The following is a 57,275-nucleotide window of genomic DNA, read 5'->3' on the forward strand; positions in this document are numbered from 1 at the left end:
TTTCGTGATCCCGTTCGGCCTCGCCATCTCCATCATGGGCGCGCGCGAGCTCTGGATGAACGTGGTGGAGCCCTGGCAGGAGCGGCGGCGGCTGGCCGAGGCCTGCGCGCAAGGCAACCTGCCCAAGCAGGTAGCAGCGATGGAACGCGAGCGGTCGTTGCGACAGGCCAGCAAGCGGTAAGGCGGGCGGGCGACCGTCAGACAGAGGTTGCGGGCGGCGCAGCAATGCTCTCTTATTTCCGCCTCAACTTTGCCGTTGAACACGCGGGCCATGATCCCTTTTTCCTTTCGTACCCTTCCCGCAGGCCTCCTGCTGCTTGCCGGGATTCTGACGTCTTTGCCGCTCGAGCGCGCCGCCGCGCAGGACGCCGGTGCGATGCAAATATCCTGGGAGGTGCGCAACCGCTTCCGCCTGTTCCGCGAGGAGCGCGACTTCCAGCTCCATGTCGAGAACGCGCGTAACCGCAGCATCCTCGCCGCCGAGCAGTCGCTGGAGCTCCAGAGCGAGGGCCGCGGCTGGGCCCGCAACATGGTCAACCGGCTCTGCATCGACCTCCAGGGCCGGGTCAACCAGCCCTGCACCCGCGACAACGTCAAAGAGAATTACCTCACCCCGACCGACCATCCGGTGACCGTGCGCCTGACCGGCGCAGTGCCGGTCGGCGCCACCTGCGCCTGGTCGTTCGACGACGGCGACGGGCCGCAGACCTCGACTTTCGATTGCGCCGAGCCGATCAACCTGCGGGTCCGCTACGGCAAGCAGACGGTCGCGAGCGTCGACGTCTCCTCCGGCTCCGATCCGACCCAGCGCGTCCAGGCCGAGATTCAGGTCCGCGACATCTTCGTCGCCGGGCTCGGCGACAGCATCGGCTCCGGCGAAGGCAACCCGGACCGGCCGCTGGCGCTGTCGGACGAGGGCTTCTGCTTCCGCTCCTATCTCGGTACCGCCGGTGCGCAGTACTACCGGCCGAGCCGCGCCGGCTATAAAGGTGGCCGCGCCTGCGAGGCACCCGACACCCTCGCCAACTGGCAACATTACGGCGCGCTCTGGTTCAACTCGCCCTGCCACCGCTCGCTCTACAGCTACCAGGCCCGCACGGCTCTCGCGCTCGCGGTGCGCTACACCCACATCGCGGTGACCTTTCTGCCGCTCGCCTGCACCGGCGCCAGCATCGGCGACGGGCTGCTGGGCTCGCAGCGCGCCCGCGAATGCCCGCCCGGCAAGACCGGCGTCTGCAACACCAGCGTGAACGCCCAGGTCGCCGAGCTGCGCGAGGCGCTCACCGCGGCGAAAAAGCGCCAGCCCGACCGCACGCTTGACCTCGTGCTGCTCTCGGTCGGCGCGAACGATGTCTACTTCTCCGGCCTCGTCGCCGACGTCATCGTCGACACCGCGACCGAGCGCGCGCTGTTCCGCCGCTCCGGCGTGATGGCGAGCGTCGACGATTCCCGCGATGCGCTGGCGCGCGAGCTGCCGCAGAATTTCGCCAAGCTGCGCGAGGCGCTGAAGCCGCTCGTCAGCGGCGACCTCTCGCACGTGGTCTATGTCTCCTACGCCAATCCCGCGCTCGCCGATGGCGGCGTGCCCTGCCGCGGCGGCCGCGCCGGGTTCGACATCCATCCGTCCTTCAACGCCGATCCGCAGCGCCTGGCCCGCGTCTCGACCTTCGTCGACACCGAATTCCTGCCGCAGCTGAAGAGCCTCGCCACCTGCACGCGCGGGGCGCTGTGCCGCGATCCCGAAGCCGATCGCATGACCTTCGTGGACTCGCACCAGGCGGTGTTCGCCGATCACGGCTTCTGCGCCCATGCGGGCAACGATCCCGAATTCGACCGCACGTGTTTCGCCGAGAACGGCCAGAGCTTCAATCCCGATATCGTGAGCGCGGCGAGCCAGCCGATGCTGTGCGGCCGCGGCGCCTCGGAGTATCGCGCCTACCTGCCGCGCGCGCGCTGGATCCGCGATGCCAACGACAGCTATTTTGCCGCGATGACCTATCCGCAAGGCCTGCCGGCGGCGAGCCAGCCGAGCGACATCCACGACGCCACCTGGGGCGTGCTCTCCGCCGTCTACGGCGGCGCCGTGCATCCAAGCGCGGAAGGCCACGCCGCGATGGCGGACGCCGCACTGCCGGCCGCGAGCAGCGTGCTCGGCCTCGATGCCGTGCCGCCCGGCGTGACACGCGGACTGTTGGCGCCGCTGCTGGGCACGCAGCAATAGCACGACACTGCTCCCACATACTCGGTGTCATCGCCCGCGAAGGCTGGCGATCCAGTACTCCGTGACAGCGGTGATTGAATCGAGAGGCTGCGGCGTACTGGATTCCCCGCTTTCGCGGAGAATGACAGTGGTGTGCGGAGCACGACCTCGCGCATCACGATCGCACATTCTCGTCACCTCGTGATCGTTCCCCGCACCTGCCGTTCCATCGATCCAAAAACGGCATCGATCGATACTCCCTTGAACTTGGACACTTTGCCGCGCGCGCCTCTAGGAGTCGCAGAGAGGAAACATTTCGAGTTCTAAGGAGGCGCGTGATGAGCGCAGTGGTGTCGTCCGCAGCGGACGTGAGGAGGTCTCGCGTCAGGCTGTTCATCGTGACCATGTTGTTCCTGGTCACGACCGTGAACTATGCCGACCGCGCCACCCTGTCGATCGCGGGCCCCGCACTCTCGAAAGAGCTGCATCTCGATCCCGTCGCCATGGGCTGGATCTTCTCGGCCTTCGGCTGGTCCTATGTCGCGGCGCAGGTGCCGGGCGGCTGGCTGCTCGACCGCTACGGCTCGCGCCTCGTCTATGCCTTCAGCATCATCGTCTGGTCGCTGTTCACGATGATGCAGGGCTGGGTCGGCTTCCTCAGCGCCGGCGCCGCCATCATCGTGCTGTTCGCACTTCGCCTCCTTGTCGGCGTCGCGGAAGCGCCCTCGTTCCCCGCCAACGCCCGCATCGTCGCCGCCTGGTTTCCCGGCAATGAGCGCGGCACCGCATCGGCCTTCTTCAATTCGGGACAGTATTTCGCCACCGTGATCTTCGCGCCGCTAATGGGCTGGATCGCGCATGATTACGGCTGGCGCTTCGTATTCTTCGTGATGGGTGGGCTCGGCGTCATCATGGGCCTGGTCTGGATCAAGACCGTCTACGGCCCGAAGGAGCATCCCGGCATCAACGAGGCCGAGTTCGATTACATCAAGGAAGGCGGCGCGCTGGTCGATCTCGACGCGCCCAAAAACGATCTGGTGCAGGAGCGTGCGCCCGAGTCCGGCTCCGGGTGGGATCACATCCRCCAGTTGCTCTCCAACCGCATGATGCTCGGCGTCTATCTCGGCCAGTACTGCATCAACACGCTGACCTATTTCTTCCTGACATGGTTCCCGGTCTACCTCGTCAAGGAGCGCGGCCTGTCGATCCTGCAAGCCGGCTTCGTCGCGACGCTGCCCGCGCTGTGCGGCTTCATCGGCGGCGTGCTCGGCGGCGTCATCTCCGACGCCATTCTCCGCAAGACCGGCTCGCTCACCATGGCGCGCAAGATCCCGATCGTCGGCGGCATGCTGCTGTCGATGTCGATCATCGCCTGCAACTATGTCGACGGACAGGCGCTGGTGGTCGGCTTCATGGCGCTCGCCTTCTTCGGCAAGGGCATCGGCGCACTCGGCTGGGCGGTCGTCTCCGACACCTCGCCCAAGGAAGCCGGCGGCGTCTCCGGCGGCCTGTTCAACACCTTCGGCAACCTCTCCTCGATCAGCACCCCGATCGTGATCGGCTACATCCTGGCCGCGACCGGCTCATTCAACGGCGCACTGCTGTTCGTCGGCGCCAATGCGCTGGTGGCCGCGTTCGCCTATCTCGTGGTGGTCGGCAAGATCGAGCGGGTGGTGCTCAAACGTTCCTCCTGAGGGCTCCCGCGGGAGCTTGACCAGGCAACTCAACGGCGGCTCCTCAGCCGCCGTCTTTGTTTTGGGGATGATCGATGCTAGAAGTGCCGGGGAAACGCCTTATCCATCTAAGGCATGTATCGATGTTCGACCTCAACCAGCTCCGCTGTTTCGTCACGGTGGCCGAAGAACTGCATTTCGGCCGCGCCGCCGCGCGACTGAACATGACCCAGCCACCGCTGTCGCGGCAGATCCAGGTGCTCGAGCACATCATCGACGCGCCGCTGCTGGAGCGCACCAGCCGCTCGGTGCGCCTGACGCCGGCGGGGCGCAGCTTCCTGCCCGAGGCAAGGCGCATCCTGAAGCTTGCGGAAAGCGCCTCGCAAGTCGCCCGCCGCATCGCGCTCGGCAAAACCGGCTCGCTGAAAATCGGCTTCACGGCGGCTGCCGCCTACGGCTTCCTCCCGGAGCTCGTCGCCGCCTGCCGCGCCAAGCTGCCCGAGGTCGATTTCTCGCTGAAGGAGATGGTGTCCGGTGATCAGTTCGAGGCGCTCAGCTCCGGCCAGATCGACGCCGGGCTGTTGCGGCCGCCGATCGCGCGCCCCGAAGTGGCCAGCCGCCGTGTCGTCGCCGAGCCCCTGCTCGCCGCGATCCCGAAGAAGCATCCGCTGGCGAATGCCGAGACCATCACCATCAAGGATTTCGACGACCAGCCCTTCGTGATGTACTCGCCCTATGAGAGCCGATATTTCCACGATCTGCTGGTGGCGCTGTTCACCCGCGCCGACGTGCTGCCGCGCTATGTGCAGCATCTGAGCCAGATCCATTCGATCCTCGCCATGGTCCGCGCCGGCCTCGGCCTTGCCATCGTGCCGGCCGCGGCTGCGAGCCTGAAGATCTCCGACGTGCGACTGCGGCCGTTGAAGCTGCGCACCCGCGTCCCCGTCGAGCTGTTCATGGTCTGGCGCCGCGACGACGAGAACCCGCTGCTCTCCGCTCTGGTCAAAATCGCAGGCGAATTGTCCTCCGCGGAGGTAGCGGACGATTGATGCTCAATCCGCATCGGTCGATATAGGCTTTGGCTTGGACGCGCATCGAACGGTCTCCTAAACAACGGCGCATGGACGCGCAGGCTTCGGCCCGCGTCCTCCACAACACGCAAATTAAGGGAGCAGCGCCCATGAGCAAGATGACCCCGCAGGAAATGGCCCAGAAGATCGGATCGGGCCTCCTGTCCTTCCCCGTCACGCCCTTCAAGGCGGACTATTCGTTCGATGAGGCGACCTACCGCGCCAACATGGACTGGCTGTGCGGCTATGACGTTGCCGGCCTGTTCGCCGCCGGCGGCACCGGCGAGTTCTTCTCGCTGACGCCGACCGAGGTTCCGCAGGTGGTCAAGATCGCCGTCGACGAGACCAAGGGCCGCGTGCCCGTGCTCGCCGGCACCGGCTACGGCACCGCCACCGCGCGCGAGATCGCGATCGGCGCGGAAAAGGCCGGCGCCGACGGCCTGTTGCTGCTGCCGCCCTATCTGACCCATTCCGAGCAGGACGGCCTTGCCGCCCACGTGGAAGCCGTGTGCGCCGCCGTGAAGATCGGCGTCATCGTCTACAACCGCGACAACGCCATCCTGCAGCCCGATACGCTGGCGCGCCTCGCCGAGCGCTGCCCGAACCTCGTCGGCTACAAGGACGGCATCGGCGACATCGAGCTGATGACCCGCGTCTACACCAAGCTCGGCGACCGCCTCACCTATATCGGCGGCCTGCCGACCGCGGAAACCTTCGCGCTGCCCTATCTCGACATGGGCGTGACGACCTATTCCTCGGCCGTGTTCAACTTCGTTCCAGAATTCGCCACCAACTTCTACGCCGCGGTGCGCAAGCGCGACCATGAGACGATCCATGCCGGCCTGAAGAACTTCATCCTGCCGCTGATCGCAATCCGCAACCGCAAGAAGGGCTATGCGGTCTCGATCATCAAGGCCGGCATGAAGGTGATCGGCCGCGATTCCGGCCCGGTCCGCCCGCCGCTGACCGATCTCACCGAGCAGGAGGTTGCGGAGCTGACCGCGCTGGTGAAGAATCTCCCCGCCATCCGATCGTCACAACAAGCTGCAGAATAACAGACAACAACAGGGAGGAGCGTGCGATGGCCCAGACTGAGGTCTCCGGCGCACCGGTCGTCACATCGATGCAGGTGATCCCGGTCGCGGGCCGCGACAGCATGCTCCTCAATCTGAGCGGCGCGCACGCGCCGTTCTTCACCCGCAACATCGTCATCCTCACCGACAATTCCGGACACACCGGCGTCGGCGAGGTACCGGGCGGGCAAAAGATCTGGCAGACGCTCCAGGATGCCCGCGATCTCGTGATCGGCAAGACCGTCGGCGCGATGAACAACATCCTTGCCGACGTCCGCACGGCGTTCGCCGACCGAGATGCCGGCGGCCGCGGCAAGCAGACGTTCGACCTGCGCGTGATGATCCATGCGGTCACGGCGATCGAGTCCGCACTGCTCGACCTGCTCGGCCAGCACCTCAACCTGCCCGTCGCCGCACTGCTCGGCGAAGGCCAGCAGCGCAAGAGCGTCGAGACGCTCGGCTATCTCTTCTTCGTCGGCGACCGGCGCAAGAGCAAGCTTGACTACGTCAGCGGCGAGACCGGCAAGCCCGAATGGTTCAACCTGCGCCACCAGGAGGCGATGACGCCGGAGACCGTGGTGCGGCTCGCGGAAGCCACCCACGACCATTATGGCTTCGCGGACTTCAAGCTCAAGGGCGGCGTGCTCCGCGGCGAGCAGGAGATCGAGGCCGTCACCGCCATCGCAAAGCGCTTCCCCAGCGCACGCGTCACGCTCGATCCCAACGGCGCATGGTCGCTCGACGAGGCGATCAGCCTCTGCAAGGGCATGCACGGCATCCTGGCCTATGCCGAGGATCCCTGCGGCGCCGAAGCCGGCTTCTCGGGTCGCGAGATCATGGCCGAGTTCCGCCGTGCCACGGGCCTGCCGACCGCGACCAACATGATCGCGACCGACTGGCGCCAGCTCTCCCATGCACTACGCTTGGGGGCGGTGGACATTCCGCTGGCCGACCCCCACTTCTGGACCATGCAGGGCTCGGTGCGCGTCGCCCAGACCTGCCGCGACAACGGCCTGACCTGGGGCTCGCACTCCAACAATCACTTTGACATTTCGCTCGCGATGTTCACCCATGTCGGCGCCGCCGCGCCCGGCAAGGTCACCGCGATCGATACCCACTGGATCTGGCAGGACGGCCAGGCGCTGACCAAGGAGCCGCTCCAGATCAAGGGCGGCAAGATCGCCGTGCCCGAGCGGCCGGGCCTCGGCATCGAAATCGACCGCCCGGCCATCGAAACCGCGCATGAGCTTTACAAGAAGCATGGACTCGGCGCCCGCGATGACGCTACTGCCATGCAGGACCTGATCCCCGGCTGGACCTTTGACGACAAGCGTCCCTGCCTCGTGCGTTAAGAAAATCTCGGAGGACTACATGACTGCGATCCTGAAGAACTTCATCGGCGGCGAATGGGTCGACGGCTCCGGCGTCACCAAGAACATCAACCCCTCCAACACCAACGACCTCGTCGGCGAGTACGCCAAGGCCGACAAGGCGCAGACCGAGAAGGCGATCGCGGCAGCCAAGGCCGCCTTCCCGGCCTGGGCGCAGTCGACGCCGCAGGTGCGCTATGACGCGCTGAACAAGATTTCTCTCGAAATCCTCGCCCGCAAGGAAGAGCTCGGCCGCCTGCTCGCCCGCGAGGAAGGCAAGACGCTCCCCGAGGGCATCGGCGAGGTCGCGCGCGCCGGCCAGATCTTTGCGTTCTTCGCCGGCGAAGCGCTGCGCCTGATCGGCGAGAAGGGCGCCTCCGTCCGTCCCGGCCTCGACGTCGAGCTCACCCGTGAGCCCGTCGGCGTCGTCGGCATGATCACGCCCTGGAATTTCCCGATCGCGATCCCCGCCTGGAAGATCGCGCCCGCGCTCTGCTACGGCAACACGGTGGTGTTCAAGCCGGCCGAGCTGGTGCCGGGCTCGGGACATGCGCTGTCCGAGATCATCACCCGCTCCGGCATTCCGGCCGGCGTGTTCAACCTCGTGGTCGGCTCCGGCTCCGTCGTCGGCCAGACCCTGCTCGACCATCCGGATGTGGCCGCGATCTCCTTCACCGGTTCGGTGCAGACCGGCCGCAAGATCGCGCAGGCCTGCGTGCTGTCGAACCCGATGAAGAAGTTCCAGCTCGAGATGGGCGGCAAGAATCCGCTGGTCGTGCTCGACGATGCCGACCTGAAGACCGCCGTCGAGGTCGCCGTCAACGGCGCCTATTTCTCGACCGGCCAGCGCTGCACCGCCTCCTCCCGCCTGATCGTCACCGAAGGCATCCACGATCGCTTCGTCGCGGCGGTGGCCGAGCGCCTGAAGGGCCTGTCGGTGGACGACGCGCTCAAGGCCGGCGTGCATATCGGCCCCGTGGTCGACCAGAGCCAGCTCGACCAGGATCTGCGCTACATCAAGATCGGCCAGGACGAAGGCGCAAAGCTCGCCTTCGGCGGCGAGCTGCTCAAGCGCGAGACGCCCGGCCATTACCTCCAGCCGGCGCTGTTCACCGAGGCCAACAACAATATGCGCATCGCGCGTGAGGAGATTTTTGGCCCCGTCGCCGCCGTCATCCGCGCCAAGAACTACGAGGAAGCGCTGGCGATCTCCAACGACACCGAGTTCGGCCTCGCCTCGGGCATCTGCACGAGCAGCCTGAAATACGCCTCGCACTACAAGCGCAACAGCGAGTCCGGCATGGTGATGGTCAATCTGCCGACCGCCGGCGTCGACTATCACGTACCGTTCGGCGGCCGGAAGGGTTCGAGCTACGGCGCCCGCGAGCAGGGCTCCTATGCGCGCGAGTTCTACACCACGGTGAAGACCGCTTATACCTATCCGGGTTGATAGGCCACGATCGTAGGGTGGGCAAAGCGAAGCGTGCCCACCACTTACCTTCGGTGTGAAGCATGGTGGGCACGGCGCGTTGCGCCTTTGCCCACCCTACGACTTCATCTTCTGAGGCAAAGCAGATGGACCAGGACGTCGCAGCGAAAGAGCAGCCCCGCTACATCAAGCTCAACGAGCGCGACAATGTCGCGATCGTGGTCAATGATTTCGGGCTTCCCGCCGGCTCCCGCTTCGCCAGCGGGCTGACGCTGCGCGCCTTCGTGCCGCAGGGGCACAAGACGGCACTGGTCGATATCGCGCAAGATCAACCGATCATCCGCTACGGCGAGGTGATCGGCCACGCGTTGTCGCCGATCCTGGCCGGCGAATGGGTCGATGAAGCGCGCATCCGCATGCCCGAGGCCCCTGCCCTCGACAAGCTGGAAATCTCGACCGCCGTCCCGGCACCGCTCCCGCCGCTCGAAGGCTTTACCTTCGAAGGCTTTCGCAACTCCGATGGCTCGGTCGGCACCAAGAACATCCTCGGCATCTCCTCCTCCGTGCAATGCGTCAAGGGCACGATGGAATACGCCGTGAAGCGCATCCGCGCCGAACTGCTGCCGAAATACCCAAACGTCGACGACGTCGTGCCGCTGACGCACGCCTATGGCTGCGGCGTCGCCATCAATGCGCCCGATGCGGTCGTTCCGATCCGCACGCTGCAAAACATCGCGCAGAACCCGAATTTCGGCGGCGAGATCCTGGTCATCGGCCTCGGCTGCGAAAAGCTCGCGCCAGAGCGGCTGGTGCCGGAAGGCGTCAGCGATGCCATCGTGCGCATGCAGGATGAGGCCTTCGACGGCTTTGGTGCGATCGTCGACGCAATCATGACCCAGGCCGAAGCCCGCCTGAAGATCCTCAACACCCGCACCCGTGAGACCTGCCCGGCCGCCGACCTCGTCATCGGCCTGCAATGCGGCGGCAGCGACGCCTTCTCCGGCGTCACCGCGAACCCCGCCGTCGGCTTCGCCGCGGACCTGCTGGTGCGTGCCGGCGCGACCGTGATGTTCTCGGAAGTGACCGAAGTGCGCGACGCGATCCAGCTCCTCACGCGACGCGCCATCAACGAGGACGTCGGCCGCGCGCTGGTGCGCGAGATGGCCTGGTACGATTCTTATCTCGCCCGCGGCGGCGCCGATCGCAGCGCCAACACCACGCCCGGCAACAAGAAGGGCGGCCTCGCCAACATCGTCGAAAAGTCACTCGGCTCGATCGTCAAGTCCGGCTCGTCCGCCATCACCGGCGTGCTCTCGCCCGGCGAGAAGGCGACCCAGAAGGGCATGCTGTTCGCGGCAACGCCCGCGTCCGACTTCATCTGCGGCACACTCCAGCTCGCCTCCGGCATGACGCTGCAGGTGTTCACCACCGGCCGCGGCACGCCCTACGGTCTTGCGGCTGCGCCCGTGATCAAGGTTGCGACCCGCACCGAGCTCGCGCGCCGCTGGAAGGATTTGATCGACTTCGACGCCGGCGGCATCGCCACCGGCGAGAAGACCATCGAGGAAACCGGCTGGGACCTGTTCCGCCTGATCCTCGATGTCGCCAGCGGCCGCACGAAGCCGTGGTCGGACCGTTGGGGCATCCACAACGACCTCACGCTGTTCAATCCGGCGCCGGTGACCTGAGGCCGGGCCAACCGGCCTCACTGACCGTCGATCAGGTGCATGTCGCCGAGCGTGACCGGCAGACTGCGCGTAATGAGATCCGCGACCGCCGCGCGTAGCCGTTCGTTCGCAGCCGGCCCCTCGAACGTCGCGTCGATCGGCCCGCTGGGTCCGGCGAGCCGCATGGTGCCGGTGTTGTCGAGCGGCGCGGCTGCCCGCTTCTCGATCACGTTGAACGACTTGCCGTCGATCACGCGCACCTCGTAGAGCGCGTGGATCAGGCCGTAATCCGCAAGCAGCGTGCGATATTGGGCAAGCCCGATGCCCTCGACGTTGCGGCCGTTGCCGAGCTTCGATCTGGCCCGATGTAGGCATCCAACCCCTGCGGCGCGACATCGCTGCGAACCAGCTCCTTGAACGGATCGCTGCGCAGGAGATTGACTGGCGCAACCGCCGAATCCCTGATCGCGGCAAACGCGGCACGTCGGTAGCTCACCGCCTGCACGCGAAAGCGTCCACCGAGCAGCTTCGTCGCCTGCTGGACGATCAGCTCGTCCAGCCCCCATGCGCTGATCGAGAGGCTTTGCCCGGCGTTGCCGAGCGCGATCAGGCCGGCTTGCGTCAGGCTCATCTCCTCGCCGATGGCCGAGACGATGCCGACGGTCTTGATCGCCTGGAGCCGGGTCGCGCGCGTCTCGAACGCGGCGGCCGCGCCGAGGGCGATGCAAGCGACCGCCAGGCCAACCCATAGAAAAGCAATGCGGCGCATGGTGACCTATCGAATCCTGAAATCGAACGAATAGGACGCACCGAGGCCGATCGTCGTCTGGTTCGACGATCCCCGCAGCTTCACGAGCGGGCTGTCTGCGGCGTCGCCCAGCAGCTTCTCGTACTCGACATAGGCATGGACTTCCCACTGCGGATTGATGCGATAGGAGATCTGGCCGCCGAAGCCGACCGAATGCGCACCGCCTTTGGCATCGTACATCGGCAGCCCGGACGCCACGGACTGCACGGCGTCGACGCCGAAATAGGGCGCAGTCGCCTTGGTGCTTTTCCAGGTGAAGCGCGGGCCGGCCGAGATCGTGAGCCTTTGGATCAGCGGCACGATGACGTCGGCGGAGACATCGGCGACCGTGCCGGTATTTCCGCCCATGCCCTGGCGCAATTCACTGCGCAGGCGCAGCCAGTCGACCGGGAAATATTCGACGAACCCGCCGAGCTCGTATGCGGCCTTGACGTCGCCAAGGCCGGTCAGCTCGGCATATTTATCGCTCCTGCGCGACGCGACGTATTTGAACGCGGGGCCGGCGCGAAAATTTCCGACGTCGAACAGCGCGATACTGGCGCTGTCGCGGGGCCCGCGAAACTGGTCGACCGATCCGGCACGGCGAATGGAGAAGATCGGGATCGGCATGAGCTTCCCGTTCTTCGATCCGACGAAATCCGGCGTGTACTCTCCGCCGATGCCGACCATGACGGTCCAGTTGCCGGAAGGTGACGGCAGCATCGGCACGTCGAACGGCGGGGCTGGCAACGTGAACGCCGTCTGCGCCGATGCCGACTGCGGGATTGCCAGGATTGCGCCGAACGCGGCGAGGAATGCGGTCAGCAAGGTGCTGCGCTCTCGCCGCAGGATCGAGAGCAGCTTCGTCAAAATGCTTCATTTACAGGGCCCCGGACCGGCCTTGCTGGCCTGGTCGACTCGTGTGGTTAGGAGCCACAGCATGTGGTCCGGCAAAATTGCCCCAAGATTGCAAGGGGCAGACAGCGCCCCGATCCATTCGCGGCGCATGCCGGGCGCGCCGCCGGATCAATGTTGCCCGAACATTGCCGGGCCGCGCTCACGCTCGCAAACTTTGAGCGCTAGGGCCGGTCGGCGCCCTCGCTCCTGCCTTTTATTCGCCAAGCTCGCTGCCTTAATGGGAACCCTGCGCACGAGCCGGAACGCCAGACTTCGGCCAGGGAGCGTCACGCTCAGGTTTTGTTGCCCCAGCAGAGTCAAGGACGTCCCGTGCGCTCCCTCGTAATCGAAGACGAACCGCAGATCGGCGCCTATGTCAGCCGCCTGCTCGGACAATTGCACGGCATTGTCGACGTCGTCGGCTCGATTGCCGATGCCCGCCAGGCGCTGGACAATTTCAAATATGATCTCGCGATCATCGACCGGATGCTGCCCGATGGAGATGCGCTCCAGTTGGTGACGGCGCTGAGCCGATCGGCGGACCGTCCCGCGATCATCATGCTGACCTCCAAGGACGCCAAGGAGGATGTCGTCGACGGTCTCAATGGCGGCGCCGACGACTATCTCGGCAAGCCGTTCGAGCCGCAGGAGCTCATTGCGCGGGTGCGCGCTGTGTTGCGGCGCCCCCGGCAGCTCGCGCCCTCGGTGCTGTCGCTCGGCAATGTCGAGCTGCATCTCGGCAGCAACGAGGCGGTGGTCGCCGACACGAAATTCCTGCTGCGCCGGCGCGAGGCGCTGATCCTCGGAGCGCTCCTGATGCGCCGCGACCGCGTCATCACCCGCGCCGCCCTGATCGAGGAGATCTACGGCTTCGACGACGAGATCGAATCCAACACGCTCGAAGCGCAGGTCTCGCGCTTGCGGAAGAAACTGACCGAGCTCGGCGGCGATGTCGAGATCCGCAGCATGCGGGGCATCGGCTACATCCTGCGGCTGGCAACACCGCGATGACGTCGATTGCCCGAACGTTTGCGCTGTCGCTTGGCATCGCCGCGACGACGATCTTCCTGATCATGCTCGGTGTCTTCATCTGGCGTTACCCGATGGAGGAACGCGAGTTCAGGGCTTGCCGCATTGTGATCGCCGTTCTCGATCGCGCCACGGTGATCGAGGGGCAAAACCTGACGGTACGCCCGACTCCCGCCCTCGGGGAGCTTAAAGCGGACAGCCCGAACCTCTGGTACGTCTTGTCCGCGGGCGATCTGGTCAGCGAATACGGGAGCGAACGCCGGCCCACCCTCCCCTTCGCGTTTCCCTATCACGGGCCGATCGGCTCGTCCGTCTTCAGCACACTCGACCAGAAGAACACCTTTTGTCTCGCCGTCGTGCAACGGGGCCCGTTGCAGCTTACGATGATGGTCGGCGAACCCAAGGTTCGCTTCGGCCGGATTGCAAGGAACTTCCTTGTCCGCAGCATTTTCGCGATCATCACGCTGGCGCTGGCCTTTGCGGCGACGGTCGCCATCGGCTCAATGCTGGCCGCACGTTTCGTCTCGCGCGGCATCGAACGGGTGGCGCGTCGCGCGCTCGCGATCGACCCATCGGCCCCGCAGGGCCTGATATCCCTGTCCGAAGTCCCCACCGAGCTGAAGCCGCTGGTCGCGGCGCTGAACCGCGCCTTCGGCGAGATCGACGCCTACATCAGGATGCAACGCCGCTTTCTCGGCAATGCCGCCCATCAGCTCCGCACGCCGCTCACGCTGCTGCGCGCGAAAATCGAGGACGTGCCCGAGCCGGCGCTGAGGGTGGAGTTGGTGCGCGACGTCCGCCGCCTGACGTCGCTGGTCTCCGCCATGCTCGACCTGGCGCGATTGCAAAATCATGCGATCGAGAAGCGACCGATCGATCTTGCCGAGATCACGCTGGACGTGCTCGCCGATTTCAGCCCCTCGGCGCTGGACGCCGGCATAGAGCTTGCGCTGGAGCACGCCGAAGAAGGTCCGTTCCTGGTGCAAGGCGTCGACGCCGCGGTACGCAGTGCGCTTGCGAATCTCGTCGGCAACGCGCTCATCCACGCCCATGGTGCGCGGCGCATCGTCGCCACGCTCAGCCGCGGCGACATCTCGATCGACGATGACCGCGCGGGCCTGCCCGACGGCGCGGAGCACAGGCTGCTCGAGCCATTTCAGACCGGCAACAGCGCGGGCGACGGCGCCGGCCTCGGCCTGTCGATCGTCCGCGAGATCATGGCCGCGCACGGCGGAGAGCTGGTCATTTCCTCCGCGCCGGGCCGCGGCACGACGATGAGCTTGCGCTTTCCCGAGGCCACCGCGACGACCAGATCGCCGCACCTCGATCTGCAAACGGGCTGACGAGCCGCTTCTAGCCCTTCGGCGAAACCGTCCGGAAACATTGGCGTGGAAAACTTCTTCCGCGTTTCACGTCTGTCGCATCACGCAATCAAATAGATCCGCCGGCGGCGGTCGAATGTTCGCACACAAGCGAACCTGGCGTGGCATCGCCGCGACCAAACCTCCGATTGCCATCTTCCACGGAGATTTTCCAATGCGCGTTCTTTCAATATTTGCCGTTGCCGGCGCCATGATTGCGAGCTCGGCCGGTGCATTTGCCGGCGAGCTTCCCTCTTACGACGTGAAGTCGTTTCCGATTTCGACGACGCAAGTGCAGGTGCTCGGCGGCGCCGGGGTCGAGGAGCAGTCGTCTGCGCCCGCGATGATCGTCGCCGGCATGCCGGCCTCGCCCGCGCAAATGTCGGTGCTGTCGCCGCGCGTCAAGCGGCTGGCGAGCGCCAACGCCACGAGCGAAGAGCGCTGAGACAGTTTTCGACCCCGGCTGCCCTTGCCGGGGTCGTCGCTCCCGCCGTCAGCGTGAGATATAGCCTGCCGCGATCGGCTTGAACCGATAGATCAGATACGGCGTCTTGTTTTCGGCCTTGCCGCCATGGAACATGGCGGCTGCGGAGACCTGAGACGCGGACACGTACATGTACCCGTCGGGAGAGGCAGTAATCCCGTCCGGCCACACCATGTCCGGATCGCTCAAATAAGTGCGAAACTTCCGGTCGGCTCCTATGACTCCAATCGATTTGGTCTCGACCGCAGTCAGGTAGATGTTGCCCGCATAGTCGATCGACAGGCCGCCATTGTTCGGTTTGTCCGAGTAGCGTTCCACCCGCGCGCTCAGCTCTTCGGCGGGCAGCTTCTCGTTGCCGAGGTCGGTGGCCTTGATGCGGTACAGCGACCGGCCGCTGAGTGGCGCGAAATAGACCCATTCGGACCTGGCATCCATCGTGATGCCGTCGCAGCCGACCTTAATGAGCGAAGGCTTGCCGTCCTTGCCAGGCACGGTCAGATCATTGCCATCCACGGTGATCGGCACATTTTCAGGGACGGTGGATCGATCGCCGTCCAGCACGCGCCGGGCGGCACCCGTATCCATGTCGATGACGATGATCGCAGCGTGAGAGCCATCGCCGCCGGGCCCGATGTTTTCGTCGGCGATGTAGAATTTCCGGTTCTTCTGGTCGATCACGATGTCCTGCGGCTGCGAGCCTTTCACGGTCACGGGCTCGGGCATGTAGTGGATGCGCTCCAGCCTGTTCGTGCGCGTGTTCCAGCCGACCAGCTTCGGCGTGATCTGCGTCCGGAATCCCATGTCGATGATCCACACGACACCGCTTTCGTCGGAACGAAGACCCAGGACGTTATCGAGGTACTGATCGGTGCCTTTTCGTGGCGTATTCCATTCCGCATTTGGAAACGGCTCGAACGTCGTCGGCGATGTCAGCCGCGCCACACGAACGTCGGGACTGAAGAATGGATGGTGACTGAAGATCAGCTGATTGTCCGGCGTAAACGCAATGTTGCCGACCGACTGAGGGAGCTTCGCAAAGACTTCCGCGTTGCCGCCTCCGTTCTCGGCACAGGCCGCGCCCGTGACGATTGCCGCCGACAGAAAAATGACAAGTCGAATTCCTCTCCTCACGCTTCGCACCGCTCCCTCCCTTTGTTTTCCACGGTTATTCCGGCGCGCGTGCGCCCGGTCCGCGCCGGCAACCGCCGCAGGATTTGAATGCAGAGACCCAAATGCGAGCCGAAGCGGCCGCTCGTTCACCGCCTCGCCGATATCGATCTTTGCGAGAGCCACGATGCGCGCTAATTTGCGGACTGACAATTACGCACAGGCCAGTCCTCTAGTATCACGGAGTGAACCATGCAGAAGCTCGGCAGCAAGACGTATGATTGTGCCGTGGGATGCCCCGTGGAGGCCACCCTCGATCTGATCGACGGCAAGTGGAAGGGCGTGATTCTCTACCACCTGCTCGACGATACGATTCGCTTCAACGAGCTCAAGCGGCGCCTGTCCCGGATCACGCAGCGCATGCTGACGCGCCAGCTCCGCGAGCTCGAGGCGGACGGCCTCATTCATCGCGAGATCTATGCGGAGGTCCCGCCGCGGGTCGAGTATTCCCTGACGGCGCTTGGGCGCTCGCTCGAACCGGTCGTTCGCATGCTCTGGACATGGGGCAATCAGTATCTCGCGACGGAAGCGGCTCGTGCCGGTGCGGTCAACGGCGCCGTTTCGCTCTCGCCGCGGGTCAGACGGAGCCTGCCGGCAGGTCGCGCGTAGGCGGGCCCCTGCGTATCCACGATGCCTTGCGGCGACTGCAAGTAAATCGCACACGTCGATCAAGACGGCGTGGGCCTACGCCGCGACGAGACACGATTCTCCATCCTCACATGAGGCCATCCGCGCGCCGCCATCAAGCGGCGCGCGCTCTACTTATATAAATACTAATTCCAAATCTGATGATTGAGGGACCATTGCGCCCCTCCCGCACTTCAAGCCATCGACTGCGCTTGTTAGTCGTCCGCCCCGCAAATGATGGGGTCGCGAATGACTACATATCTCAGAACGACGGCAGGATTGATCGGCGGCGCGCTGCCGCTGTTGGCAGGCCTGATGGATGCGGCGCCGGCCGAGGCGCAATCATCGTCGCAGGAATTGCCCGCCGTCGTGGTCGAGCAATCGTCGCGGCCGGCAGCGCGCACACGTCCGTCTCCCTCCCGTCAGGCCGCACAGGCGGCAAGCCGCCGTCGCCAGGCCGAGCGCGCACCATCGAACGCCGATACACAGGCGGCCGGCGCGAGCACGGGCGCGGAGACCGCGACAGGCCCCGTCCGCGGCTACGTCGCGACCCGCAGCGGCACCGGCACGAAGACCGATACGCCGCTGCGTGAGACACCGCAGTCGATCACCGTGGTCACCGCCGACCGCATCATCGACCAGGGCGCGACCACCGTTCAGGAGGCGCTGCGCTATGTCCCCGGCGTGTTCGCCGACGCCTACGGCGCGGACTCGCGCGGCGACTATCCGCGCATCCGCGGCCAGGACCCAAATATCTATCTCGACGGCACCCGCATGGTGAACACCAACAACTTCAACGAATGGCGGCCGGAGCCGTACACCCTGGAGCGCATCGAGGTCTTGCGCGGCCCCTCTTCCGTGCTCTACGGCGACACCTCGACCGCCGGCCTGTTGAACCTGATCTCGAAGCGCCCGCAGGCCGAATCCGCCAACGAGATCGGCGTGCAATATGGCAGCTTCAACCGTAAGCAGGTGCAGCTCGACTCCACGGGAAAGCTGACCAAGGACGGCGAGTGGCTCTATCGCTTCATCGGCGTATACCGCGACAGCAACACGCAGACCGATTACGTCAAGGACGGCCGCATCGTGCTCGCGCCATCACTGACCTGGCGGCCGACCAACAACACCAGCTGGACGGTGCTCGGCACCTATCAGAAGGACACCACGGGGTCCTCCACGGCCTTCCTGCCGCATGAGGGCACATTGTTTGCCGGCCCCAACGGCTACATTCCGGTGCGGCGCTTCGCCGGCGAGCCCGGCTTCGACCAGTACCAGACCGAGACCGGCGCGATCAGCAGCCTGTTCGAGCACAGCTTCAGCGACAGTCTGAAGATCCGGCAAAACCTGCGTTACGCCCATGTCGAGGGCATTTACCGGTCGACGTGGCCGGACCTGAACTTCGTCGATCCAAGCGATCCGAACTATCCATTTCTCGACGCCAGCCGACGCTCCGTGGCGCGCAGCGTATGGAGCCGCGAGACGGTCAAGGACAACCTGACCTCGGACAGCAATGCCGAGCTGAAATTGCACACCGGACCGGTCGCACACAAAGTGTTGTTCGGCACCGACTACCGCGAGTTCAGGGAGCACGCGCAATCAGGCTTCACCACAGACCCGACGCCGTTCGATCTCTACGCGCCGGTCTACCGCGGCGTACCCGCGCCGACGATGTCTCCCGAACCGGATCTGCGCCAGACCCAGCTCGGTATTTACGCTCAGGACCAGTTGCGCCTCGGACCGTGGCTCGCCGTGCTTGGGCTGCGCCACGACTACGTCACCAGTAACACGCAGGCCTCGCCGGTCGAAAACTACCAGGCGACCACCGGCCGCGCCGCGCTGATGTACGAGCTGCCATTCGGCGTCACGCCTTACGTGACCTATGCGCAGTCGTTCAACCCGGTGTTCGGCAGCGGCGTCTGCGCCACGGTGTGCGCGCCGCAGCGCGGCGAGATGGTGGAGCTCGGCTTCAAGTACAATCCGACACCGGGCAATGCGATCAACGGCGCGATCTTCGACACCACCGAACGGCATCGGCTGGCCAGCGACCCCGATGATGACCGCTTCTCGATCCAGACCGGGAAGGTGCGCATCCGCGGCGCCGAGCTCGAGGTGCTGGCGCGCGTCACGCCGGAGCTCGACCTGATCGGCGCCTATACCTATCTCGATGCCCGCGTGGAAAGCGGCGACAATTCCGGCAAGCATGTCGAGACCGTGCCGGATCACCAGGCCTCGCTCTGGGCGAAGTACCGTCTGTCCCTGCTCGGCCTGCCCGGCGTCACGCTCGGCGGCGGCGTGCGCTACATCGGCACCTCCTGGGACGGCACCGACACCCTCCGCACACCCGACTATACGCTGTTCGACGCCATGGTTCGTTACGAGACCGGTTCCTGGCGGCTTCAGGTCAATGCCAGCAATCTCTTCGACAAGCGTCACCTCACCACGTGCCTGGCGCGCGGCGACTGCTTTCTCGGTATCGGCCGCACGGTGCTCGGCAGCGTGACGTACAAATTCTAGCCACGACCGCTACGTCATGCTGCCGGGCATGAAGCAGCGCACGCGCGGATGGCCGTCGACATAGTGCTTCCACACCATGGTTCGACCGATCTTGTTCGGCTCGGTGATCACGGCACCGTCGGGCACGACGACCCACTCGTCGTCGATGCGCACGCGGTAGTGGCCGCGATCGGATTCCCAGTCGACGTCGGCTATGACGTAGCCGTCGGCATCCGAGCAGCATTGTCCGTATTGGCTGTGCAGGCTCTCGAACCAGGGTTTTAGCGGCGAGTTGGCATAGCGGCCGTCGTCGCGCGCCAGCGCCGAGGTCGCAAGCAGCGCCATCGGCCCCAGCAGCGCCGCCGCACATAGTCTGGCAAGTCGCATATCGTCTCCGCGGATCGCAATCAGCGCCGCGAGGGACAGACACCGCCGTCCGCCTTCCGCACGGTCGCGGCAGGCGTGGAGACGGCGACTCGCTCCCCAGCGGCTTTGCGACAGCTATGCAAATCCGGCGCCAGCGCGCATTCCGGGGAACTACGGCCGCACGGCGTTGCCCCGGCCGGCGCGCACGTCCTGCATGTCCAACGCGTCGGCAATTTGCCGCAGCTGTTTTGGAGGCTTTCCTTGTTCCGCGAGGACGTGTACGAAACGGCCGCGGACGCGGGCCGCATCTTTTAATCAACTGTTTCAATTAGAGAAATCAGGTGTTGGCGTGACTGGCATTGGACCGTCAGCGCTATGAGTTCGAGAGAGTTGCTTCCTGGCCCGCAGGATTCGACCGACTTGCCCGCAAGCGAAGTGCAGTTTGCGCTCGTGATTTCGCGCATGCTCGAGACGGTGAAGGACGACGCGGAAGCCAGGCGGCAGATGGTCTACGACCTCGCCCGCTACAAGCTCCAGGAGCAGTTCACCTACGCCGACGCCAGGAACATCGACCAGATGAAGCGGGCGCTCGAGGTCGCGATCGAGGAGGTCGAAAAATTCTCGCGCGACGAGGCGCCGCTGGAGCGCTTGCCGTCACAACAGCTCACGTCGTCAAAGGCGACTGAGACAGGCGGTCTCCTGGTGTCCGGCGACGCGACCGTTTTGCGATCGAGGATCGAGATATCCCGCAGCAAGCTGCCTGCGCTCTCGGGCCCGCTTCTACCGGTGATCAAGCGTACGGCGGCCATCCTGCTTGCCGTTGGCGCAGTCATCCTGATCGTCTCGCAGCGAGATAACATCGCCGCGCTGCGCCGGCAGATTTCGTCCCAGGCCCAGGAGATCGCGCAGGTATCGCCCAAGCCGGAGACGACGATCACGGTCGCCAAGCCGGAAATGATCACCCCTGGCCCGCCTCCCCCGACGCGCGTATTGCCAACCGACTACGGCATCTACGCATTGATCGACGACAAATCGCTGGCGGAGTTGAATGCGACCGGCGTGATGGCGCCGGACATGCGCATCGCGATTTCACCGGAGTTCAAGAAGCCCGATCGCCCGCATCTGCCGAACGGCCGCGTCAAATTCATCGTGTTTCGGCGGGACGCCGCGAACGTGATCCCCGAGCGCGTCGAGGTTCGGGTCGTCGCGAAGATCGCCAGGGAGTTTTCGACCGACGCTGCAGGCAAAAATCTAGGCGGCGGAGAAGATGTCGGGGTGATCCGAAACTTCTCCTATCCGTTCCGGGTGTCGCCGATCCCGGGGAAGCCCGAGATGTACGAGCTTCACACCGGCGATTCAGGGCTCGAGCTTGCGCCGGGACATTACGTCCTGAGCCTGGGACCGCATGCCTATTATTTCCAGGTCGACGGCGAGATCACCGATCCCCGGCAATGCCTCGAGCGGGTCGTCGCCGGCAACGGCACGTTCTACGCGCCTTGCAAGAAGGCACGGACGTATTGACGGTCGTCAAGACCGTCGCTGCTGAGGCAGGCCCGAGCCACACACTCAACTGTCATCGCCCGACTTGATCGGGCGATCCAGTATTCCAGAGACAGTGCGAGGATACGGAGGGGCCCTACTGCTTCGGCGCCGGCGCCATCATCGCGCCGCCCTTCTTCGCCGCGGGCGCGGGCGCCGGCTTCGTCGTCGCGGCGGTCGCCTGTGCCGGAAGATATTTGGCGACGATGGCAGGATCGACCTGGGCGATGTAGGCGTCGGGAAGACGCGTCCAGGTCTCGTCCTTGCCGAACAGGGAAATGCCGAGGAAGCCGCGCATGGTCAGCGTCTGCCCGTCCGGGCTGACCGACATCTTGGCCTTCCAGATGTTGCCGTCGCGCGGATTGACCACGTTGCCGCCGTCATACTTCAAGCCGTCGCGCTTCATGTCGCGGATGAAGGAGAGCCCGAGCACCGGGGCGTTTTTGCGATCATCCGTGCATTTCGCACAGACCTCATTCGGGTCGTCGCCGGGGCGCGGAAAGGTTTTTGCGATCACGCCTTCGAAGATGCCGTTGTGGTCGACGAAGAGAAACCATCCCACCGTCTTGCCGTCCTCGGTCTTCTGCCAAAGACCCGCGGCGGTTGGCTGCTGCGCCTGTGCGGCTACCGGCCCAACCGCGCCAAGCGTCAGCGCAACAGCGAGCGCGAGGGGCGAGAGCAGTCGAAAGCTGGAAAAGAGAGTCCGCATTATGATCACCTTGCTAAGCCGCCACTGCAATGGCCGCAGACTACGGCGATTTCGCGAACGGTTCCAGCACCAGAAACATGGGGCATTGCCTGCCGAACCCGGTGCCGTCAGTTGACACCGAGCTTCTTTTGCAGACTGGAGGACGAGGTCGTGTACTGGAACACGAGCCGCTTCTCCGGATAGACGTAGCGATGGGCTTTTTGCGCCATCAGTGCGCCCTCGTGGAAGCCGCACAGGATCAGCTTGAGCTTGCCCGGATAGGTGTTGATGTCGCCGATGGCGAAGATGCCGGATACGTTGGTCTCGAACGCGGACGTCTCGACCGGCACCAGATTGTTCTCCAGCGCGATGCCCCAGTTCGCGACCGGACCGAGCTTCATGGTCAGCCCGAAGAACGGCAGCATGGTGTCGCAGGAAATTTCGCTCACGCTGTTGTCGTTGCCCTTGACGGTGGCGCCGGTCAGCTTGCCCTCGGTGCCGGACAGCGCGGTGACCTGCCCGAGCCGCAGATCCATCTTTCCGTCGGCCACCAGCGCGCGCATCTGCTCGACGCTGTGGGGCGCGGCGCGAAAATCGTCGCGCCGGTGCAGCAGCGTGACGCGCTTGGCGAGCGGATGCAGATTGAGCGTCCAGTCGAGCGCGGAATCGCCGCCGCCGACGATCAGAACGCTCTTGTCGCGGAACGTCTCCATCTTGCGCACGGCGTAGTGCACCGAGGTGCCCTCATAGGCCTCGATGCCCGGCACCGGCGGGCGCTTGGGCTGGAACGAGCCGCCGCCGGCCGCGATCACCACCACCTTGCATTCGAACACCTTGCCCGCGTCGGTGGTGCAGCGAAACAAGGGATCGCCGATCTTCTCCACCGTCTCCACCATCTCGCCGAGATGGAAGGTCGGATGGAACGGCTTGATCTGCTCCATCAGCGCGTCGGTGAGGCCCTGCCCCGAAACGTGCGGAATGCCGGGAATGTCGTAGATCGGCTTTTCCGGATAGAGCTCGGCGCACTGGCCGCCGACCTTGTCGAGGATGTCGATGAAATGCGCCTTCATGTCGAGAAGGCCAAGCTCGAAGGCGGCGAACAGACCACAGGGGCCGGCGCCAATAATCAGCACATCGGTTTTTATCACGTCGCTCATGTCGTCTCTTTATCGATCGTTATCGGTTGGACGCCGCCCCGGGGGGCAGAAGTGACCCTGCCTGTCTAGCCAACGGGGATGGATCAGGGAAGGCATAAAAGCGGGAGCACCCCGCAGCCGCGCCCACTTGCCGGGTCAGGATAACTGGGCTGTAACGGGAAGCGATATGACGGAGATCAATCGGTGAACGCACCAAGCCGCCTCGATACGACGCCGCGCCTGGAGGACTATCCCTATCGTCTCGGCGACAATGTCCGCTTCGGCGATCTCGATCCGAACCAGCACGTCAACAACGCGGTCTACGCCACTTATTTCGAGACCGGCCGGGTCACGCTGATGAAGAGCCCGGAATACGGGCTGACGCCGCCGGGCCTCGCCTGGATCATGGTGCGCCTCGACATCCATTTCCGCGCCGAGCTGCACTGGCCGAACACGATCGAGCTCGGCCTCGGCGTGGTCAAACTGGGACGGACGTCGGTGACCTTCGAACAGGTCGTGTTTTCGGAAGGAAAGTGCATCGCATCGGCGATGTCGGTCGGCGTCATGCTCGACGAGGCGACGCGGCGGCCCGCACCGCTCACCGCTGAGATCATCGAGAAGCTCAGGCCCTGGCACAAGCGCGGTATCGAGGTCGCGCCGCCGAGCATCTAGTATAGTGAGGGACGATCAGGCCTGCCGTTCCGGCGTCGCCACGACGAGCCCGTCGAGTTCGTCGGAGACCTTGATCTGGCAGGACAGCCGCGAGTTCGGGCGCACGTCGAAACCGAAATCGAGCATATCTTCTTCCATGGGCGTCGGGCTGCCGACCTTCTCGCGCCAGGCTTCGTCGACATAGACATGGCAGGTTGCGCAGGCACAGGCGCCGCCGCATTCGGCCTCGATGCCGGGAATGCTGTTGCGGATGGCGGCTTCCATCACGGTCGCGCCGTTCTCGACTTCCACCGTACGGGTTTCGCCCTTGTGGTCGACAAAGTTAATCTTGGCCATGTGTGCTCGTGCTGCCGCGATGTTGCGAATGAAGGAGGGTCCGGGCTGTCCTATAACGGGTCGATCCGCCCGGCGCCATAGGGTTTTGAAGCGACGTGAATCCCGCTTCGCGGGAAGAAAACGCGTCAAAACAAAAGACTAGAGCGCGGTTTCTCGCCCTGTCGCCCTAGGGCTTCAGGATCGCCTCGATGGCGGCGCGAGCCTCGGTCACCGCCTCTTTCAACGCGGCGAAGGCGTGGGGCTGGCCATGGCCGGTCCGGACCGCGGTCTCCAGGCTGGCTGCGGCATCCGCCACCGCAAAGGCGCCGATTCCGCGCGCGGAGCCCTCGAGCTTGTGGGCGAGTGTGCCGGCCTCGGCCGGCAGTGCTGCCATCGCCGCAACCAGGCGAACCGCCTGCTCGGCGAACATCGCGAGCACTTCCTGTTCCAGCTCAGTGTCCCCGAGCGTCATGCGCGAGAGGTGATCGAGGTCGAGCGGGCTGTCGATGGGTGCAAGCGGGGGCGAAGGCATCCAGTCCATCCGTTGCAGTTCAGGCGTCATGGCGCAGACCCCGGCATCGCGCGATGTCCGCCGATCCGGCGGTCAAGTTCCCCCACCGAAGCATGGAAATGGTTAACGAAGTGTTTGGCCCGTTTTACGCAAATCCGCCCGTTTATTGACGAAAAGTTGCCGCAATCCGGCGAGTCCGGTGGAGAATTCCATTTATTGCTAAGGCGTTACGGCGCTATCCTGTTAACGATGATTAAGATTGTCTTAATCCCGGGCATTTCATTCGCGACGCTCTGCCAATAGGATGTTGGGAGAAATTAGCGGACAAGCCGTCCAGGTGGGGACGGCTGGGAATCCGCGTAAGCGGCATGATCCGGTCTGTGGGCTTGCGTAGCGCGCTGGGCTCGCGGGAGGACGCGTACAAGTAACGAGGGCTCGGACTGAACATGGCGAACACTCCGAAAAAGGTCAAAGACCCGACAGAAGTTGCGCTTTCTGCGATCCAGGAAGCCCTGAACATCAGCGACACGGCCGCGGACACCAGCCGCAACGCCTCGATGCGCAACGAAACGTCGGCTCCGGTGGGGCCGCCGGCTCCTCCGATCTTCGACGAGCCGACCTTCGAGCCGCGTCCTGCCGCCAACGAGCGCGCCACCGTGTTCGATACGATCGAGGAGCCGCGCACCTCGCGCCGCGCCGCCAACGACGACCGCGAGACCATCGGCCAGTTGCTCCAGGCGCTTCAGAAGGGCCGCCCTGCCCGCAGCGTCTACACCTTCGCCACCATCTTCGCCGGCGTCTGGCTCGCAGCCTGCGCCGCGCTCACCGTCGGCTTCCTGCCCTCGATCCAGGCTGCCATGGGCCAGAGCGGCGGCGTGCTCGTCATCGCCGGCCTGATCGCGATGTTCTTCGCGCCGATCATGCTGTTCTACTTCCTGGCGAGCCTGGTCTGGCGCGGCCAGGAAATGCGCATGATCGCGCAGGCGATGGCGCAGGTCGCGATCCGCTTCTCCGAGCCCGAGGGCTCGGCGTCCGATTCCATGGTCACCGTCGGCCAGGCCATCCGCCGCGAGGTCGCGGCGATGGGCGACGGCATCGAACGCGCCATCGCGCGCGCCGGCGAGCTCGAGACGCTGGTCGCCAACGAGGTTGCGGCGCTCGAACGCGCCTATTCCGACAACGAAGTGCGCATCCGCTCCCTGCTCCAGGACATCGCGCACCAGCGCGACAATCTGGTCGGCCAGGCCGAGCAGGTCCGCAGCGCCATCTCCGGCGTGCAGATCGATCTGCGCCACGACATCGCGCTGATCTCGGACGCGATCGCCTCGCGCGTCGACGAGGTCGCCAAGAGCATCACCGGCGCGCTGGAAGAGCGCGGCGCCCACATCACCGGCGCACTGAGCAACGCCGGCGACAACATGATCCTCGCGCTCGGCGAGCGCGGCGGCGACCTGCTCGACCGCCTCGAGGAGGCCAGCAACGAGACCACGCGCGCCGTGCTCGACGCCAGCGAGCGGCTGACCACCAGCCTCAACTTCAAGACCGGCCACGTCCACGACGAGTTCGTCGACCTCGCCGACCGCGTCCACGAGATGCTGAACGAGCGTATCGACCGCATCACCGGCGAGTTCGAGCAGCGCTCCGCCGCCATCGTCGACGGCATCTCCGAGCGCACCGAGCAGGTGCACGACAGCCTGAAGAATTCGTCGGACTCGCTGCTGCTCGAGCTCGAGCTGCGCTCCAACGACCTCTCCGCCAAGATCGACGATGCCGGCAACCGGCTCGCCGGCCACATCATGACCTCCGGCGACAAGGCGAGCGAGGCGCTCGACGCCACCGTCAACACCCTCGTCGCCAAGGTCGTCAGCCAGACCGAGACCGCGCACGACTCGCTGTCGCTGCAGATGAGCGCGTTCGACGAGCTGGTGAAGAACCAGGGCACCGAGCTGGTCGAGAGGTTCGCCCGCGACTCCGGCACGCTCGGCGCGCTGATCACCCGCCACATCTCCGAGTTCGACCGCACCGTGAAGACGTTCGGCGGTGATATCGTCGATCGCATGGGCCAGCGCACCCAGGACATCGCCGAGAGCCTGAAGACCTATGTCGACAATTTCGATACCCGCTTCACCTCGAACGGCGGGGCGATCACGGCCGTGCTCGACCAGCGCCTGGTGCAGTTCGAGACCACGGTCGGCGAACGTGTCACCAACCTCGACGCCTCGCTGAACGACAAGATCGTCAGCCTCGACGGCACGATCGAAGGCCACATCAAGACTTTCGACGACCAGCTCGTCGGCCGCGTCGCCGCGCTCGAGCAGTCGTTCGACGCCCGCGCCAAGTCGGTGACCGAAACCATCGACGGACGCCTCAACACCCTCGCCTCGTCGCTGACCGACGGTGCCGCGCAGGCGATCCAGTCGATCGACTCCCGCCTCACCCACCTCACGACGTCGCTCACTGACGGCGCATCGCAGGCCATCGAGACGATCGATACGCGCCTCAACTATCTCGCGACCTCGCTCACCGATGGCGCATCGCAGACCATCCAGTCGATCGATACGCGGCTGACGCACCTCACGACGACGCTCTCGGGCGGCGCCTCGCAGGCGCTCGAATCCATCGACACGCGCCTCACCTACCTGACGACTGCGGTGACGAACGGCGCCTCGCAGGCCGTGCAGTCGATCGACACGCGCCTCACCCTCCTGACCTCGACGCTCACCGACGGCACCGCGCAGGCGATCGAGGCGGTCGACCGCCGCATCACCGGCGTCGCCGAGATGATCGACGGCCGCAGCACGCACCTGACCGACACGGTCACGGCGCGCTTCCAGGACATCCACCAGGCCATCGAGACCAAGGTCGGCTCGGTCGCCAACGACATCGACGTGCGCGTGGCGCAGTTCGAGGACCTGCTCGGCTCGCGTGTCGAAGCCGTCGCCGGCCGCATCGAGAGCAGCGGCCGTCAGGCCAGCGAGGACATGATGTCCCGCGCCGAGATGATCTCGACCGCGATCCGCTCGCATGTCGAGGATGCCGAGCGCTCGCTCACCAACCTCGTCGTCAACACCAGCGAAACGATCCAGACCGGTGCGCGTACCGCCCAGCAGTCGCTGATGACGGTCTCCTCCGACGTCAACGCCCAGCTCAAAATGACCTCCTCCGATGTCAACGCCCAGCTCAAGATGACCTCCACTGAGGTCGAGCGCGCGCTGACCGCGGTCGGCACCGGTGCTGCGAACTCGATCCTGAGCAGCGCCCGCGAGGCTCAGTCGACCCTGGTCGCTGCCTCCGGCGATGCCTCCAACCAGATCAAGGGGCTCGCGGTCGACGTCGAACGCACGCTGTCGGCGGCCGGTTCTGCCACCGCAGCCTCGATCCTGGCCGGCGCCCGCGAGGTACAGACCACGCTCGTCACGGCGTCTTCGGACGCGGCCAACCACGTCAAGACCCTCACCGCCGACGTGCAGCGTTCGCTGTCGCTGGCCGGCGCCACCACGGCGGAATCGATCACCGCCGGCGCCCGCGATGCGCAGAGCGCGCTGATTGCGGCCTCGACCGAGACCGCCAACCAGATCAAGGCGCTGTCCTCGGACGTGCAGCGCTCGCTCTCGATGGCCGGCACCTCGACGGCCGAGACCATCATGACCGGCGCCCGCGAAGCCCAGACCACGCTCGTCAACGCGTCCTCGGATGCGGCGACCCAGGTCAAGTCGCTCGCGGTCGAAGTGCATCGGTCGCTCTCGCAGGTCGGCCAGTCGACCGCCGAGACGATCACGACCAGCGCCCGCGACGCCCAGAGCACCCTGCTCTCCGTCTCGGCCGAACAGACCAGCCAGGTCCGTTCGCTGGCGGCCGAGATGCAGCGCGCGCTGGCGACCGCCGGCGGCGCCACCATCGAGGCGCTCACCAGCGGCGTGCGCGAGGCCCAGGGCACGCTGATCACCGCCTCGACGGATGCGGCAAGCCAGATCAAGTCGCTGACCACGGACATCGAGCGCACGCTGACCTCGATCGGCGCCGACACCGCCTCGACCATCCTGAACAGCGCGCGTGAGGCGCAGACCTCGCTGACTTCGACGTCGGCGGATGCCGCAAGCCAGATCCGCACGATCTCGACCGAGATCGAGCGCGTATTGAGCACGGCCACGACCAACGCCACCAACGACATCCAGACCAGCGCGCTCAACGCCCAGAACGCGCTGATCAACGCCTCCAACGAGGCAAGCTCGCGTGTCAAGTCGAGTTCGTCCGACGTCGAGCGTTCGGTGCTCGCCGCCAGCAGCAGCTTCGGCCAGGCCATGACCGGCAAGACCGACGAGATCGTCACCTACGTGCAGCAGCAGGCCGACCGTCTGTCGAACATGATCGACGCCAAGCGCGGCGCGCTGGTCGACGCGATCGGCTCGAAGACCAGCCAGCTCACGCTCGACATCGACCGCGTCACCTCGGATGCGCTGAAGTCGATCGAGACGCGCGGCCATGCGTTCTCGCAGACGATGATGGGCAACGGCTCCGAAGTCGCCCGCACCATCAACGCGGCGAGCGAGATGGCCACCGGCGCGGTCGGCAAGTCGCTCAAGGACCTCGAGCAGGCCTCCCGCTCGGCGATCGACCAGTCGCGCCAGGTCTCGATCGCGGCCGTCACCGAGATGCAGGAGACCAGCAAGATCCTGCGTACCGATACGGTGGCCCTGTTCGAGCGTCTGCGCGAAGGCAATATCCTGCTCCAGGAGGTGCTGACCGGTGCGCACGACAACCTCAACTCGCTCGAGCGGGCGCTGGTGACGCGCGTCGCCGACTTCGTCTCGGCGATGAACGACGTCACCTCGCGCAACGGCGCTGCGACGCAGAACCTGGAAGACCAGCTCAACGTCTTCAACACGAAGACCACGCGGGCGCTGCAGGACCTCGGCGAGCTATCGACCCAGTTCGACGCGCACGGCAAGGCACTGGTCGAGGCCGCGCAGGTCGTCGAGGTGAGCAACAAGAACACCACCGCTTCCCTCGCCGAACGCAAGCAGGCGCTGGAATCGCTCGTCACGACCATCGACCTGCGCACGGCCGATCTCGACCAGCGTCTGTCGCGCTTCACCGGCCTGCTCGATGAATCGCTGGCCGCCGCCGAAGAGCGTGCCCGCGACATCGCCCGCGTCGTCGCGGAGACCGCCGGCGCAGGTTCCGCCGCGATCACCCGCCAGTTCGAGGCGGTGCGCGTGGCGTCCGAGGAGGAGCACCGCCAGACCATCGAGGCCATGCACGACATCTACCGCCAGACCACGGACGAGGCGGATACGATGTTCAAGCAGTCGACCGAGAAGTTCACCAACCTCGTCTCCAGCATGAAGCAGATGGCGTTCGAGATGCACAACGAGCTCGAAGCCACCCGCAACGAGCTGCGCCGCGGCGTGCTCGAGATGCCGCAGGAGGCCGCCGAGAGCACTGCGCAGATGCGCAAGGTGATCGTCGACCAGATCGAGGCCCTCGCCGAGCTCAACCGCATCGTGGCCCAGCATGGCCGTGGCCTCGACGTCTCCACGACGGGCCGCGCCGGCGCGCAGCGCCAGGAAGAGCCGTTGCTGGCAGCCGTCGGCACGCGCAACACCGAGACCCGCGGCCGCGACACCGGCAGCGCCTCGACGCTGCCGCCGCCGGACCTCGGCATGCCCGCCTCCTCGCGCCGCACCGAAGCGCCGCCGGTCGCGCCCGCAGGCAACGACCAGGGCCGCGACGGCTGGCTGTCGGACCTCCTGAACCGCACGGACGCCAACCAGGGTGCTCCGACCGGACGTGAGGCCCCGCGTGGCCGCGCGACACCCGCGCCGCAGCCGCAGGCTCCGCAGGGTGGCAGCAATCCGCTGGAGTCGCTGTCGCTCGACATCGGCCGCCTGATGGACCGCAACCTCGCCGCCGAGATGTGGGACCGCTACCAGCGCGGCGAGAACAAGGCCTTCACCAAGCGCCTCTACACGCCCGCCGGCCAGAAGGCCTTTGACGAGGTCGCCCGCAAGTACCGCGCCGACCGCAACTTCAAGGGCACGGTCGACCGCTACGTCGCCGAGTTCGAGCGTCTGCTCGACGAAGTCGCCCGCGACGGCCGTGGTCCGCAGGAGCTGCGCAGCCACCTGACCTCGGAGACGGGCCTGGTCTACACGCTGCTCGCGCATGCAGCGGGCCGGCTCGGGTGATCAGCCCATAGCGACAACGAATAGCGAATGAGAACGGAGGCCTCACGGCCTCCGTTTTCGTTTGAGCCCGTCATTGCGAGGAGTCCTTGCGACGAAGCAATCCAGACTGCTTCCGCGGAGACAATCTGGATTGCTTCGCTACGCTCGCAATGACGAGGTGAGGTCCGTGTACTAAACGCCTACTGCCGCCTGCCGCTCGCGGCGGGCGCCTGCCTCGGCGGCTCGGCGGGCGGCGGAGCGGCGGCCGGGGCGCTGTTGCTGGCGCCGAACAGCACGCGGGTCGGGTTGCGGTCGAAATTGTTCACGGCGCGGCTGATGTCGCCGAGCGTGCGCCGGCCGTCGGTCATCAATGCACCGGAGCGCTTGTCGAAATCCTCGGCCAGCTCGCGGATCGACTTCACCGCCTGGAACAGCTCGCCGCCGTCCTTGCCGCCGGCGAGCGTGTTGAGGCCAAGCATGAGGCTGTCGGCCTTGTGCATGACGCCGTCGACCTTGGCCATCACGCCGTCGATCTTCTCCGAGTTGCGCGCGAGCGAGTTGGTGAAGGTCTCGAGGTTCTTCAGCGAGTTCTTCACCGACTCCTGATTGTCCGCGACGATCTTGTTGATGTTCTGGAGCGTGCCGCGGATCGCCTCGGTGACGTCCTGGAGCTTGTTGGGATCGGCCGTCAGCGACGGGATGCCGTCCTCGTCGAGCGGCGGCGGAGGCGCGGCCTCCTCGCCGCCCTTGAGCGAGATCGCGGCGACGCCGGTCAGGCCCTGGAATTCGAGGCCGACCAGGGTGTCCTTGCGGAGCGGGGTGTTGTTCTCGACCATGGCGAGTGCGACAACCCGCCGCGGGTTGTCGAGCTTCACGGAGACCACCTCACCTACCCGGATACCGTTGAAGTTGACACTGCCGCCGTTGCGCAGGCCCGCCGCCGGGCCCTCGAACACGACGCGCAGGGGGCTGCGCTGCTTGGTGGTGTGCAGCGACTGGAACCACAGCACGAAGCCGATCGCCGCGGCGATCACCGCCAGCGTGAATGATCCGATCAGTACGTAATTGGCCCGCGTTTCCATCAGCTACTCCGGCACCTCAGCCCATCACCGCACGGGCGCGCTTGCCGTGGAAATATTGTCTCAGCCAGGGATGCTGCGAGGCCTGCATGTCGGCGATCGACCCTGCCGCAATGATCTTACCGTTCCCTAAAACGGCGATGCGGTCGCAGGCTGTGTAAAGGCTGTCGAGGTCGTGCGTTACCATGAAAACGGTCAGGCCCAAAGTACGCTGGAGCGTCCTGACCAGCTCGTCGAAATCGCCGGCGCCGATCGGATCGAGGCCCGAGGTCGGCTCGTCGAGGAACACGAGATCGGGATCGAGCGACAACGCGCGCGCCAGCGCCACGCGCTTGATCATGCCGCCCGACAGTTCCGAGGGAAAGCGATCCGCGACTTCCGGCTTGAGCCCGACCATGGTGAGCTTGGCCAGGGTGATCTCGTCCATCAACCGCTGCGAGACCCGGAGATACTCGCGCATCGGAAACTGGATGTTCTGCCGCACGGTCAACGAGGAGAACAGCGCGCCCTGCTGAAACAGCACGCCCCAGCGACGCTCGACGCTGCGGCGCTGCGCGGTGCTGGAGGAATCGAGGTCGACGCCGAACACCTCGATGGAGCCCGCGACCTTCGGCACGAGACCGATGATGGTGCGCGTCAGCACCGACTTGCCGGCACCGGATGGGCCAACGAAGCCGAGGATTTCGCCGCGCTTGACGTCGAGGTTGAGGCCATCGAGCACGCGCGTCGCGCCGAACTGCACCGTGATGTCGCGGACGCGGATGATGGGATCTTGAATCGCGTTTTGAGTTTCTTGCGCCATCGTCACATCCCGATCGAGGCGAAGAAGATGGCGAACACGCCGTCCATGACGATGACGAAGAAGATGCCCTTCACCACGGAGGCCGTGGTGTGCTGTCCGAGCGATTCCGCGCTGCCCTGCACGGCGAGACCCTCGACGCAGGCGACGATGCCGATCACGGCGGCCATCACCGGTGCTTTGACGATGCCGACGATGAAATGGTCGATCGAGATGGCGTCGCGCAGACGCAGCAGGAAGGCTTCGGGATCGACGCCGCCATAGAGCCAGGCGACGAGGCCGCCGCCATAAAGCGCGGCCATGGCGCCGAGGAAGGCGAGGATCGGCAGCGCCAGCACCAGCGCCAGCATGCGCGGCAGCACCAGGACCTCGATCGGGTCGAAACCCATCGTGCGCAGCGCGTCGATCTCCTCGCGCATCTTCATCGAGCCGAGCTCGGCCGTGTAGGCGCTGCCCGAGCGACCCGCGACCATGATCGCGACCAGGAGGACGCCGATCTCGCGCAGCACCAGCACACCGAGCATGTCGACGACGAAGATATCGGCGCCGAACCTGCGGAAATGAAAAATGCCCTGCTGGGCGATGATACAGCCGATCAGGAACGTGATCAGCACGATGATCGGCACCGCGCGCCAGCAGACCTGCTCCATGTGGTGCACGGTCGAGGTCAGGCGGAACGAGCGCGGATGGATCAGGACGCGAAAACCCGCCGCGAGCACCGCGCCGAGCATGTCGACGAGGCCCGCAACCGTGCCGGCGACCCCGGCCACGGCCCGGCCGATCTGCTCCAGCATGCCGGTGATGGTGACCGCGCTGCTGTCGACGACCGGCGTCGCCCCGACCCGCCGCACCTCGTCCACGAGGCTCGAATAATTGGCGGAAAGCCCCGCGATCTGCGCCTCGACGGCGCCCTGGGTCAGGCTGCGGCGCAGCCGTTCGATCAGCCAGGCGCCGAAGGTGTCGAGCTTGGCGACCTCGGAGACGTCGATGAAGATGCTTTGCGAGCCGCCGGCGAGCTTTTCGGCGTCAGCCACCATCCGCTCCAGGACCGGCGCGAAGCTCGCGGTCCAGGTTCCGGTGGCGCAGAGTGCCAACGCGTTGCCCTTGGCAATCCGTTCCAGCTTCGGATCGCCGCTCAAGGTCTCCGCTCCCGGGCCGGGGCTCGAGAAACGGGTAGAATCAGATGGTTGCGCACACGCCCTTACCCAGAGAAGGTATCCCCAACTGGTTAATGTTAGTTGCTAGAGGTAACTAGCAGGTTCAGATTTCGCCAGAGTTCAAAATGACTTCCAGCAAAGTTCCGGCCCTGGCCGCGCGAATCGAGCGCTTTCCCATCGCCGGCAGTTTTACCATCAGCCGGGGCGCCAAGACCGAGGCCGTGACCGTCGTGGCCGAAGTGAGCCGCAACGGCCTCACCGGTCGCGGCGAATGCGTCCCCTATCCCCGCTATGGCGAGACCCCCGAGGCAACCCTTGCGGCCATCCAGGCCATGCAGGCGGCCGTCGCGGGCGGCCTCTCGCGGGAGGCCCTGCAAGCCGCCATGCCGCCGGGAGCCGCCCGCAACGCGCTGGATTGCGCCCTGATCGACCTCGAGGCCAAGGCGACCGGCCTGCGGGCCTGGAACCTGCTGGACCGCCCGGTGCCGGGCGAGCGCACCACCGCCTTCACGATTTCGTTGGGCACCCCCGAGGCGATGGCGGCGGCGACGGCCAGGGCCGCGCACCGGCCATTGCTCAAGATCRAGCTCGGCGGCGACGGCGATCCGCAGCGGATCGCGGCGGTTCGGAAGGCCGCCCCCGAATCCGAGCTGATCGTGGATGCCAACGAGGCCTGGACCGAGGCCAATCTGGAGCAGAATCTCGCCGCCTGCGACGCCGTCGGCGTCACCTTGGTCGAGCAGCCGCTGCCGGCCGGGAAGGATGACGCGCTGGCGCGGATCAAGCGGCCGCTCGCGGTCTGCGCCGACGAGAGCGTGCATGACCGCCCCTCGCTCGCGCCGCTCCGTGAGCGCTACGACGCCGTGAACATCAAGCTCGACAAGACCGGCGGGCTCACCGAGGCGCTGGCGATGGCCGACGCGGCGCAGGCGCTCGGCTTCGAGATCATGATCGGCTGCATGGTCGCGACCTCGCTGTCGATGGCCCCCGCAATGCTGGTGACGCCGCAGGCGCGCTTCGTCGATCTCGACGGCCCGCTGCTGCTCGCGCGCGATCGCGATCACGGCCTGCGCTATGACGACAGCCTGGTCTATCCGCCGGAGTCCTCGCTCTGGGGATGAGCCTTGAGTCGATGCCGCGCCGACCAGATCACCAGCGCGCCGGCCGCGGCCATCGCGGCCATGACGTAGTACAAGCTGTCGCCGATGCGGGCGTAGATCGCACCTGATGCGATCGATGTCGCTGCACCCAACAGCCCGTTGCACGCGGCGTAATAGCCCTGCCCCCGCGCGATCTGATGCGATGGCACGCGCTGCACCAGCAGGTTCATGGTGCCGACGATGGTCATGCCGAAGGTGAGGCCGTGGCCGAGCTGCACGATCACGAGCAGTGCGAGCGGCGGCTCCTGCGCAGTGACGATCCAGCGCACCACGGCGCTCACGCCGCCGATTGCGATCAGCGTGGACGGATGCAGCGAGAACCGCGGCGACAGCGCAAAGACGACGATCTCGGCGATCACGCCCAGCGTCCAGAGGCCCGCGATCGTCAGCCCGCCGAAGCCGTGGAGCTGCCAGTTGATGGCCGAGAACGTGTAATAGGCGACGTGGCTGCCCTGGATCAGCGCGGCCGACGCGATGACGGCCCAGAAGCCGCCATCGCGCAGCAAGGCCTTGCCGGCATGCGTCTCCGTCGTCCTCCGCCTGACATCGTCGAGCGGCTGCAGCAGCAGGCTGGCGGCGACCGCAACGACGGCCCACGCGACGATGATCCAGATCAGATCGCGCGCAGCGATGTGGTCGACGAGAAAGCCGCAGGCGAGCGAGCCCGCGGCGAAGGCCGCCGAACCCCACAGTCGCAACGGTCCGTAATCGAGCCCGTAGCGGGCGACGCCGCGCAGCGCATAGGCATCGGTCAGCGGGGTCGTCGGCGTCCACATCATGCAGGTCAGCGCATAGATCAGGAACAGCGCCAGCGGCTGCTGCTGCAGGCCGACCGCCGTGAACCCGATCGCGGTTGCCAGCACCGACACCATCATGCCGGCGCGAATGGCATGTCGCCTTTCGGCAAGGGCGGTGATCTGCGGCAGCGTGGTGAAGCGCGTGATCGCCGGCAGCGCGTTGATGAGGCCGATCCAGCTTGCGTCGATGCCGATCGCCTTCAGCCAGAGCGGAAAGAACGGCAGATGCGTGCCCGACACCGCGAAGACCGCCGAATAGAACAGCGCCAGGCTCACGGCGAATCGCCGCTTCACGGCAGCTTGCGTGGGGATTTGTGATTCGCCTGCCATCAAACCAATTGCGATTCGGTCGATATCGTGGTGATCGTTACAGTAACGCGTAGTGATTTGCGCGACGAGATTGTCATGGCCAACGAAGCATTCGCCCTCTCGCCTATGTCTGCCCGTGCGGCCGAGCCGAACGAGCAGGATTACGACGCGATCCGCGAAGCCTTCATGGAGACCGCGCGCGGCCGCTGGTTCCTCGGCGAATATGCCAAGCGCAACCGCAATGCAGATACCCGCATGGTGCTCGATGCGGTCGCGAAAATCGAAGAAACCCTTGCGGCACAGCGACAACCGGTCGTCGAGGATCGCCTGCCCGAGGCGCTGGTCGAGATCCGCCGCGCCATCCGTGAGGCCGAGACGATCGCGATCGCCGCCTTCGATCCTGCGGCGATCGAGGCCAGCCTCGCGCCGATTCCGCGCGGCGTGCGCATCATCAAGGAGATCTCCTGGCGCTGGCGCGAGATCGGCGCCGACGGGCGAATCTGCGATCTCATTGATTCGCAGCTCGCCTCCATCGAGGCGGCTTGCGGACAGCTATCGACCATCGACCCCCGCGTCGAGCTCAAGGCTGCATTCGATCTGCTCAGGGATCGGGTCGAGCAGCTTGATGGTGACGGCGACACAGCGCCGCAAGCGGCGGTGCATCCCGCGCCTGCGCCGGTGCAGGAAGCGCCCGTCGCAGAGGCTGCGCCTGTTGACGCTACGCCTGCCGCGATGGCACCCGTGGCTTTTACGGAGGCGCCGCAGGACATCGCAGCGACTCCCGCGCCCGAGGTAGCGGTCGAGGCGGCCAGCGCCGCCGAAGCACGCGCCGTTGGCGAGGACGCGATCGACGTCGCCACCGAGCCGGAGCTCGTCGCCGGCCATCACGTCGGCCCCGAAGCGGAGGTCGCAGAGGCCGCCGCTTTCACTGAGGTGACTGACGGGGTCTCGCTCGACGCCGCCGCGGAAGCCGAGGACGAAGCCATACTCGATGCCATCGCGCTGGAAATGGCCGCACCCGATCCGGAGTTCGGCGAGATCACCGAACCGGTCGAGCTGGAAGCGGCCATTCCGGAGCCGATGGCTGCGGAGGTCGCAGCGCCCATTGCCGCAGAGCTTCCGGAGCCGGTCGCAGCCGAGCCGGCCGCCACCGCAGCCGCGGAGGAGCCCGCCGAAGACGCGCCGATCGCGATGGACTCGCTTGCGCGCCTCACCGACGCCATTGCGGAGGCCGCCGCCGAAGTGATGGAGCAGCCGGCCCCGGCCATGGCAGCCGCCGCGACATTCGGTGCGGCGCCGACCGCGACGCTTCCGATGCCCTCGCCCTTGTCCGCGTCCCTGCCCGAGCCCTCGCTCGGCGCCACCATCCTCGCCAGTGGCATCCTGCAAAAGCCCCGCGCGGCGGCCAACGACCCCATGGCGCCAATCCGCCGCATGACCCAGGCCGAGAAGATCGCGTTCTTCTCGTAAGGGGCGCGCGCTCTCCAAATCGTCATTGCGAGCGCAGTGAAGCAATCCAAAGTCTTTCCGCGGAGAGATTCTGGATTGCTTCGCTGCGCTCGCAATGACGGAGCAAGGTGGATCACCGCGCCCTCTCTCGTGTCCCGGACAAGCTGCAACGCGTAGGCATTGCGGCACAGAGCCGGGACCCAGGCTGTTGCACGGGTGCTCTCGCAAACCTAGCCGCGCTACGCGAAGGGGGCCTGCCCGGTCGATGCGTCGACGCCGCCGTCGACTGGAAGGTTCACCCCATTCACGAAGCTGGCGTCGTCGCTTGCGAGAAATGCGATGACGCTCGCGACTTCCTCGGACCGGGCTCCGCGTCCCAGGGGGATACGTTCCACCAGCTTCACGAACAATTCCGGATATTGCTCCATGATCGGCCTCGTCAGGTCGGTGAGGGTCAATGATGGGCACACCGCATTGATGCGCACGCCTCTCGGGCCAAATTCGAGCGCCAGGCTGCGTGTGAGATTGCCGACGGCACCCTTCGTGGCGTTGTAGAAGCTCACGCCCCGGTCACCGCCAAGCCCGCTGAGAGACGACACGTTGACGATCGAGCCGCCGCTTTCGATCAGGTGCGGAAGCGCCGCACGCGTCAGGTAGAGGACACCGTCGACATTGACCGCGAAGACGTCTCGCCACAGCTGGATCGGCGAGCCCAGGAAACCGACCAGTTGACGAGGATGTCGATCCTGCCGAAGCGCTGCACCACGTTGGCGACCAGACTCTCGACGTCTTCGGCGATCGAGACGTCGCCGGATCGGATCATGCAGCGATCGGTGCCTAGCTCTGCACCGACTTCGGCCAATTTGAACTCGCGCCGTCCGTTGAGCACGACAATGGCGCCTTCGCCGTGAAAGCGCCTTGCGGCTGCGGCGCCGCTGCCGCTGCCGCTGCCCGTAACGATGACGACTTTGTCCTTGAACCGATCATTCATGCCAATAACTCCATCCGAACCCGCAAGGTCCGGACAAGAGCTAGGACACCGGAAAGACGGCTTGGTTTCAGCCGAACCGGATTCGGTTACGATTGAAATCTGTCGCGCGAAGCGTTCCGCGAATCGATGTGAGGCCGCTCACCCGCAGTTCCAGACCGCGCCGATCGGGGTCCGCGTCCAGCACGGCCCGAAGCTGCCGCCATTGTAGCGGCCGCCGCCGAAGCCGGGCCGGCCGAAATAGCGCCATTCGCCGTCCCAGCCGTAATATTGGGGAACCGGGTCGATATACCAATGGCGGCGATCGCTCCGCGACATGCGGCGCATCGCCTCCTTCTGCTTGTAGAGCGGAATGCTGTTGCTCAGCGGCTGGCGATAGCCCGGCAGGAAGCCGTAGCCATGCCAAGCCTGCTTAGTACGCTTTTGAACGGGCTCAGCGGGCGCGACGGCCGGCAGCAGAGACAGGATGACAGCAACGGATAGACACATAAGGCGAGACATGAACCGACCATAGACAGTCGGGAACTGACAGGCCACTCAAATTCGAGTGCGAGACTTTTCGCCGCTTCGATTCACCGTGCTCTCCCGATAAGCTTGAAAAAGCAGCATGAGAGCTGCGCGGACAACCGCTTATTCCGGAGCGAGCGAATGCCTCAAACCCCGCCCGTCGGCGCCTTCGCCATAATTCCGAGCAACGATCTTGCCGCTGCTATACCGTTCTGGGAGCGTCTTGGCTTCACGCGCGCGGGCGGTGACGCCGGCTACGTGATCATGAGGGGTTGGGGCTGCGAGGTGCATCTCACGCAAGCCGGCGATGGCCCGTGGCGTGTGCCCGAACACAATCCCTTCGGCGTCTTCATTCGCACGCCCGACGTCGAGGCCATTGCCGCACGCGTGGACGATCTGATCATCCGGCCGGGCGGCGTGTTGCGCCACCGCGAATGGGGGATGTATGAGGTCGGCATCAACGGACCTGACGGCCTTCTCGTCCGGATCGGCTGGCCTTCCGATCTGATGACCTCCCGCGGCTGACGATGCCCCTCCCGAGTGGGGTGATGGCAGACGATCGCGTAACGATTGATCCGACCCATCGGGGCTTTGTTGCTGTACTGTCTGCTTCGCTATTCGTGGTGCATTGTCGCGAGGAGCATGCATGTCCACGGCGATCTCGACGCTCGGCGGGGTAGGTCTCTTCCTGCTCGGCATGACCGTGATGACGGAGGGCCTGAAGACGCTGGCCGGCTCCGCGCTGCGCGGGGTGCTCGGCAAGGCGGCATCGACGCCGCTGCTTGGCTCATTTTGGGGAGCCATCGTCACGCTGCTGGTGCAGTCCTCCAGCGCGACGACGATGACGACGATCGGTCTTGTCAGCGCCGGCCTGCTGACGTTCCAGCAAGGGTTGAGCCTGGTCTTCGGCGCGAATATCGGCACCACGGGGACCGGCTGGCTGGTCGCGCTGATCGGCGTCCGTGTCTCGCTAACGGCCGCGGCGTTGCCGATGATCTTCGTCGGCGCGTTGACCAAGCTTCTCGGCCGAGGGCGAGTTTCCGGCGCCGGTGCCGCGCTCGCGGGATTTGGACTCGTGCTGTTCGGGCTGACGACCCTGCAGCAGGGCATGGGCGGGCTGGCGGAACGTTTGCACCCGGCGGACCTGCCCGCGGTCCTCGGCAGTCCCGGGACGTCATGGTGGTCGGGCCTGCTCGGCGTGCTGGCGCTGGTGGTGATCGGATTGGTCATGACCGCGCTGATGCAATCGTCGACGGCCGCCATCGCAGTGACCTTGTCCGGCTATTTCGCAGGCGCAATCGGGTTGGACCAGGCCTGCGCGTTGATCATCGGCCAGAACATCGGAACGGCGACGAGTTCCGCGCTCGCCGCGATCGGCGCGAGCGCCACCGCGAAGCGGTTGGCCATCGCCTACGTTCTTTTCAAGCTGATCGCCGCGCTCATCGCGCTGGTAGCTTTTCCCGTCGTAACGCCCTTGCTGCTGCGCGCCTCGGACACGATCGACGGCGTCACGCTGCTGGCCGGGTACCACACAGCCTTCAACGTCGTCGGCGTCGCGGTCCTGCTCCCGCTGATCAACCCGTTTACGCGGCTGGTCGAACGGATCCTGCCCGAGCGCGGCTCGCCGCTGACGCGATGTCTCGATCCTTCGGCGCTTGAGACCCCGATCGTGGCCGTCGAGGCGGTACGGCGCACGATCGCGCGCGTGCTCCTGACGGTGTGCGGTTCGGTCGAGGCGAAACTGGCGGCCCGCGCTGCACCGATACGGCTGGGAAAGGACACCGTCTCCGTGCAGGAAGCGGCCGATGCCGTGAGCCAGGCGCAAATATTCCTGTCGGATGTGGCCGGGCCACCCGACACCGACGACGAGCAACGGCGTCTCACGAGCACGCTGCACGCACTCGACCACGCATCTCGACTGACGGACCTCGCAAGTGGAGGAAACAATTTCGGCTCGGTGGCAGGCGGGCCGGAGGACATCCGCGCCGGAGAGCTATGTGCCGAGGTCATGCGGAGCGCCGCCGCGATTGCGCGCGGCGTCGCGGCGCCGCCCCGCGGATCGACGCACTTCGCGCCCGCCTCGCATGCCGGCGACATCTTGGCTGGTCCCCGCGCCGACCCGCCCGACGAGGCCATCGCCGAGTTCGAGCGTTGTACGACACAACTCCGTGAAATGCTGCGCATCCACCGCAGCGCGACGCTTGGTGCGGTGGCCAATGGAACACTGACCGCAGACTCTGCCCTCCTTCGCGTCGAGGCGGTTCGCAACCTCGAGGCGTTGTCGCAGCACGCCTGGCGTTCGGCGATCCATCTCATCGGTCGCGGCTAGCGCGTTTTCAAGCGAAGAAGTGGATACCGGTTCGCGTCAAGAAAACGCGTCAAACAAGAATCTGGAGCCCCGTTCCGATCCCATCGGAAGGGGCTCTAGATCACGCCCTTGCGGATCAGGAAGCAGCCATAGCCCCTGCTGTCGCCGACCTGCACGACACCGAACCCCGCCGACGCCGCGCGATAGAATTCCGAGCGCGAGAGCTTGCCGGGGCTGACGGCGCCGCCGGCCGCGCGTTCGATCTCCGCCAGCACCGCGCGCTGCACGTCGGGGACGCAATCGGGATCGTCGACCGGCGCCATCACGCGCACCGGATCGGGATCGAAATCGTAGAGCGGGTCTTTCGCGGGCCGAACCGGCGCGGCCGGTCATCGGCCGTTCACCATAGCAGGTTCCAAGCGTGATTCAGATCACGCAGCTCATCATGGTGATTGCGATCACGGACCACGGGCTCGAACGCGACCAGGCTTCCTCGCAACCAATCTCGCATCGAGATGAGTGCCAGAGGAGCACGCCATGTCCCGCCTAAAGCCTTTCCTGATGACGGCTGGCCTCGTGGGAAGCCTGTTCGGCTTCGCCTGCGGCCCTGCTTCCGCGCAAGTCGCCCCGGTCCAGCCTGCCCCCGCCGCGCTGCAAGGGCCGGAGCAGCGGCTCGCGCTGGTGATCGGCAATTCCAACTACAAGAACGCGCCGCAGCTCCAAAACCCCGACAATGACGCGCAGTCGATGGCGCAGTTCCTGAACTCCGCCGGCTTCGAGGTGGTCGCCGCGACCGACCTGACCCAGAACGACATGCTCCGCGTCGTCCAGGACTTTTCCGCCAAGGTTTCCGCGCGGGGTCCGAACACTGTCGCCATGGTCTACTACGCCGGTCACGGCGTGCAGCTCGCCGGCGAGAACTATCTCGTTCCCGTCGATGCCAAGGTTTCGAACCCCACCGAGCTCGTGAGCAACTCGGTGCGCCTCGTCGACGTGATGTCGACGCTGGAGACGATCCCGAGCCGCATGCGCATCGTCATCCTCGATGCCTGCCGCAACAATCCGTTCCCTGATGTCAACGACGCCGGCCGCGGCTTGGCCATCGTCGATGCGCCGAACGGCTCGATCGTCGGCTACTCGACCGCGCCGGGTGCGGAAGCACAGGACGGCACCAACGGCCACAGCCCCTATACCCAGGCCTTCCTCAACGTCGCGCGCGAACCCAACGTGCCGATCGAGCAGCTGTTCAAGCGCGTGCGCCTCGAAGTGAACCAGACCACCAGCGGCGCGCAGATCCCGTGGGAAAGCTCGTCGCTGACCTCGGACTTCACCTTCTTCGGCGACACCGCTGTCGCCGCCAACCGCGCGCCGGTGAATGCGCCTGTCGTGCAGGTGGCCGCCAACCTGCCGAGCCGTTCGACGCGCCAGGCCTATGACTACGTCGTGTCCGAGGGACGGCCGGAGTACTATCAGGAGTTCATCGAGATGTACCCGCACGACCCGCTGTGCGACCACATCCGCTGGCTGCTCTCGAACCTGCTGATCACGCAGGCCTGGCACAAGGCGGTGCTCGCGAACTCCCCGCTCGGCTACAAGAGCTTCTATGACAGCTACGGCAACAGCCCCTATGCGCAATCCGCGCTGAAGCTCCAGGTGCAGCCAAAGCTGATCCCCCTGATGCAGGCGACCAAGTTCCTGGCGCCGCAGAACATTGCCCCGACCTTCAAGGTCGGCAATCTCGGCCAGCCCAAATACATGCCGCTGATGCAGCAGGGCAATGGCGGTGCGCAAGTGAACGGCAATCTGCCGGTCGTGCAGAAGCCGGTGGACAGCAACGTCCTCGGCAAGCTCGGCAATGGCGGCCAGGTCGTCAACCTGCCGGCGGGCAACAACCAGCCGAACGGCACGCCATCGCAGACCCCGGGCAAGATCGTCACCCTGCCTGCACCGACCAACACGACCAACACCAATGGCGGCACCGGCAAGATCGTGACGCTGCCCGCGACCAACAATACGCAGAACGGCGGCGGCAACAATAACGGCACGACCAAAGGCACGCCTGGCAAGATCGTCAGCATGCCGGTGAATGTCGGCAAGGGTGGCACGACCGTCGATACGAAGCCGGTCGTTCAGGCGCAGAACAACCCGATCCGCGTCAACAACGGCGTGAAGCTCAACAACAACCCGGTGAACAAGGTGCAGGTCCAGAACAACCAGCAGAACAACCGCCCGCAATTCAATGCGACCAACCGTGTGGTCAACAACGGCGGCAACAACTTCCGGCAGTCGATGAACCAGGCGCCCTCCATTGGCGGCGGCAACAACCACCGCGGCTTCATGCGCTGATCGCCACAAGCGAAACGACAAAGGGGCAGAGCGGCGACGCTCTGCCCCTTCGTCGTGTCAAAATCTCAGAAGATCAGGCCACCAGCTCGGCAAACAGATCCGCATCGACATTGCCGCCGGAGAGCACGATGACGACGTTCTTCCCGGCGACGTCGAGACGTCCCGCCAGCAATGCGGCAAGGCCCACCGCACCTCCCGGCTCGACCACGAGCTTCAGCTCGCGATAGGCAAACGCCACCGCCGCGCCGACTTCCTTGTCAGATGCAGTCACGCCGCGCGCCAAGAGCTTGCTGTTGATCGCAAAGGTCATCTCGCCGGGGATCAGGGCCATCAGCGCATCGCAGATGGTGCGGCCCGCAGGCCCATGCGGCTCGCGGTGGCCGGCGGTCAGCGAAATGCCGTGATCATCGAACGCCTCGGGCTCGGCCACCACGATCTCGGCGAGCGGATAGCGCGCCTTGACGGCCGTGGCGACGCCCGCGATCAGGCCGCCGCCGGAGGCCGGTGCCACCACGATGTCGGGACTGAGGGCGAGCGCAGCCATGTCCTCGGCGATCTCACGACCTGCGGTGCCCTGCCCCGCGATCACGAACGGATCGTCATAGGGCCTGACCAATGTCGCGCCGCGCTTCTCGGCGATGCCGCGCGAGATCGCCTCGCGGTCGTCGCGGTCGCGATCATACAGCACGACCTCGGCGCCATAGGATTTGGTGCGCTCGCGCTTCGACAGCGGCGCATCCGCGGGCATCACGATGGTCGCATGCATGTCGAGGATCTTTGCAGCCGCCGCGACGCCCTGGGCGTGGTTGCCGGACGAGAACGCGACGACGCCGCCGGCGCGCTTGTCCTGCGGGATCGAGGCGACCTTGTTGAAGGCGCCGCGGAACTTGAAGGAGCCGGTGCGCTGGAGCATCTCCGGCTTCACGAAGACCTTTGCGCCGACGCGCTCGTTGAGCACGGGAAAGGACAACAGCGGGGTGCGGATGGCGAAGGGCGCGATCACGCGTGCTGCTGCTTCGATATCGGCAGGGCCGATCGGGAGGAGATGTTCGGTCATGCCTGATGTTATCGCGCCGGACGAGGCGCGGGGCAAGACACCTGCGCGCGATGAACCTTGGTTTTCAGGCTACGAAACTAACCGGCTCCGCCCCATTCCTGCCAGGAAGCACCGCGCCAACTGCCTTGATGCTGTCCACAAACGCCCTCGCCGAGGCCTCCCAGGTGTAATTGGCGGCGAATTCGACGCAGTCCTGCCGGGACACGTCGAGCGCCGCGAAGCAGGCGTTGCGCAGATCGTGATCGAGGGCGCCGACCGGTGCATCGCCGATCACGTCGCGAGGGCCCTTCACCGGGAAGGCCGCGACCGGCAGGCCGCTGGCGAGCGCTTCCAGCAGGACCAGGCCGAACGTGTCGGTCTTGCTGGGGAACACGAACACGTCGGCCGCAGCATAGATTGCCGCCAGCGCCTCGCCGTGCTTCTCGCCCAGGAAGATCGCATCCGGATAGGCTTCTTCCAGCGCGACCCGCGCCGGGCCGTCGCCGACGATCACCTTGGTGCCGGGCAGATCGAGATCGAGAAACGCCTCGAGATTCTTCTCCACCGCGATCCGGCCGACCGAGAGAAACACTGGCGCCGGCAGGCAGAGGTCGATCCCACGGGGGTGGAACAGGCTGGTGTCGACGCCGCGCGGCCACAGCACGACGTTGTCGAAGCCACGTTCACCAAGCTCGCGGGCGAGCGCAGGCGTCGCCGCCATCACGGCGCGGCTGGGCGCGTGAAATCGGCGCAGCGCCCGCCAGATCAGGGATTCCGGAACCGGCACGCGGGCGCGGACATATTCGGGAAAGCGGGTGTGGAAGCTGCTCGTGAACGGCAGCTTGCGCTGGCGGCAGTAGCGGCGGACCATCAGGCCGATCGGCCCCTCCGTCGCGATGTGGATGCTGTCGGGGCGCGCCTCTTCGATCAGCTTCGCGATTCGCGCCGGGCGCGGCATGGCGAGCCGCACGTCGCGGTAGCTCGGCATCGCAAAGGTGCGGAACGATTGCGGCGTCAGGAACGTGAACTCGACGCCGAGCCCCTTGGCGGCGTCTGCGAGCTTGGTCAGCGTCCGAACCACACCATTGACTTGCGGGTGCCAGGCGTCGGTCGCGACCAGGATGCGCATCAAGCGGCCCTTGCTGCGACCTGCGGGACTTGTGCCGGCTTCCGCGCCTGATCTGCCCAGGTGATGATCTCGAAATGACCGTCGTCATGCTCGACCAGCGCCGTGCAGCTCTCGACCCAGTCGCCGCAATTCATGTAGCGGATGCCGCCCTCGTCGCGGATCACGGCATAGTGGATGTGGCCGCAGATCACGCCGTCGGCGTCGTGACGCCGCGCTTCGGCGGCGAGCGCCTGCTCGAACGCGCCGATATAGTTGACGGCGTTCTTGACCTTCTGCTTGGCCCATTGCGACAGCGACCAATAGGGCACCTTGAACATGCGCCGGAAGAAGTTGACGAAGCGATTCATCTGGATCGCGAAGTCGTAGGCCTTGTCGCCGAGATGGGCGAGCCAGCGCGCGTTCTGCACCACGAGATCGAAGATGTCGCCGTGGATGACGAGGTAGCGCTTGCCGTCCACGCCGGTGTGGACGGTGTTCTCGACGACGTCGATGCCGCCGAAATGCGTACCGTAATAGTTGCGCAGGAATTCGTCGTGATTGCCGGGAATGTAGATGACCTTGGCGCCCTTGCGCGCCTTGCGCAGCAGCTTCTGGACCAGGTCGTTATGCGACTGCGGCCAGTGCCAGCTCGATTTCAGCGCCCAGCCGTCGACGATATCGCCGACGAGATAGATCGTATCGGCATCGTGGTAGCGCAGGAAGTCGAGCAGAAGGTCGGCTTGAGAACCGCGGGCTCCGAGATGAACGTCGGAGATGAACAACGTGCGAAAGCGCCTTTCAGGGCTCTCGTCACTCACATCGTAACTTCCCATGCGACAGCCTGTAACAATATCCCGTGACAGGGGGATGACCAATGAACCTTTGAGGCACCCTCGGATACGAATCAAACCTCGCCTCGCCCGTCCCGCGAATATCAGTCGCATGCGACAATCAGGCGACATGACGCCGCAACGGCCTCCGCAAGACCCCGGAACCGATGGCTGAACAGGTTAACGGCGGCGGTCCCGCGCGCCGCTGGCGGTGCGCTCGCGGCCCGGATCAGTAAAATTTGTGGAAATGATGGATCGGCCCGTGGCCGTGGCCGACGCTGAAGCGGTCGGCGGCCGCGATCGCTGCGCTGATCCAGGCCTTGGCGTTCCGCACGGCCCGCGCGAGATCCTCGCCCCTGGCAAGCCCCGCCGCGACGGCCGAGGACAGCGAGCACCCCGTGCCGTGGGTGTTGCGGGTGGCGATGCGCGGCGCCACAAGCGCGATCGTGTTCTCGGCCTCGACGAGATAGTCGATGCTTTCGGCGCCCTCGCCGTGCCCGCCCTTGATCAGGACCGCACGGCAGCCCAGCGCCAGCAGCCGGCGCCCCTGGCTCTCGATCTCGGCCTCGCGTGTCGCGACGGGCTCGTCGAGCAGAGCCGCGGCCTCCGGCAGATTAGGCGTGATCACCGACGCCAGCGGCATCAGTTTTTTGCGCAGGGCTTCCACCGCCTCCGCGGCGAGCAGGCGATCGCCCGAGGTTGCGACCATCACGGGATCGAGCACGATATGCTCGGGCTTCCAGCGCGACAGCGCGCCCGCGATCGCATCGATGCTGGCGGCCTGCGCCACCATGCCGATCTTCACCGCGCTGACCTCGAGATCGGAAAACACGGCATCGATCTGCGCGGTGACGAATTCGGCGGGCACCGCGTGGATGCCGGTGACGCCGCGCGTGTTCTGCGCCGTCAGCGCCGTGATCGCGGAGGCGCCATAGACGCCGAGCGCGGCAAAGGTCTTCAGGTCGGCCTGGATGCCGGCGCCGCCGCTCGAATCGGAGCCGGCGATGGTGAGCGCCACGGGCGTCGTCATGGGGCGATTTTCCGCGTTTTTGAGACCATCGCCCGTCCTAGCGCGCACCCCGGTGGCCCGCAAGTTCGCTTGCTAAATCCGGCCGATTTTGGCCTATTAGCCGCCAGATAAGCTTCGGAGTGACTGCAATGGTTCCTTTTTTCGTCCAGATCAAATGCAAGCTCGGCCAGTCTTACACGGTCGCCAACGCGCTTGCCGAAGCCGAGATCGCCTCCGAGATCTACTCCACGGCCGGCCATTACGATTTGCTGGTAAAGTTCTACGTCGATAAGGACACCGACATCGGCCACTTCATCAACGAGAAGGTGCAGGTGCTGCCGGGCATCCAGGACACCCTGACTATCATCACCTTCAAGGCGTTTGGCGCGAGCTAGGGTGTGCACTCACAGAGGGCCGGATGGGAAGTCCGCTTCCGAGACAGCGCAGCGGACCAATTGTACTCAAAGTGAGTTCTTCGGATTTTAACCATCGCGCACATCATCCAGCGCTCGACACCCTCTCGCACTGGCAAGGCCCAACGCGCTTCATCGATGACGGCCGCGTCGACATCGCGCCAATGTCCGGTCAAAAAACGGATAGTCTCCAAGTGGTTGGGGCCTTTGCATCGTAGCCCACGCGCTTAGGTCCGCGGAGGAACAATTCGGCGGCCCGATCGCTTGCACCTATGCCGCGCGCAAAGTGTGAAATATTTCATTGAACATACAACCCTGGAATGCTCTTTTCGCACGGATCGTGAGCGCCGGGGGCCGGCAATGCCCAAAGGACCGCTTGTTTCGATAGCAGTGGCTGCCTGGGTGCTTTGCACAGGCGGCTTAGCCTGGGCAGTTCGCCCAGCACCGATAGACCCCGCTGCCATCCTCCGTAACCAAGTCGACAAGATTGGTCCGGGTTCAGTTGTATTTACTCCTCCGACGGAAATGACGGTCGGCTATCACGAGCCAATAACCGTCCAGCCGCTCCAACGTCATGGCGTGGCTCAAACTGAACAGATCGAGGTTGGCAGCTTCATGCGGGCTCGCCTATTCGGTGAAGGATTCACGGCAACAACGAGTAGCGATGACGCGCAAGCCGAGTGGCATTATGCTGAGCTTCCAGCGAAGTCGGGCGACCAGACCGGTGCACCGCGCGACAAGATGTATCTCTTCGTTTCGCGAGTTCTGGGCAGCACGGAGGAGGTCTGGCAGGCAATCTTCGCATCCGATCGCCTAACTTATCGGCCACCCCGTCTCGTCCTGTACACAAGCGCCACCTACGCAGCCTGCGGATTAGCCGAAAAAATCATGGGACCATTTTATTGTCCTGATGATCAGAAAGTCTACCTCGACCTTTCGTTCTTCCAAGAGATGCAGACTGAACTTCACGCCTGCGATTCGAGCGGCGCTGACTGTCAACTTCCTCAGGCCTATGTGATAGCCCACGAAATCGGACACCACGTTCAGAACTTGCTGGGAATTATGCCAAAAGTGCGCGAGCTTCAAGGGGGCGTGGAAACGGAGGCGGAGAGAAACCGGTTACAAGTTCTTCTCGAGTTGCAGGCCGATTGTCTCGCCGGCATTTGGGCGCGTAAAGTTAAAGAGAAAGCGAAGATCAACGCGAGCGACATAGCAGCGGCAATTCGAACGACAGAAGCACTAGGCAATGACACGCTGCAGAAAAGTGCCTTGGGGTACATAGTGCCTGACTCGTTCACTCATGGCAGCGCTGCGCAGCGCCATCATTGGTTCGATGTCGGTTACGCAACTGGATTGGTGAAGAGCTGCAACACCTTTGCTGGAGCGCGGCAATGAGGCCCGACCTTCCCAACTCTCAACAGCCGATGTCCGACGACGACTGCATACGACTGAGCGGGACCGCTGGCGGTACGGGAGCCCCCACCGGACGAAGAGAAACTCTGCGACGAACGCCTGCTCGGTCTCTTGCATTTTAATTTTTTAGGGGAGTGCCGTGCCCCAGCATTGGTTAAAATACTTGGCTGTTTGGTCAATTGCTTTCGCAACGGGCTTCGGGAGCAGCTACGCGCAACCGATCGTCGCCGAGCGAGACGTCCTTCAGATTTGCGAAGCGTTTTCGCGGAAGGCCCCAGAGCGAATGCCGGAAATTGTTCAGCCGGAAGCTGCCAAAAATTTCGTTGGGAGATACGCTCGCTTTTCGGACCGGCTACGAGGCTGCCTATCGGCATCGGAGCGCGAGCGCGAACCAAATAGCGTGACTTTTTTGATTCAGAACACACAGTACGAGAGTTACTGGAAGTTCCTCACTGATCCCAACTCAATTCAACGGATTTCTATCGAGAGGTTTAGGCCCATCACGCTGGCAGATGATGAGCCATGGCGCGCGCCTTTTGATGTGATAGTAGCCCCGATCAAGCCGACGATTAAACCCGGCGGCACTAAAATAGACCCGGATATCCAAGGCGGCGCAATTCAGAAAGGGAATCAAAGTACAGCGAGTGGGGCTAACGATACGGACAAATCCTTAGAAAACGCAGCGCAAGACTCCAAAATCGACACACGTATCGTTGAGTTTTTCTATGCAACGAACCGCAAACAGTCGGACACTCCCCCCGATGTCGAAGGCCATCCCCAGCCCGCATTCACAAGCGATGGACCTCCTGTCTACAGCTTAAACGGCTGGACTGCTGTCAGCGGCTACACAGGCGAGCGCAACCCTGATCTGAGTGTCGGGATCGTTCGCGTCCGGGTGCCTGAAGGACACCACATCGGAAACATAGAATTGCCCTCGAGCCTTAAGCTCTTCGGATTTAAGTTGAGAAGAGACACACTTGACCCAACGAAGCATTTTACTATTCGCAGCATCGAGAAAACAGACGAAGCGAAATGGATAAAAACGCTAGCGTCAACGAAGAAGAGAAAGGCTCTCGTGTTTGTCCATGGCTTCAATACCAAATTCCGCGACGCCGTCTTCCGGGCAGCGCAGATAACTTGGGATCTTCAGTTCAGAGGCACCACAATCTTATTCTCATGGCCGTCTCGCGGGGATATCGCGGACTATCTCTATGACAAAGAAAGCGCGTTGGCTTCGCGCACGGCCTTTCTTCGCGTGATCGACGATCTTTACAAAGCCGGATATGACAACATCGATGTGATAGCTCACAGTATGGGGAACTTGATCGCAGTTGAGGCCCTATCAAATAGCGCCGCGACACGATCACCCACGGCTATCGCGCAGTTGATTATGGTCGCCCCCGATGTGGACCGAGACATGTTTGTTCAAGACATCTCCGGCGTTGCAAAGGTCACTAAGGGGCTTACACTTTACGCATCCAAGAACGACAAGGCCTTGCAGCTATCGAAGCGCATTGCCGGAGGTATCCCGCGCGCAGGAGATGTACCTGATGCCGGGCCAGTTGTTTTGCCTGGACTTTGGACGATTGATGTCAGTCTAATTGGAGATGAACTGTTCGGACTAAATCATAACACGTTCGCCACAACACGAAATGTGCTTAACGATCTTGCGATACTACTTATGGAAGGCAAGCCTCCACCACGGCTAGTTGAAATCCGGGGCTTCCCTGAGCCTCCCCAAAAAGCCGCATACTTCCGCTACATACCCTAGACTAGCTGCCTTCCTTGCGTTTCGGCCGCGGCGGCCCGTCCACCGGCGGCAGCGATTTGATGTAATCCGCCATCGCCGCGAGATCCTCGTCCGGCAATTGCGAGGTGTTCTTGATCACGCGCGTCATCGCGCTGCCGACACTGTCGCCGTCGGGCAATTCGCCGGTCTTGAGGAAATAGGCAATATCCTTCGCGCTCCACTCGCCGAGACGCTTCTGTGTGATGTTGGGCACCCAGCCCTCGCCTTCCGGATTGGGGCCGCCGGCAAAGCGTTCTCCGGAGATAATGCCGCCAAGCGCATTGCGCGGGCTGTGGCATTCGGCGCAATGGCCGAAACTGTTGACGAGATAGGCGCCGCGATTCCATTGCGGCGACTTCGTGCCGTCGGCGACGAAGGGCTTTCCGTCCATAAACAAGAATTTCCAGATCCCGATGTTACGCCGGATGTCGAACGGAAAGCGCACGTCGTGGTCACGCACCTTGCCTGCAACGGGCGGCAACGTTTTCAGATAGGCGAAGAGGTCGAGCACGTCCTCGCGCCTGGCGTGCTGATAGGACGTGTAGGGAAAGGCCGGGAAATAATGCTGTCCGTCCGGCGAGACCCCATGCATGACCGCGTTGACGAAATCGGCGTCGGTCCATTTGCCGATGCCGTAGGTCGGATCGGAGGAGATGTTCGGCGCGTAGAACGTTCCGAACGGCGACTTGATCGCGACGCCGCCGCCGAGCCTGGTGCGATCGGGCTGGTCGGGGACGGCATGGCAGGACGTGCATCCGCCGGCGTTGAACATCACCTCGCCATTGGCGAGATTGGGGACATGGGTAGGCGCTGCGGCGGCACCGGCCGCCACCACCGGCGCGCTGAGCCACCAATAGACGCCCACAGCAGCGACCGCGGCAAGCAGCGCCACGACAATTGTTCGTTGCAACATGCAGATCCATTCATTGCTTGCCGCGAACTTATGACCGATGTCCACGCGGCTCCAGCCACGAAGAATTTAGCCCGCCCCGGCCGGATACGGGAATAAACTGAAACGGCCAATGTTGGAAGGTTGGCAGGCCAACGAGGTCTCAGGGAGAATGTCATGAACAAGACCGTCATCGCCATGGTCGCGCTGGGCGCCGCAGCTTTTGCAGCCCCCGCCGGCGCCGAAAAGCTGAAAGCAACGCTCGACGGCAAGTCCGAGGTGCCAGCAACCACCACCAGCGGCACCGGAACCGCCGATCTGGACTATGATGCCGCCAGCAAGAAGCTGTCCTGGAAGGTCACCTATTCCGGTCTGTCCGGCCCGGCAACAGCCGCCCACTTCCACGGGCCGGCCGAGGCCGGCAAGAACGCCGGCGTCGCGGTCGCGATCCCGAATGCGACCTCCAGCCCGGTCGAGGGCTCGGCGACGCTGACCGATGCGCAGGCCGCTGACCTGCTCGCCGGCAAGCTCTACGTCAACATCCACACCGCGGCCAATCCGGGCGGCGAGATCCGCGGCCAGGTGACGAAGTAACCTCAAGGCTGCTTCGTACGCGAAGGCCGGGCGCCGGAGGGAGCGTCCGGCCTTTTCGATTCCGCACGCCGCGAGGCGGCCGCGCACGCTCATTCCGGCATGCCGGCAACCCGGAGCGCTTGCGTCAGCTTTTCGGCATCTTCCCGTCGGCGGTATCGCCGTGTGTAGGCATCGATACGCTTATTGGGACATAGTTGCATCGCACGGTCGCAAATCCGCCGGGCTTCCCCAACCCGGTCTGACGCCGCATGGCATGCCGCCAGAATGAATTGCGCAGGCGGAAAGATCGGTATCAGCCTGATGGCGGCTGCCGCGCAAGCCAAGGCGTCATCATGACGGTCAGCAAGAAAATGAGCGTAAGCCAAGCCCGTCTGGGCATTGGCGCCCCCATGCGGATGAAGCGGGTTCAAACGCAATGCGGTGTTGAACTGCTCGATTGCGGCGTCACCACGACCAAGCCAGAGTTGGCTCCAACCGTTCCAATGTCGTGCGATGACGAGGTTTGGGTCCAGCTTTATCGCGCGCACGAGAAGAGCATCGCCTTCCTCGACCTCGCCTGCCACCTGGGAGAGCGCGTGTCCGGCCATCGCAAGCACCGACGGATCGTTCGGGTCAAGCTCGACCGCCCGCCTCGCCAGCCGCGCGGCTTCACTGTGTTCATGGGCTTCATCAGTGATCCAGTCGAAAACATTCCTCAGGACATAGCAACGGGCGCCGAGCGCGTATGCACGCGCGAATTCGGGATCGATCTCGCGGGCAGTTTTTGCGAGCTCGATAGCCTCGATGCTTGCTTCCTCGGTGAATTTGAAGAAGGAGGCAAATGCCCGAAGATAATAGTCGTAAGCCTGAAGGTTGTCGGTCGGCTGGCGTTGGGCGCGCTCGATTTCGGCGCGCTCCAGTCGCGGGGAGATTGCGCCGATGACGCTGCTCGTCAGCCGATCCTGCAGGTCGAAAAGATCTTCGATCTCACTGTCAAACCGGTCCGTCCAGAGATTCAGGCCGGTCGTCGCGTCGATCAACTGACCGGCAATTCGGACTCGATTGCCGGCCTTGCGCACACTGCCTTCGAGCACGTAGCGAACGCCCAGCTCCTGACCGATCTGTTTGACGTCGATCGCCCTGCCCTTGTAGGCCAGAGTCGAATGTCGCGCGATGACGAAAAGAGACTTCGAACGCGACAGTCCCRAAATGATGTCCTCGACCATACCGTCGGCAAAATAGTCCTGCTCCGGATCCGGGCACAGGTTGGCGAATGGAAGGACCGCGATCGAGGGTTTGTCGGGGAGCGAGAGCGCAGGTTTCGGCGTCTCGGCTCCGCCGTCGGCGGCCGCTGCGCCCTCGGCGGCAAGCGTTTCCCGGACCTGACCCACGAAGCGGAAGCCCCTGCGTGGCAGTGTTCTTATCAGCCGCTGCTCTTCGCCAGAATCCCCGATCGCGCATCGCGCACTGTTGAGGCGGGTCGTCAGCGCGGCATCGGACACGCAGCGCCCCTGCCAAATGGCATCGATGAGTTCATCCTTGCCTACGACGCGCTCCCTGTTGCGGATCAGGTAATCGAGGAGATCGAACACCAGTGGCGTAACTGAGATCCGATCCGCTCCGCGATGCAGCTCTCGCCGACCGGCGTCGAATGCATACTCCTCAAAGAGATAGCGCACGGTGCGAATCCCTTGGGTGAGCCCTCCGGGGCGACCGGGGTGGGCTTTTTGGCCCGCTGGACGTCGCAAGAATAAGCTGCCGGTAGGAAAAATGTAAGCTGTCGGTCAAGCACGCGCGTCGGTCTTCGGGCACCTTCTCGGGGTGAAAAACACCCTCCGAAGGCACTGCAATGACCCTGATCCAAGGTACAATGTGGCCGGAACGGGCGTCCATATCGTCCCGGCATGTCCGCGGCCTGATCTGGAAGTACTGGGATGTCTTTCAGGCACGTCGCGATCGCCAGAGAGTGCGCGGCACGTTGTCCGGCTTGAGTGACCGGGAGTTGATGGACATCGGCACGACGCGCGGCGAGATCGACTACGTTGCCTCCAGCCGCGATATCGACCCGCGAGACATCGTGAGCCATTCGCGCGGAGCGTAAGTCCGGAGCCATTCGGCCTGCCAGGGGACACCAGCCTGACCAACGGCTTGGCACCTTGGCTCGCGCGAGCGGCGGCATGGCCGACCTCATTGCGTTGCTTGGGGACGCTTCGGCAATGTCGGGGCTACGCCCTCAAGCCGCGTTCAGCGCCTGTGTGAGGTCCGCGATCAGGTCCGACGGGTTTTCGATGCCGATCGACAGCCGGATCGTGGAATCAAGCACACCGATTTTGCGGCGGATGTCGGCGGGAACGCCGGAATGGGTCATGGTTGCAGGCAGGCTCGCAAGCGACTCCGTTCCGCCAAGACTCACCGCCAGCTTGAGGATTTGCAGCGCGTTGAGGAATTTCACCGCCGCGTCCTTGCCGCCGACGATGTCGAACGAGAAGGTGGAGCCCGCCCCCAGGCATTGCCGCGCAAACACCATTCCGGCCGGCGAAGCCTTCTCGAGATGGCCGAGATAGTGAACCTTGGCCACCTTGGGGTGATCGCGCAAATAGTCCGCCACGACGCGCGCGTTGCTGTCCGCCTTCTCCATGCGCAGGCTCAGCGTCTCGAGCGAGCGGTTGATCATCCAGCAGGAATGCGGATCGAGCTGGGTGCCGATCGCGCCGCGGAGCGCTTTGATGCCCTTCACGATCGCCTTCGCGCCGAGCGCGGCACCCGCGATCAGGTCCGAATGACCGCCGACATATTTCGTAAGCGAGTACAGGGAAATGTCCGCACCATGCTCGATCGGCCGCTGAAACACCGGACCGAGCAGCGTATTGTCGCAGGCGATGATCGGAATGTGTCCCTGGGTCTTGCCGATGGCTTCGGCGACACGGCGCATCATCGCGACGTCGACCAGCCCGTTGGTCGGGTTGGCCGGAGTTTCGATCAGAATCATCGAGACCCGGCCCTTGCGCATGGCCTCCTCCGAGGCCTGGCTGACCGCCGCTTCATCAACGCCATCGGCGAAGCCGACGGCGCCGATCGACAGGCGCGCAAGCGTGTTCGTCAGCAGGGTTTCCGTCCCGCCATAGAGCGGCTGGGAGTGCAGGATGACATCGCCGGGGCGGACGAACGCCAGGATCGTGGTTGCAATCGCCGCCATGCCGGATGAAAACAGCGCGCAGCTCTCGGTGCGCTCGTAGATCGCGAGCCTGTCCTCGACGATTTCGCTGTTGGGGTGATTGAAGCGCGAATAGACCAGCCCCGCGCCCATCCCTTCCGGCGGCTCGCGCCGGCCGGCGACGAAATCGAAGAAGTCCTGCCCGTCGTCGGCCGTCTTGAACACGAAGGTGGACGTCAGGAACACCGGCGGCTTGATGGCGCCTTCCGACAATTGCGGATCATAGCCATAGGTCAGCATCAGCGTTTCAGGATGCAGCATATGGTTGCCGATGTGCGTCTTCGACGGGAACGGTTTGACCATGGCCTGCCTCGCTGTTTTGATTCAGATTCTCGCTGCGAATTGGAACTCTGCGATCGAAGCACACGACTCGGATGCGCCTGCATCCAACAACTCTCGTCAACGTCGCAGCGGCTGCGGTTGAAGATAAGCTCATACGTGGCGCCCCGACAGCGATCAGCCAGGCCTCGCAAACAAATTTTGCCTTTGGTGTGGTTCGACGAATCGATGCCTCGGTAACCGAGGCACCTCAACGCAATGGTCCAAGCCTCCCCCGCTGCTGCCCTACCTTTGACGGGCCGCCCGCAAACATCCCCGATTCCGTCCATCCATTTTCGTGTTGCCGCCACAAACTGCACTCACGAAGGCGTGACCGCGTATGAGGAGAAAAAAGTGCGCGCAATGAGACCATGGAAAGTCGTGGGGGCCAAACATCACCACTCAAGTGTCGAGCAACTTCAGCTCGATCTGGCGGCGATCAACCGGTGCATACACGTGCTGGAAAAGGCGGACGTCGACCCTCAGGACATTGAGGTACTGACCGTTCATGCGCTGACGCTCGCCGAACAGATCGATGAGGTGCGCTGGTTGAACCCAGCGAAGGCTTTGGGGTGGTTACTCGAAAAAGAGACTCGCAAGCCTGCCGCTCGAAAAGCATCGGGAGCCGGCTGAGCAATACGCTCGCCTTCGATCCGCCCAGATGCGCGTCCGACCGAAAAGGCGTACGAGTCAACCGAGGCGCCCGCGCACAACGCAAAAAGGGCGGATGCCGTGCGCATCCGCCCTCACTTTTTGCCGACTCCGCGTCAGCTGTTCTTCACACGAAAGGTCTCGTGGCAGCCGCCGCATTCCTTGCCGACCGCGGGAAAAGTCGCCTTGAGCGAATCGAGGTCCTTGATCTTGCCCTTGGCCTCGCCGACGACCTTGGCGAAGCTTGCGATCTTGGCGTCGAAGCCGGCCTTGTCCTCCCAGATCTTCGGCGAGGCGCTGTAGTCGCCCTCGGGCTTCTGGCCCTTTGCGCTCGCCGGGAACAGGTTTGGCAGCTTCTTGGCCGTATCCGCGAACTGCGCCAGCGCGCTGTCCACCGTGGCCTGGTCGTAAG

50 protein-coding genes and 1 pseudogene (2 of these 51 only partly in view) are annotated in these 57,275 nt (G+C 64.6%); 27 read left to right on the top strand and 24 right to left on the bottom strand.

Going from position 1 to position 57,275, the window contains the following annotated elements:
• The 8 genes from AC1DW2_RS23530 to garD form a co-directional block, all read left to right on the top strand.
• A protein-coding gene (locus AC1DW2_RS23530; RefSeq protein ID WP_063982249.1) for a lysylphosphatidylglycerol synthase transmembrane domain-containing protein crosses the window boundary here: on the top strand, positions 1-181 show its end. It extends 902 nt beyond the left edge of the window; only the last 181 of its 1,083 coding nucleotides appear in the window; its start codon lies off the left edge, out of view; it ends in the stop codon at positions 179-181.
• 90 nt (positions 182-271) lie between these two features.
• A complete protein-coding gene (locus tag AC1DW2_RS23535) occupies positions 272-2,221 on the top strand; it encodes an SGNH/GDSL hydrolase family protein (protein WP_477007190.1) in 1,950 nt (649 codons plus the stop codon).
• A 317-nt stretch (positions 2,222-2,538) separates the two neighbouring features.
• On the top strand, positions 2,539-3,894 hold the full coding sequence (locus AC1DW2_RS23540) for an MFS transporter (RefSeq protein ID WP_477007191.1): 1,356 nt from the start codon (positions 2,539-2,541) through the stop codon (positions 3,892-3,894).
• A gap of 122 nt (positions 3,895-4,016) precedes the next feature.
• Entirely contained in the window at positions 4,017-4,922 is a 906-nt protein-coding gene (locus AC1DW2_RS23545; protein WP_063982246.1) for a LysR family transcriptional regulator, read from the top strand.
• Between the two features lie 131 nt (positions 4,923-5,053).
• A complete protein-coding gene (kdgD, locus tag AC1DW2_RS23550; protein ID WP_038952797.1) occupies positions 5,054-5,998 on the top strand; it encodes a 5-dehydro-4-deoxyglucarate dehydratase in 945 nt (314 codons plus the stop codon).
• A gap of 26 nt (positions 5,999-6,024) precedes the next feature.
• Positions 6,025-7,368: a glucarate dehydratase gene (gene gudD, locus AC1DW2_RS23555; RefSeq protein ID WP_085405880.1), complete on the top strand. Its 1,344-nt coding sequence runs from the start codon at positions 6,025-6,027 to the stop codon at positions 7,366-7,368.
• Between the two features lie 19 nt (positions 7,369-7,387).
• A complete protein-coding gene (locus AC1DW2_RS23560; RefSeq protein ID WP_063982243.1) occupies positions 7,388-8,836 on the top strand; it encodes an aldehyde dehydrogenase family protein in 1,449 nt (482 codons plus the stop codon).
• A 125-nt stretch (positions 8,837-8,961) separates the two neighbouring features.
• Complete coding sequence (gene garD, locus AC1DW2_RS23565; RefSeq protein ID WP_477007192.1) at positions 8,962-10,503, top strand: galactarate dehydratase; 1,542 nt, start codon at positions 8,962-8,964, stop codon at positions 10,501-10,503.
• A gap of 17 nt (positions 10,504-10,520) precedes the next feature.
• Here the strand turns inward: garD and AC1DW2_RS23570 are convergent, their stop codons facing one another.
• Genes AC1DW2_RS23570 through AC1DW2_RS23580 form a run of 3 tightly spaced genes read right to left on the bottom strand, consistent with a single transcriptional unit; the run spans position 10,521 to position 12,139 of the window.
• Positions 10,521-10,736 (bottom strand): hypothetical protein, encoded by a 216-nt coding sequence (locus AC1DW2_RS23570; protein ID WP_477007193.1) that lies wholly within the window; start codon positions 10,734-10,736, stop codon positions 10,521-10,523.
• Positions 10,737-10,759: 23 nt separating this feature from the next.
• A complete protein-coding gene (locus AC1DW2_RS23575) occupies positions 10,760-11,251 on the bottom strand; it encodes a hypothetical protein (RefSeq protein ID WP_477007194.1) in 492 nt (163 codons plus the stop codon).
• A 6-nt stretch (positions 11,252-11,257) separates the two neighbouring features.
• Positions 11,258-12,139, bottom strand: a complete 882-nt coding sequence (locus tag AC1DW2_RS23580) for a MipA/OmpV family protein (RefSeq protein ID WP_477007195.1) — start codon at positions 12,137-12,139, stop codon at positions 11,258-11,260.
• A 357-nt stretch (positions 12,140-12,496) separates the two neighbouring features.
• On the opposite strand from AC1DW2_RS23580, the gene AC1DW2_RS23585 reads away from it, so the two are divergent.
• The 3 genes from AC1DW2_RS23585 to AC1DW2_RS23595 all read left to right on the top strand — a co-directional run bounded on the left by AC1DW2_RS23585 (position 12,497) and on the right by AC1DW2_RS23595 (position 15,001).
• Complete coding sequence (locus AC1DW2_RS23585) at positions 12,497-13,177, top strand: response regulator transcription factor (RefSeq protein WP_477007196.1); 681 nt, start codon at positions 12,497-12,499, stop codon at positions 13,175-13,177.
• 125 nt (positions 13,178-13,302) lie between these two features.
• Positions 13,303-14,538: a sensor histidine kinase gene (locus AC1DW2_RS23590; RefSeq protein WP_477007197.1), complete on the top strand. Its 1,236-nt coding sequence runs from the start codon at positions 13,303-13,305 to the stop codon at positions 14,536-14,538.
• Between the two features lie 193 nt (positions 14,539-14,731).
• A complete protein-coding gene (locus AC1DW2_RS23595) occupies positions 14,732-15,001 on the top strand; it encodes a hypothetical protein (RefSeq protein ID WP_283017063.1) in 270 nt (89 codons plus the stop codon).
• 48 nt (positions 15,002-15,049) lie between these two features.
• Here the strand turns inward: AC1DW2_RS23595 and AC1DW2_RS23600 are convergent, their stop codons facing one another.
• Positions 15,050-16,333, bottom strand: coding sequence for an L-dopachrome tautomerase-related protein (locus AC1DW2_RS23600; RefSeq protein ID WP_354131381.1), 1,284 nt, complete (start codon positions 16,331-16,333; stop codon positions 15,050-15,052).
• Positions 16,334-16,399: 66 nt separating this feature from the next.
• Between AC1DW2_RS23600 and AC1DW2_RS23605 the strand changes: the two genes are divergently transcribed.
• Together AC1DW2_RS23605 and AC1DW2_RS23610 are read left to right on the top strand one after the other, a co-directional pair.
• Positions 16,400-16,816 (top strand): winged helix-turn-helix transcriptional regulator, encoded by a 417-nt coding sequence (locus tag AC1DW2_RS23605; RefSeq protein ID WP_080583959.1) that lies wholly within the window; start codon positions 16,400-16,402, stop codon positions 16,814-16,816.
• Positions 16,817-17,083: 267 nt separating this feature from the next.
• Positions 17,084-19,348 carry a TonB-dependent siderophore receptor gene (locus tag AC1DW2_RS23610; protein WP_477007198.1) on the top strand — a complete coding sequence of 755 codons (2,265 nt, stop codon included), beginning with the start codon at positions 17,084-17,086 and terminating at the stop codon, positions 19,346-19,348.
• 9 nt (positions 19,349-19,357) lie between these two features.
• Here the strand turns inward: AC1DW2_RS23610 and AC1DW2_RS23615 are convergent, their stop codons facing one another.
• Positions 19,358-19,714 carry a hypothetical protein gene (locus AC1DW2_RS23615; protein ID WP_028158285.1) on the bottom strand — a complete coding sequence of 119 codons (357 nt, stop codon included), beginning with the start codon at positions 19,712-19,714 and terminating at the stop codon, positions 19,358-19,360.
• A 399-nt stretch (positions 19,715-20,113) separates the two neighbouring features.
• On the opposite strand from AC1DW2_RS23615, the gene AC1DW2_RS23620 reads away from it, so the two are divergent.
• Positions 20,114-21,214: a hypothetical protein gene (locus AC1DW2_RS23620; protein WP_477007199.1), complete on the top strand. Its 1,101-nt coding sequence runs from the start codon at positions 20,114-20,116 to the stop codon at positions 21,212-21,214.
• Between the two features lie 115 nt (positions 21,215-21,329).
• Here the strand turns inward: AC1DW2_RS23620 and AC1DW2_RS23625 are convergent, their stop codons facing one another.
• Positions 21,330-21,941, bottom strand: a complete 612-nt coding sequence (locus AC1DW2_RS23625; protein WP_063982234.1) for a DUF2147 domain-containing protein — start codon at positions 21,939-21,941, stop codon at positions 21,330-21,332.
• 107 nt (positions 21,942-22,048) lie between these two features.
• Positions 22,049-23,077 carry an NAD(P)/FAD-dependent oxidoreductase gene (locus tag AC1DW2_RS23630; RefSeq protein WP_085405872.1) on the bottom strand — a complete coding sequence of 343 codons (1,029 nt, stop codon included), beginning with the start codon at positions 23,075-23,077 and terminating at the stop codon, positions 22,049-22,051.
• Positions 23,078-23,260: 183 nt separating this feature from the next.
• Between AC1DW2_RS23630 and AC1DW2_RS23635 the strand changes: the two genes are divergently transcribed.
• Complete coding sequence (locus tag AC1DW2_RS23635) at positions 23,261-23,728, top strand: acyl-CoA thioesterase (RefSeq protein WP_063982232.1); 468 nt, start codon at positions 23,261-23,263, stop codon at positions 23,726-23,728.
• Positions 23,729-23,743: 15 nt separating this feature from the next.
• Here the strand turns inward: AC1DW2_RS23635 and AC1DW2_RS23640 are convergent, their stop codons facing one another.
• Positions 23,744-24,064, bottom strand: a complete 321-nt coding sequence (locus tag AC1DW2_RS23640) for a 2Fe-2S iron-sulfur cluster-binding protein (RefSeq protein ID WP_014493954.1) — start codon at positions 24,062-24,064, stop codon at positions 23,744-23,746.
• A 166-nt stretch (positions 24,065-24,230) separates the two neighbouring features.
• Complete coding sequence (locus AC1DW2_RS23645; RefSeq protein ID WP_187388006.1) at positions 24,231-24,605, bottom strand: Hpt domain-containing protein; 375 nt, start codon at positions 24,603-24,605, stop codon at positions 24,231-24,233.
• 395 nt (positions 24,606-25,000) lie between these two features.
• Here AC1DW2_RS23645 and AC1DW2_RS23650 point away from each other — a divergent pair, with 395 nt between their 5' ends.
• Complete coding sequence (locus AC1DW2_RS23650) at positions 25,001-30,742, top strand: apolipoprotein A-IV repeat region-like domain-containing protein (protein ID WP_477007200.1); 5,742 nt, start codon at positions 25,001-25,003, stop codon at positions 30,740-30,742.
• A gap of 179 nt (positions 30,743-30,921) precedes the next feature.
• Here the strand turns inward: AC1DW2_RS23650 and AC1DW2_RS23655 are convergent, their stop codons facing one another.
• From AC1DW2_RS23655 to AC1DW2_RS23665, 3 genes are read right to left on the bottom strand one after another with little or no spacing between them, the layout of a single operon-like run.
• A complete protein-coding gene (locus AC1DW2_RS23655; RefSeq protein ID WP_085405869.1) occupies positions 30,922-31,803 on the bottom strand; it encodes an MlaD family protein in 882 nt (293 codons plus the stop codon).
• 16 nt (positions 31,804-31,819) lie between these two features.
• Positions 31,820-32,602 carry an ABC transporter ATP-binding protein gene (locus AC1DW2_RS23660; RefSeq protein WP_208087736.1) on the bottom strand — a complete coding sequence of 261 codons (783 nt, stop codon included), beginning with the start codon at positions 32,600-32,602 and terminating at the stop codon, positions 31,820-31,822.
• 2 nt (positions 32,603-32,604) lie between these two features.
• On the bottom strand, positions 32,605-33,738 hold the full coding sequence (locus AC1DW2_RS23665; protein WP_063982228.1) for an MlaE family ABC transporter permease: 1,134 nt from the start codon (positions 33,736-33,738) through the stop codon (positions 32,605-32,607).
• A gap of 143 nt (positions 33,739-33,881) precedes the next feature.
• Here AC1DW2_RS23665 and dgcA point away from each other — a divergent pair, with 143 nt between their 5' ends.
• Entirely contained in the window at positions 33,882-34,877 is a 996-nt protein-coding gene (gene dgcA, locus AC1DW2_RS23670; protein ID WP_477007201.1) for an N-acetyl-D-Glu racemase DgcA, read from the top strand.
• On the opposite strand, the gene AC1DW2_RS23675 is transcribed toward dgcA, so the two are convergent.
• On the bottom strand, positions 34,847-36,043 hold the full coding sequence (locus AC1DW2_RS23675; RefSeq protein ID WP_477007202.1) for an MFS transporter: 1,197 nt from the start codon (positions 36,041-36,043) through the stop codon (positions 34,847-34,849). The genes dgcA and AC1DW2_RS23675 overlap by 31 nt on opposite strands.
• Positions 36,044-36,118: 75 nt before the next feature.
• On the opposite strand from AC1DW2_RS23675, the gene AC1DW2_RS23680 reads away from it, so the two are divergent.
• On the top strand, positions 36,119-37,492 hold the full coding sequence (locus tag AC1DW2_RS23680; protein WP_477007203.1) for a hypothetical protein: 1,374 nt from the start codon (positions 36,119-36,121) through the stop codon (positions 37,490-37,492).
• Between the two features lie 218 nt (positions 37,493-37,710).
• Here AC1DW2_RS23680 and budC read toward each other — a convergent pair.
• A pseudogene (gene budC / locus AC1DW2_RS23685) lies at positions 37,711-38,462 on the bottom strand (meso-2,3-butanediol dehydrogenase).
• Between the two features lie 138 nt (positions 38,463-38,600).
• Positions 38,601-38,960 carry a hypothetical protein gene (locus AC1DW2_RS23690; protein WP_477007204.1) on the bottom strand — a complete coding sequence of 120 codons (360 nt, stop codon included), beginning with the start codon at positions 38,958-38,960 and terminating at the stop codon, positions 38,601-38,603.
• Positions 38,961-39,107: 147 nt separating this feature from the next.
• Between AC1DW2_RS23690 and AC1DW2_RS23695 the strand changes: the two genes are divergently transcribed.
• Together AC1DW2_RS23695 and AC1DW2_RS23700 are read left to right on the top strand one after the other, a co-directional pair.
• Complete coding sequence (locus AC1DW2_RS23695; RefSeq protein ID WP_063986236.1) at positions 39,108-39,491, top strand: VOC family protein; 384 nt, start codon at positions 39,108-39,110, stop codon at positions 39,489-39,491.
• A gap of 121 nt (positions 39,492-39,612) precedes the next feature.
• Positions 39,613-41,295, top strand: coding sequence for a Na/Pi cotransporter family protein (locus AC1DW2_RS23700; RefSeq protein ID WP_063982224.1), 1,683 nt, complete (start codon positions 39,613-39,615; stop codon positions 41,293-41,295).
• A 95-nt stretch (positions 41,296-41,390) separates the two neighbouring features.
• On the opposite strand, the gene AC1DW2_RS23705 is transcribed toward AC1DW2_RS23700, so the two are convergent.
• Positions 41,391-41,597, bottom strand: coding sequence for an RbsD/FucU domain-containing protein (locus AC1DW2_RS23705; protein WP_231142343.1), 207 nt, complete (start codon positions 41,595-41,597; stop codon positions 41,391-41,393).
• A 214-nt stretch (positions 41,598-41,811) separates the two neighbouring features.
• Between AC1DW2_RS23705 and AC1DW2_RS23710 the strand changes: the two genes are divergently transcribed.
• On the top strand, positions 41,812-43,620 hold the full coding sequence (locus tag AC1DW2_RS23710) for a caspase family protein (RefSeq protein ID WP_474422652.1): 1,809 nt from the start codon (positions 41,812-41,814) through the stop codon (positions 43,618-43,620).
• A gap of 73 nt (positions 43,621-43,693) precedes the next feature.
• On the opposite strand, the gene AC1DW2_RS23715 is transcribed toward AC1DW2_RS23710, so the two are convergent.
• The 4 genes from AC1DW2_RS23715 to thiD all read right to left on the bottom strand — a co-directional run bounded on the left by AC1DW2_RS23715 (position 43,694) and on the right by thiD (position 47,624).
• Positions 43,694-44,677 (bottom strand): pyridoxal-phosphate dependent enzyme, encoded by a 984-nt coding sequence (locus tag AC1DW2_RS23715; protein WP_474422650.1) that lies wholly within the window; start codon positions 44,675-44,677, stop codon positions 43,694-43,696.
• A gap of 64 nt (positions 44,678-44,741) precedes the next feature.
• Entirely contained in the window at positions 44,742-45,785 is a 1,044-nt protein-coding gene (locus tag AC1DW2_RS23720; RefSeq protein ID WP_063982221.1) for a glycosyltransferase family 4 protein, read from the bottom strand.
• Complete coding sequence (locus AC1DW2_RS23725) at positions 45,785-46,597, bottom strand: UDP-2,3-diacylglucosamine diphosphatase (protein ID WP_028153339.1); 813 nt, start codon at positions 46,595-46,597, stop codon at positions 45,785-45,787. The genes AC1DW2_RS23720 and AC1DW2_RS23725 overlap by 1 nt, the downstream gene beginning before the upstream one ends.
• Before the next feature lie 226 nt (positions 46,598-46,823).
• The gene (gene thiD / locus AC1DW2_RS23730) at positions 46,824-47,624 is read right to left on the bottom strand and encodes a bifunctional hydroxymethylpyrimidine kinase/phosphomethylpyrimidine kinase (RefSeq protein WP_477007205.1); all 801 of its coding nucleotides are present in this window, start codon (positions 47,622-47,624) and stop codon (positions 46,824-46,826) included.
• 128 nt (positions 47,625-47,752) lie between these two features.
• On the opposite strand from thiD, the gene AC1DW2_RS23735 reads away from it, so the two are divergent.
• From AC1DW2_RS23735 to AC1DW2_RS23745, 3 genes are all read left to right on the top strand, one after another.
• Complete coding sequence (locus AC1DW2_RS23735; RefSeq protein ID WP_014493934.1) at positions 47,753-47,998, top strand: Lrp/AsnC ligand binding domain-containing protein; 246 nt, start codon at positions 47,753-47,755, stop codon at positions 47,996-47,998.
• A gap of 378 nt (positions 47,999-48,376) precedes the next feature.
• Positions 48,377-49,411: a KPN_02809 family neutral zinc metallopeptidase gene (ypfJ, locus tag AC1DW2_RS23740; protein WP_477007206.1), complete on the top strand. Its 1,035-nt coding sequence runs from the start codon at positions 48,377-48,379 to the stop codon at positions 49,409-49,411.
• Positions 49,412-49,568: 157 nt separating this feature from the next.
• Positions 49,569-51,200 (top strand): alpha/beta hydrolase, encoded by a 1,632-nt coding sequence (locus AC1DW2_RS23745; protein ID WP_187388005.1) that lies wholly within the window; start codon positions 49,569-49,571, stop codon positions 51,198-51,200.
• A gap of 1 nt (position 51,201) precedes the next feature.
• On the opposite strand, the gene AC1DW2_RS23750 is transcribed toward AC1DW2_RS23745, so the two are convergent.
• A complete protein-coding gene (locus AC1DW2_RS23750; RefSeq protein WP_063986235.1) occupies positions 51,202-52,131 on the bottom strand; it encodes a c-type cytochrome in 930 nt (309 codons plus the stop codon).
• A gap of 153 nt (positions 52,132-52,284) precedes the next feature.
• On the opposite strand from AC1DW2_RS23750, the gene AC1DW2_RS23755 reads away from it, so the two are divergent.
• Positions 52,285-52,701, top strand: a complete 417-nt coding sequence (locus AC1DW2_RS23755; protein ID WP_014493929.1) for a CHRD domain-containing protein — start codon at positions 52,285-52,287, stop codon at positions 52,699-52,701.
• Between the two features lie 89 nt (positions 52,702-52,790).
• Here AC1DW2_RS23755 and AC1DW2_RS23760 read toward each other — a convergent pair whose 3' ends face one another.
• Entirely contained in the window at positions 52,791-54,359 is a 1,569-nt protein-coding gene (locus tag AC1DW2_RS23760) for a winged helix-turn-helix domain-containing tetratricopeptide repeat protein (RefSeq protein ID WP_477007207.1), read from the bottom strand.
• Positions 54,360-54,529: 170 nt separating this feature from the next.
• Here AC1DW2_RS23760 and AC1DW2_RS23765 point away from each other — a divergent pair, with 170 nt between their 5' ends.
• Positions 54,530-54,781 (top strand): YjiS-like domain-containing protein, encoded by a 252-nt coding sequence (locus tag AC1DW2_RS23765; protein WP_063982216.1) that lies wholly within the window; start codon positions 54,530-54,532, stop codon positions 54,779-54,781.
• 132 nt (positions 54,782-54,913) lie between these two features.
• On the opposite strand, the gene AC1DW2_RS23770 is transcribed toward AC1DW2_RS23765, so the two are convergent.
• Positions 54,914-56,197 (bottom strand): cystathionine gamma-synthase family protein, encoded by a 1,284-nt coding sequence (locus AC1DW2_RS23770; RefSeq protein ID WP_477007208.1) that lies wholly within the window; start codon positions 56,195-56,197, stop codon positions 54,914-54,916.
• A gap of 234 nt (positions 56,198-56,431) precedes the next feature.
• On the opposite strand from AC1DW2_RS23770, the gene AC1DW2_RS23775 reads away from it, so the two are divergent.
• Positions 56,432-56,845 (top strand): hypothetical protein, encoded by a 414-nt coding sequence (locus AC1DW2_RS23775; protein WP_477007209.1) that lies wholly within the window; start codon positions 56,432-56,434, stop codon positions 56,843-56,845.
• 134 nt (positions 56,846-56,979) lie between these two features.
• On the opposite strand, the gene AC1DW2_RS23780 is transcribed toward AC1DW2_RS23775, so the two are convergent.
• Positions 56,980-57,275 carry the 3' portion of a c-type cytochrome gene (locus AC1DW2_RS23780; RefSeq protein ID WP_028153044.1) on the bottom strand. The gene runs 151 nt beyond the window's last position, so the window shows 296 of its 447 coding nt (coding positions 152-447); its start codon lies beyond the right edge, outside the window; it ends in the stop codon at positions 56,980-56,982.

This window comes from Bradyrhizobium sp. P3_C3 (assembly GCF_056402655.1).

Excerpts from the sequence above, each read along its gene's own strand:
- AC1DW2_RS23625 (WP_063982234.1), bottom strand. The coding sequence starts at position 21,941 with ATGCGGACTCTCTTTTCCAGCTTTCGACTGCTCTCGCCCCTCGCGCTC.
- AC1DW2_RS23750 (WP_063986235.1), bottom strand. The coding sequence starts at position 52,131 with ATGTTGCAACGAACAATTGTCGTGGCGCTGCTTGCCGCGGTCGCTGCT.
- AC1DW2_RS23775 (WP_477007209.1), top strand. The coding sequence starts at position 56,432 with ATGGTCCAAGCCTCCCCCGCTGCTGCCCTACCTTTGACGGGCCGCCCG.
- AC1DW2_RS23655 (WP_085405869.1), bottom strand. The coding sequence starts at position 31,803 with ATGGAAACGCGGGCCAATTACGTACTGATCGGATCATTCACGCTGGCG.
- AC1DW2_RS23720 (WP_063982221.1), bottom strand. The coding sequence starts at position 45,785 with ATGCGCATCCTGGTCGCGACCGACGCCTGGCACCCGCAAGTCAATGGT.
- AC1DW2_RS23725 (WP_028153339.1), bottom strand. The coding sequence starts at position 46,597 with ATGGGAAGTTACGATGTGAGTGACGAGAGCCCTGAAAGGCGCTTTCGC.
- AC1DW2_RS23605 (WP_080583959.1), top strand. The coding sequence starts at position 16,400 with ATGCAGAAGCTCGGCAGCAAGACGTATGATTGTGCCGTGGGATGCCCC.
- AC1DW2_RS23755 (WP_014493929.1), top strand. The coding sequence starts at position 52,285 with ATGAACAAGACCGTCATCGCCATGGTCGCGCTGGGCGCCGCAGCTTTT.
- AC1DW2_RS23560 (WP_063982243.1), top strand. The coding sequence starts at position 7,388 with ATGACTGCGATCCTGAAGAACTTCATCGGCGGCGAATGGGTCGACGGC.
- kdgD (WP_038952797.1), top strand. The coding sequence starts at position 5,054 with ATGAGCAAGATGACCCCGCAGGAAATGGCCCAGAAGATCGGATCGGGC.
- AC1DW2_RS23765 (WP_063982216.1), top strand. The coding sequence starts at position 54,530 with ATGACCCTGATCCAAGGTACAATGTGGCCGGAACGGGCGTCCATATCG.
- AC1DW2_RS23715 (WP_474422650.1), bottom strand. The coding sequence starts at position 44,677 with ATGACCGAACATCTCCTCCCGATCGGCCCTGCCGATATCGAAGCAGCA.
- AC1DW2_RS23710 (WP_474422652.1), top strand. The coding sequence starts at position 41,812 with ATGTCCCGCCTAAAGCCTTTCCTGATGACGGCTGGCCTCGTGGGAAGC.
- garD (WP_477007192.1), top strand. The coding sequence starts at position 8,962 with ATGGACCAGGACGTCGCAGCGAAAGAGCAGCCCCGCTACATCAAGCTC.
- AC1DW2_RS23770 (WP_477007208.1), bottom strand. The coding sequence starts at position 56,197 with ATGGTCAAACCGTTCCCGTCGAAGACGCACATCGGCAACCATATGCTG.
- AC1DW2_RS23690 (WP_477007204.1), bottom strand. The coding sequence starts at position 38,960 with ATGTCTCGCCTTATGTGTCTATCCGTTGCTGTCATCCTGTCTCTGCTG.
- thiD (WP_477007205.1), bottom strand. The coding sequence starts at position 47,624 with ATGACGACGCCCGTGGCGCTCACCATCGCCGGCTCCGATTCGAGCGGC.
- AC1DW2_RS23680 (WP_477007203.1), top strand. The coding sequence starts at position 36,119 with ATGGCCAACGAAGCATTCGCCCTCTCGCCTATGTCTGCCCGTGCGGCC.
- gudD (WP_085405880.1), top strand. The coding sequence starts at position 6,025 with ATGGCCCAGACTGAGGTCTCCGGCGCACCGGTCGTCACATCGATGCAG.
- AC1DW2_RS23695 (WP_063986236.1), top strand. The coding sequence starts at position 39,108 with ATGCCTCAAACCCCGCCCGTCGGCGCCTTCGCCATAATTCCGAGCAAC.
- AC1DW2_RS23545 (WP_063982246.1), top strand. The coding sequence starts at position 4,017 with ATGTTCGACCTCAACCAGCTCCGCTGTTTCGTCACGGTGGCCGAAGAA.
- AC1DW2_RS23640 (WP_014493954.1), bottom strand. The coding sequence starts at position 24,064 with ATGGCCAAGATTAACTTTGTCGACCACAAGGGCGAAACCCGTACGGTG.
- AC1DW2_RS23535 (WP_477007190.1), top strand. The coding sequence starts at position 272 with ATGATCCCTTTTTCCTTTCGTACCCTTCCCGCAGGCCTCCTGCTGCTT.
- AC1DW2_RS23645 (WP_187388006.1), bottom strand. The coding sequence starts at position 24,605 with ATGACGCCTGAACTGCAACGGATGGACTGGATGCCTTCGCCCCCGCTT.
- ypfJ (WP_477007206.1), top strand. The coding sequence starts at position 48,377 with ATGCCCAAAGGACCGCTTGTTTCGATAGCAGTGGCTGCCTGGGTGCTT.
- AC1DW2_RS23610 (WP_477007198.1), top strand. The coding sequence starts at position 17,084 with ATGACTACATATCTCAGAACGACGGCAGGATTGATCGGCGGCGCGCTG.
- AC1DW2_RS23630 (WP_085405872.1), bottom strand. The coding sequence starts at position 23,077 with ATGAGCGACGTGATAAAAACCGATGTGCTGATTATTGGCGCCGGCCCC.
- AC1DW2_RS23660 (WP_208087736.1), bottom strand. The coding sequence starts at position 32,602 with ATGGCGCAAGAAACTCAAAACGCGATTCAAGATCCCATCATCCGCGTC.
- AC1DW2_RS23675 (WP_477007202.1), bottom strand. The coding sequence starts at position 36,043 with ATGGCAGGCGAATCACAAATCCCCACGCAAGCTGCCGTGAAGCGGCGA.
- AC1DW2_RS23595 (WP_283017063.1), top strand. The coding sequence starts at position 14,732 with ATGCGCGTTCTTTCAATATTTGCCGTTGCCGGCGCCATGATTGCGAGC.
- AC1DW2_RS23700 (WP_063982224.1), top strand. The coding sequence starts at position 39,613 with ATGTCCACGGCGATCTCGACGCTCGGCGGGGTAGGTCTCTTCCTGCTC.
- AC1DW2_RS23575 (WP_477007194.1), bottom strand. The coding sequence starts at position 11,251 with ATGCGCCGCATTGCTTTTCTATGGGTTGGCCTGGCGGTCGCTTGCATC.
- AC1DW2_RS23615 (WP_028158285.1), bottom strand. The coding sequence starts at position 19,714 with ATGCGACTTGCCAGACTATGTGCGGCGGCGCTGCTGGGGCCGATGGCG.
- AC1DW2_RS23705 (WP_231142343.1), bottom strand. The coding sequence starts at position 41,597 with ATGGCGCCGGTCGACGATCCCGATTGCGTCCCCGACGTGCAGCGCGCG.
- AC1DW2_RS23735 (WP_014493934.1), top strand. The coding sequence starts at position 47,753 with ATGGTTCCTTTTTTCGTCCAGATCAAATGCAAGCTCGGCCAGTCTTAC.
- AC1DW2_RS23650 (WP_477007200.1), top strand. The coding sequence starts at position 25,001 with ATGGCGAACACTCCGAAAAAGGTCAAAGACCCGACAGAAGTTGCGCTT.